This is a genomic window from Mesorhizobium sp. 1M-11 (assembly GCF_001303895.1).
Classification (GTDB): Bacteria; Pseudomonadota; Alphaproteobacteria; order Rhizobiales; family Rhizobiaceae; genus Mesorhizobium.
The window spans coordinates 1-56,709 of the sequence record NZ_LJSD01000040.1 but is presented as its reverse complement, the minus strand read 5'-3'; the positions used below and the strand labels follow the sequence as shown (position 1 = coordinate 56,709).

General features: G+C 61.5%; 54 protein-coding genes (1 of these 54 only partly in view). 13 read left to right on the top strand and 41 right to left on the bottom strand.

Annotated elements, in window-relative coordinates; translation table 11 throughout:
* From AO692_RS17800 to AO692_RS17790, 3 genes are all read right to left on the bottom strand, one after another.
* Positions 1-286: the start of an ABC transporter substrate-binding protein gene (locus tag AO692_RS17800; protein WP_161808085.1), read on the bottom strand. The gene continues 752 nt to the left of window position 1, outside the view; only the first 286 of its 1,038 coding nucleotides appear in the window; its start codon is at positions 284-286; the stop codon falls past the left edge of the window.
* Positions 287-351: 65 nt separating this feature from the next.
* Complete coding sequence (locus AO692_RS17795; protein WP_054311395.1) at positions 352-1,797, bottom strand: NAD-dependent succinate-semialdehyde dehydrogenase; 1,446 nt, start codon at positions 1,795-1,797, stop codon at positions 352-354.
* 262 nt (positions 1,798-2,059) lie between these two features.
* Positions 2,060-2,605, bottom strand: a complete 546-nt coding sequence (locus AO692_RS17790; RefSeq protein ID WP_054311394.1) for a MarR family winged helix-turn-helix transcriptional regulator — start codon at positions 2,603-2,605, stop codon at positions 2,060-2,062.
* A 229-nt stretch (positions 2,606-2,834) separates the two neighbouring features.
* On the opposite strand from AO692_RS17790, the gene AO692_RS17785 reads away from it, so the two are divergent.
* Together AO692_RS17785 and AO692_RS17780 are read left to right on the top strand one after the other, a co-directional pair.
* Positions 2,835-3,236: a RidA family protein gene (locus AO692_RS17785; RefSeq protein ID WP_054311393.1), complete on the top strand. Its 402-nt coding sequence runs from the start codon at positions 2,835-2,837 to the stop codon at positions 3,234-3,236.
* Positions 3,237-3,241: 5 nt separating this feature from the next.
* Complete coding sequence (locus tag AO692_RS17780) at positions 3,242-3,853, top strand: flavin reductase family protein (protein WP_054311392.1); 612 nt, start codon at positions 3,242-3,244, stop codon at positions 3,851-3,853.
* A 97-nt stretch (positions 3,854-3,950) separates the two neighbouring features.
* Here the strand turns inward: AO692_RS17780 and AO692_RS17775 are convergent, their stop codons facing one another.
* The 10 genes from AO692_RS17775 to AO692_RS17730 all read right to left on the bottom strand — a co-directional run bounded on the left by AO692_RS17775 (position 3,951) and on the right by AO692_RS17730 (position 14,886).
* Complete coding sequence (locus AO692_RS17775; RefSeq protein WP_152979875.1) at positions 3,951-4,394, bottom strand: hypothetical protein; 444 nt, start codon at positions 4,392-4,394, stop codon at positions 3,951-3,953.
* Positions 4,395-4,429: 35 nt separating this feature from the next.
* A complete protein-coding gene (locus AO692_RS17770) occupies positions 4,430-6,235 on the bottom strand; it encodes an ABC transporter ATP-binding protein (protein ID WP_054311390.1) in 1,806 nt (601 codons plus the stop codon).
* On the bottom strand, positions 6,232-7,092 hold the full coding sequence (locus AO692_RS17765; RefSeq protein WP_054311414.1) for an ABC transporter permease: 861 nt from the start codon (positions 7,090-7,092) through the stop codon (positions 6,232-6,234). Before AO692_RS17765 ends, AO692_RS17770 begins: the two co-directional genes overlap by 4 nt.
* Positions 7,093-7,106: 14 nt before the next feature.
* Complete coding sequence (locus tag AO692_RS17760; protein ID WP_082407425.1) at positions 7,107-8,111, bottom strand: ABC transporter permease; 1,005 nt, start codon at positions 8,109-8,111, stop codon at positions 7,107-7,109.
* A 29-nt stretch (positions 8,112-8,140) separates the two neighbouring features.
* Positions 8,141-9,631 carry an ABC transporter substrate-binding protein gene (locus AO692_RS17755; RefSeq protein ID WP_054311389.1) on the bottom strand — a complete coding sequence of 497 codons (1,491 nt, stop codon included), beginning with the start codon at positions 9,629-9,631 and terminating at the stop codon, positions 8,141-8,143.
* Positions 9,632-9,937: 306 nt separating this feature from the next.
* Positions 9,938-10,924, bottom strand: a complete 987-nt coding sequence (locus AO692_RS17750; protein ID WP_054311388.1) for a helix-turn-helix domain-containing protein — start codon at positions 10,922-10,924, stop codon at positions 9,938-9,940.
* A 231-nt stretch (positions 10,925-11,155) separates the two neighbouring features.
* On the bottom strand, positions 11,156-11,917 hold the full coding sequence (locus AO692_RS17745) for an ABC transporter permease subunit (protein ID WP_082407423.1): 762 nt from the start codon (positions 11,915-11,917) through the stop codon (positions 11,156-11,158).
* A gap of 2 nt (positions 11,918-11,919) precedes the next feature.
* Entirely contained in the window at positions 11,920-12,624 is a 705-nt protein-coding gene (locus AO692_RS17740) for an ABC transporter permease subunit (RefSeq protein ID WP_054311387.1), read from the bottom strand.
* 6 nt (positions 12,625-12,630) lie between these two features.
* Positions 12,631-13,461: a transporter substrate-binding domain-containing protein gene (locus AO692_RS17735; RefSeq protein WP_054311386.1), complete on the bottom strand. Its 831-nt coding sequence runs from the start codon at positions 13,459-13,461 to the stop codon at positions 12,631-12,633.
* 30 nt (positions 13,462-13,491) lie between these two features.
* The gene (locus tag AO692_RS17730; RefSeq protein WP_054311385.1) at positions 13,492-14,886 is read right to left on the bottom strand and encodes a M20 family metallopeptidase; all 1,395 of its coding nucleotides are present in this window, start codon (positions 14,884-14,886) and stop codon (positions 13,492-13,494) included.
* A gap of 103 nt (positions 14,887-14,989) precedes the next feature.
* Between AO692_RS17730 and AO692_RS17725 the strand changes: the two genes are divergently transcribed.
* Together AO692_RS17725 and AO692_RS17720 are read left to right on the top strand one after the other, a co-directional pair.
* Positions 14,990-15,901, top strand: a complete 912-nt coding sequence (locus AO692_RS17725) for a LysR substrate-binding domain-containing protein (RefSeq protein WP_082407422.1) — start codon at positions 14,990-14,992, stop codon at positions 15,899-15,901.
* A 42-nt stretch (positions 15,902-15,943) separates the two neighbouring features.
* Complete coding sequence (locus AO692_RS17720) at positions 15,944-16,870, top strand: cation transporter (protein WP_054311383.1); 927 nt, start codon at positions 15,944-15,946, stop codon at positions 16,868-16,870.
* A gap of 14 nt (positions 16,871-16,884) precedes the next feature.
* On the opposite strand, the gene AO692_RS17715 is transcribed toward AO692_RS17720, so the two are convergent.
* From AO692_RS17715 to AO692_RS17675, 9 genes are all read right to left on the bottom strand, one after another.
* Entirely contained in the window at positions 16,885-17,706 is an 822-nt protein-coding gene (locus tag AO692_RS17715) for an aspartate dehydrogenase (protein WP_054311382.1), read from the bottom strand.
* Positions 17,693-18,394, bottom strand: a complete 702-nt coding sequence (locus AO692_RS17710; RefSeq protein WP_054311381.1) for an ABC transporter ATP-binding protein — start codon at positions 18,392-18,394, stop codon at positions 17,693-17,695. The genes AO692_RS17715 and AO692_RS17710 overlap by 14 nt, the downstream gene beginning before the upstream one ends.
* Positions 18,388-19,146 carry an ABC transporter ATP-binding protein gene (locus AO692_RS17705; RefSeq protein ID WP_054311380.1) on the bottom strand — a complete coding sequence of 253 codons (759 nt, stop codon included), beginning with the start codon at positions 19,144-19,146 and terminating at the stop codon, positions 18,388-18,390. The genes AO692_RS17710 and AO692_RS17705 overlap by 7 nt, the downstream gene beginning before the upstream one ends.
* A complete protein-coding gene (locus AO692_RS17700) occupies positions 19,146-20,234 on the bottom strand; it encodes a branched-chain amino acid ABC transporter permease (RefSeq protein WP_200911752.1) in 1,089 nt (362 codons plus the stop codon). The genes AO692_RS17705 and AO692_RS17700 overlap by 1 nt, the downstream gene beginning before the upstream one ends.
* A 12-nt stretch (positions 20,235-20,246) precedes the next feature.
* On the bottom strand, positions 20,247-21,161 hold the full coding sequence (locus AO692_RS17695; protein WP_054311379.1) for a branched-chain amino acid ABC transporter permease: 915 nt from the start codon (positions 21,159-21,161) through the stop codon (positions 20,247-20,249).
* A 79-nt stretch (positions 21,162-21,240) separates the two neighbouring features.
* Positions 21,241-22,398, bottom strand: a complete 1,158-nt coding sequence (locus tag AO692_RS17690) for an ABC transporter substrate-binding protein (RefSeq protein ID WP_054311378.1) — start codon at positions 22,396-22,398, stop codon at positions 21,241-21,243.
* Positions 22,399-22,496: 98 nt separating this feature from the next.
* Positions 22,497-23,042: a 3-hydroxyanthranilate 3,4-dioxygenase gene (locus tag AO692_RS17685; protein ID WP_054311412.1), complete on the bottom strand. Its 546-nt coding sequence runs from the start codon at positions 23,040-23,042 to the stop codon at positions 22,497-22,499.
* 41 nt (positions 23,043-23,083) lie between these two features.
* Positions 23,084-24,040: a dihydrodipicolinate synthase family protein gene (locus AO692_RS17680; RefSeq protein ID WP_054311377.1), complete on the bottom strand. Its 957-nt coding sequence runs from the start codon at positions 24,038-24,040 to the stop codon at positions 23,084-23,086.
* Between the two features lie 14 nt (positions 24,041-24,054).
* Complete coding sequence (locus AO692_RS17675) at positions 24,055-25,488, bottom strand: NAD-dependent succinate-semialdehyde dehydrogenase (RefSeq protein WP_054311376.1); 1,434 nt, start codon at positions 25,486-25,488, stop codon at positions 24,055-24,057.
* A gap of 194 nt (positions 25,489-25,682) precedes the next feature.
* Here AO692_RS17675 and AO692_RS17670 point away from each other — a divergent pair, with 194 nt between their 5' ends.
* On the top strand, positions 25,683-26,594 hold the full coding sequence (locus AO692_RS17670; protein ID WP_054311375.1) for a LysR family transcriptional regulator: 912 nt from the start codon (positions 25,683-25,685) through the stop codon (positions 26,592-26,594).
* Positions 26,595-26,599: 5 nt separating this feature from the next.
* Here AO692_RS17670 and AO692_RS17665 read toward each other — a convergent pair whose 3' ends face one another.
* Genes AO692_RS17665 through AO692_RS17655 form a run of 3 tightly spaced genes read right to left on the bottom strand, consistent with a single transcriptional unit; the run spans position 26,600 to position 29,489 of the window.
* The gene (locus tag AO692_RS17665; protein ID WP_054311374.1) at positions 26,600-27,475 is read right to left on the bottom strand and encodes an alpha/beta hydrolase; all 876 of its coding nucleotides are present in this window, start codon (positions 27,473-27,475) and stop codon (positions 26,600-26,602) included.
* Between the two features lie 12 nt (positions 27,476-27,487).
* Positions 27,488-28,276: an alpha/beta hydrolase gene (locus AO692_RS17660; protein WP_054311373.1), complete on the bottom strand. Its 789-nt coding sequence runs from the start codon at positions 28,274-28,276 to the stop codon at positions 27,488-27,490.
* A gap of 55 nt (positions 28,277-28,331) precedes the next feature.
* Positions 28,332-29,489, bottom strand: a complete 1,158-nt coding sequence (locus tag AO692_RS17655) for an NAD(P)/FAD-dependent oxidoreductase (protein WP_054311372.1) — start codon at positions 29,487-29,489, stop codon at positions 28,332-28,334.
* A 216-nt stretch (positions 29,490-29,705) separates the two neighbouring features.
* Here AO692_RS17655 and AO692_RS17650 point away from each other — a divergent pair, with 216 nt between their 5' ends.
* Entirely contained in the window at positions 29,706-30,632 is a 927-nt protein-coding gene (locus tag AO692_RS17650; RefSeq protein WP_054311371.1) for a LysR family transcriptional regulator, read from the top strand.
* A 210-nt stretch (positions 30,633-30,842) separates the two neighbouring features.
* The gene (locus AO692_RS17645; protein WP_054311370.1) at positions 30,843-32,021 is read left to right on the top strand and encodes an ABC transporter substrate-binding protein; all 1,179 of its coding nucleotides are present in this window, start codon (positions 30,843-30,845) and stop codon (positions 32,019-32,021) included.
* Between the two features lie 115 nt (positions 32,022-32,136).
* On the opposite strand, the gene AO692_RS17640 is transcribed toward AO692_RS17645, so the two are convergent.
* The 10 genes from AO692_RS17640 to AO692_RS17600 all read right to left on the bottom strand — a co-directional run bounded on the left by AO692_RS17640 (position 32,137) and on the right by AO692_RS17600 (position 44,701).
* Complete coding sequence (locus tag AO692_RS17640) at positions 32,137-33,534, bottom strand: NAD(P)(+) transhydrogenase (Re/Si-specific) subunit beta (RefSeq protein WP_054311411.1); 1,398 nt, start codon at positions 33,532-33,534, stop codon at positions 32,137-32,139.
* Entirely contained in the window at positions 33,534-34,082 is a 549-nt protein-coding gene (locus tag AO692_RS17635; RefSeq protein ID WP_054311369.1) for a hypothetical protein, read from the bottom strand. Before AO692_RS17635 ends, AO692_RS17640 begins: the two co-directional genes overlap by 1 nt.
* On the bottom strand, positions 34,082-34,513 hold the full coding sequence (locus AO692_RS17630; RefSeq protein WP_054311368.1) for an NAD(P) transhydrogenase subunit alpha: 432 nt from the start codon (positions 34,511-34,513) through the stop codon (positions 34,082-34,084). The genes AO692_RS17635 and AO692_RS17630 overlap by 1 nt, the downstream gene beginning before the upstream one ends.
* Positions 34,513-35,763, bottom strand: coding sequence for a Re/Si-specific NAD(P)(+) transhydrogenase subunit alpha (locus AO692_RS17625; RefSeq protein ID WP_054311367.1), 1,251 nt, complete (start codon positions 35,761-35,763; stop codon positions 34,513-34,515). Before AO692_RS17625 ends, AO692_RS17630 begins: the two co-directional genes overlap by 1 nt.
* 83 nt (positions 35,764-35,846) lie before the next feature.
* The gene (locus tag AO692_RS17620; protein ID WP_054311366.1) at positions 35,847-36,071 is read right to left on the bottom strand and encodes an aa3-type cytochrome c oxidase subunit IV; all 225 of its coding nucleotides are present in this window, start codon (positions 36,069-36,071) and stop codon (positions 35,847-35,849) included.
* Positions 36,072-36,224: 153 nt separating this feature from the next.
* Positions 36,225-36,374 carry a DUF3096 domain-containing protein gene (locus AO692_RS32320; RefSeq protein WP_082407421.1) on the bottom strand — a complete coding sequence of 50 codons (150 nt, stop codon included), beginning with the start codon at positions 36,372-36,374 and terminating at the stop codon, positions 36,225-36,227.
* A 76-nt stretch (positions 36,375-36,450) separates the two neighbouring features.
* The gene (locus AO692_RS17615; RefSeq protein ID WP_054311365.1) at positions 36,451-37,224 is read right to left on the bottom strand and encodes a hypothetical protein; all 774 of its coding nucleotides are present in this window, start codon (positions 37,222-37,224) and stop codon (positions 36,451-36,453) included.
* A gap of 170 nt (positions 37,225-37,394) precedes the next feature.
* Positions 37,395-39,734, bottom strand: coding sequence for an EAL domain-containing protein (locus AO692_RS17610; protein WP_054311364.1), 2,340 nt, complete (start codon positions 39,732-39,734; stop codon positions 37,395-37,397).
* A 145-nt stretch (positions 39,735-39,879) separates the two neighbouring features.
* A complete protein-coding gene (locus AO692_RS17605; RefSeq protein ID WP_054311363.1) occupies positions 39,880-43,350 on the bottom strand; it encodes an indolepyruvate ferredoxin oxidoreductase family protein in 3,471 nt (1,156 codons plus the stop codon).
* Between the two features lie 154 nt (positions 43,351-43,504).
* Positions 43,505-44,701, bottom strand: coding sequence for an FAD-dependent oxidoreductase (locus AO692_RS17600; protein WP_244483395.1), 1,197 nt, complete (start codon positions 44,699-44,701; stop codon positions 43,505-43,507).
* Between the two features lie 99 nt (positions 44,702-44,800).
* Between AO692_RS17600 and AO692_RS17595 the strand changes: the two genes are divergently transcribed.
* Positions 44,801-45,478, top strand: a complete 678-nt coding sequence (locus tag AO692_RS17595; RefSeq protein WP_054311361.1) for a GntR family transcriptional regulator — start codon at positions 44,801-44,803, stop codon at positions 45,476-45,478.
* Between the two features lie 15 nt (positions 45,479-45,493).
* Here the strand turns inward: AO692_RS17595 and AO692_RS17590 are convergent, their stop codons facing one another.
* The gene (locus AO692_RS17590) at positions 45,494-46,000 is read right to left on the bottom strand and encodes a hypothetical protein (protein WP_054311360.1); all 507 of its coding nucleotides are present in this window, start codon (positions 45,998-46,000) and stop codon (positions 45,494-45,496) included.
* A gap of 22 nt (positions 46,001-46,022) precedes the next feature.
* Positions 46,023-46,631: a CGNR zinc finger domain-containing protein gene (locus tag AO692_RS17585; protein WP_054311359.1), complete on the bottom strand. Its 609-nt coding sequence runs from the start codon at positions 46,629-46,631 to the stop codon at positions 46,023-46,025.
* A gap of 93 nt (positions 46,632-46,724) precedes the next feature.
* Here AO692_RS17585 and AO692_RS17580 point away from each other — a divergent pair, with 93 nt between their 5' ends.
* The 3 genes from AO692_RS17580 to AO692_RS17570 all read left to right on the top strand — a co-directional run bounded on the left by AO692_RS17580 (position 46,725) and on the right by AO692_RS17570 (position 50,186).
* Positions 46,725-47,630 carry a branched-chain amino acid ABC transporter permease gene (locus tag AO692_RS17580; RefSeq protein WP_054311410.1) on the top strand — a complete coding sequence of 302 codons (906 nt, stop codon included), beginning with the start codon at positions 46,725-46,727 and terminating at the stop codon, positions 47,628-47,630.
* Between the two features lie 184 nt (positions 47,631-47,814).
* Positions 47,815-48,399 carry a TRAP transporter small permease subunit gene (locus AO692_RS17575; protein WP_054311358.1) on the top strand — a complete coding sequence of 195 codons (585 nt, stop codon included), beginning with the start codon at positions 47,815-47,817 and terminating at the stop codon, positions 48,397-48,399.
* A complete protein-coding gene (locus tag AO692_RS17570) occupies positions 48,396-50,186 on the top strand; it encodes a TRAP transporter large permease subunit (RefSeq protein WP_200911751.1) in 1,791 nt (596 codons plus the stop codon). The genes AO692_RS17575 and AO692_RS17570 overlap by 4 nt, the downstream gene beginning before the upstream one ends.
* A 69-nt stretch (positions 50,187-50,255) precedes the next feature.
* Here AO692_RS17570 and AO692_RS17565 read toward each other — a convergent pair whose 3' ends face one another.
* Together AO692_RS17565 and AO692_RS17560 are read right to left on the bottom strand one after the other, a co-directional pair.
* On the bottom strand, positions 50,256-51,365 hold the full coding sequence (locus AO692_RS17565) for a TRAP transporter substrate-binding protein (RefSeq protein WP_054311357.1): 1,110 nt from the start codon (positions 51,363-51,365) through the stop codon (positions 50,256-50,258).
* 181 nt (positions 51,366-51,546) lie between these two features.
* Positions 51,547-52,656, bottom strand: a complete 1,110-nt coding sequence (locus AO692_RS17560) for a TRAP transporter substrate-binding protein (RefSeq protein ID WP_054311356.1) — start codon at positions 52,654-52,656, stop codon at positions 51,547-51,549.
* 286 nt (positions 52,657-52,942) lie between these two features.
* Between AO692_RS17560 and AO692_RS17555 the strand changes: the two genes are divergently transcribed.
* Positions 52,943-53,716: a gamma-glutamyl-gamma-aminobutyrate hydrolase family protein gene (locus AO692_RS17555; protein WP_054311355.1), complete on the top strand. Its 774-nt coding sequence runs from the start codon at positions 52,943-52,945 to the stop codon at positions 53,714-53,716.
* Positions 53,717-53,860: 144 nt separating this feature from the next.
* Positions 53,861-54,706, top strand: a complete 846-nt coding sequence (locus tag AO692_RS17550) for a hypothetical protein (RefSeq protein ID WP_054311354.1) — start codon at positions 53,861-53,863, stop codon at positions 54,704-54,706.
* A 19-nt stretch (positions 54,707-54,725) separates the two neighbouring features.
* Here the strand turns inward: AO692_RS17550 and fghA are convergent, their stop codons facing one another.
* Together fghA and AO692_RS17540 are read right to left on the bottom strand one after the other, a co-directional pair.
* Complete coding sequence (gene fghA / locus AO692_RS17545; protein ID WP_054311353.1) at positions 54,726-55,562, bottom strand: S-formylglutathione hydrolase; 837 nt, start codon at positions 55,560-55,562, stop codon at positions 54,726-54,728.
* A gap of 94 nt (positions 55,563-55,656) precedes the next feature.
* A partial coding sequence (locus tag AO692_RS17540) for an S-(hydroxymethyl)glutathione dehydrogenase/class III alcohol dehydrogenase (protein WP_054311352.1) occupies positions 55,657-56,709 on the bottom strand: 1,053 nt, incomplete at its 5' end.

Sequence of the window (56,709 nt, the reverse complement as noted above, 5' to 3'; positions counted from 1 at the left end):
CTTCGGCGGCACCGATGGCGCAGTCTTCTGCGCCGAGATGCGCGACATCCCAGCCCGGCGCACCGGATTGCACCTGCACACGCACGGCAGCGATGCCGTCATGCGATTCCGTTCTGAGTTCGGCACCGATTTTCTCAGCCGATGGCTTGAACAGCGTTGCGGTCAGGTCTTCCTGAACCTTGCCGCCAAGCCCGGCGAGCGTCAGCGTGTCCGCGGCCATGGCCGTGGTCGACAATACGGCCCAGGCCGTTGCTGTGATAAGTCCGCGTTTGACAGACTTGTGCATCTTCATCTCTCCCATTGATGACACACAATTTACGTTGATCGGCGGTCACATCTTTCTGTTGAGGCTCAGGCCGCCGCGTCCTTGAGCCCCAGTTCACTGATGAACTTCGTCTGGAAGAAGGCTTCGAGGCCTTCACTCCCGCCTTCGCTGCCATAGCCACTCTCCTTGACGCCGCCGAACGGCGTCTCCGGCGCGGCAATGCCGAAGTGATTGATCGAGACCATGCCGGACTCCAACTGTTCGCCGAGCAGCGTCGACGTGCGCTCAGAGCGCGTGAAAGCGAAAGCGGCGAGGCCATAGGGAAGGCTGTTCGAACGCGCGATCGCATCGTCCAGACTGGAAAAGGAAGCAATTGGCGCGAGCGGACCAAACGGCTCGTCGACCATCAGGCGCGCATCGTCCGGCGTATCGACAAGCACGGTCGGCGCGAAGAAATTGCCCTGGTTGCCGATACGCTTGCCGCCGGCAAGCACCCTGGCGCCGCGGCTCTCGGCATCCGTGACGAAAGCCTGCATGGCGTCGAGGCGACGGGAATTGGCAAGCGGCCCCATCTGCACGCCCGTCTCCGTACCCGGACCAACCTTCAGGTTTTCCGAACCGGCGACGAAGGCATCGACGAAACGCTTGTAGTGCCGCTCATGCACGTAATAGCGGGACGGCGCGGCGCAGACCTGACCGGCGTTGCGGTATTTCAGGAACAGGCCAAGTTTGACTGCTTCTTCCGGATCGGCGTCCTCACACACGATGAAAGGCGAGTGTCCGCCGAGTTCGAGCGTCGCCCGCTTGACGTGAGCGGCCGCCAGCTGGCCAAGATGCTTGCCGACTGGAATGGAGCCGGTGAACGAGATCTTGCGGATCTGCGGGGCAGGAATGAGGTATTCCGAGATCTCGGCCGGCACCCCGAAGACGAGGTTGACGACGCCGGCCGGAATGCCGGCATCCTCAAAGCAGCGGACCAGCTCGATCGGCGAGAACGGCGTCTCCTCCGGGCATTTGATGATGATCGTGCACCCGGCAGCCACCGCGCCTGCGATTTTGCGCACGGCCTGGCTTACTGGGAAATTCCAGGGCGAGAAGCCGGCGACGGGACCTACCGGCTCCTTGACCACGATCTGGCGCACGCCCGGCATGCGCGCCGGAATGAGACGGCCGTAGGCACGGCGTCCCTCTTCGGCATACCAGTCAATGTGATCGGCCGAGCCGACGGTCTCGCCGAGCGCCTCGGCGAGCGGCTTGCCCTGCTCGCGCGTCATCAATGCGGCAATGTCCGGCGCACGCTCGCGCAACAAGTTGGCAGCCTTGCGCAGCAGCTTCGAACGGTCATAGGGCGAAACCAGCCGCCATTCGAGGAAGGCGCGCCGGGCGGCGGATAGTGCCCGGTCGAGATCCGCCGCGCTGGCATGCGTCACTGATGCGAAGGCTTCGCCGGTTGCCGGATCGATGACCTTGCCGGATCGTCCCGAGCTCCCCTCGCACCATGCGCCATCGATGAACAGCTTCGCCAGTTCCATCCGTATTCCTCAATTCCAATTTAGTTGATTTCGTAAACCATCTAGTTCACATCGTCAACTATATTGAGTGAAAATATCTCAACCCCGCCGCACATTTTGCACGCGGCGACCAAGCTGATGATTTGTCTGGAGACTGGGCGAAGTAGCGGAAGCAGGTAACTTGCGCCTGCGCCCCAAAATCCGAGCCGATTTCGGAAACGAGCATGCGCAAACGAGGCTGAAAGCGTCTTCTACGCGTCCAGGAGGATGCGTGGCGTTGGCATCACTCTTCCTCGCCGAGATCGCCGCCGGCGGCAACGACCTCGCGGCGAAGCTGGTCGTAATAGGCGATCGAACTCTTGAAGACGGCCTGCAGCGATTTCTGAAGCTGCGAACGCTCTTCCAATGACAGGCTCGAGAGCATCATCTCGTTGCGGTGTTCGGAATCGGCGAGGATCTTCGCTACGATCTCCCTGCCCTCGCCGGTGAGGCGCAGCAGGATGCTGCGCCCATCCTCGGGGTTTTCCGAGCGGCTGATCAGGCCACGGTCGATGAGGCCGGACACGACACGGCTCATCTGGCTTTTCAAAAGACCGCTATGATTGGCCAGAAGTTGCAGAGGCGCTTCCTTGAGATAGTCGAGCACGGCAAGCGCGCGCCATTCCCGAACCGTCAGCTTGTAGCGCGGGCTGATCGACAGGAAAGCAATGCGGCTCGAAAGCGAGGCGAGGCGTTGCAGCTGGAAGGAAAACAGATCGCGCGCGTCGTGCGCCTCGATCAGATGCGCCATGTTGTCGGCATCGTCGACGCCGTTGTCCGGTCCACTCATTCCGTCATCCCCTGCAGGCGCCCGTCCGCATTCGCCCAAAACGGGAAGCGCGATTTCACCTCAACCCGAAACGTCATCGGAAATCCACTCCTTTGTCGCGTTACGCGCAACATGATTTGGTTGACAAAGTGAACTATAAAGTTCATTTCGACAACCAAACTGTCATCACGAATATGTCGAGCTTCGCCGCGCAACGTGCTGAATTTCAGGCTTCCAAGGGAGGATAAAAATGACCACCGGCAACAAACTGCACAATCCGGCGACCATCGCACCGCCTGCCCGCAACCTCTATGCGCATGCAGTCGAGGTGCCGGCCGCCAGCCGCCATCTCTACGTCGCTGGCCAGGTCGGCGCGCGGCCGGACGGCACCGTGCCGGAGAGCCTTGAAGAGCAGACCGAGCAGATGATGGAAAACATCCGCGCCATCCTCGCATCCGCGGGCATGACCTTCGCCGACATCGTGAAGTTCAACGCCTATTGCATGTCGGCCGAAGACATCATCACCTATGCCGGCATCCGCAACCGCGTCTTTGCCGGTGTCCAGACCGCAACCACGGCTGTCGTGGTCACGGGGCTCGCCAACCCGGCCTGGAAAGTGGAGGCGGATCTCGTCGCGGCACGTCAGGACTGACCCTCATGTTCTACCGTCCATCCGATGGCCACGGCCTGCCGCACGACCCGTTCAAGGCGATCGTTTCGCCGCGGCCGATCGGCTGGATTTCGACCCGCAGCAGCTCGGGCGCGATCAACCTCGCGCCCTACTCCTTCTTCAACGCACTGTCGGTCGATCCTTACCTTGTCTGGTTCTCGGCGGATGCCGAAAAGGACAGCGTCGTCTTCGCCCGGGAAACAGGCGAATTCGCCGTCAACCTGGTCGGTGAAAAACTTGCCCGCCAGATGAACGCGACCTCGGTCGACGCACCGCGCGGGATCAGCGAGTTCGGTTATGCCGGGCTGGAAGCCGCCAATTCGAGGCTGATCGCCGCCCCGCATGTCGCAGGCGCTCCCGCCGTGCTCGAATGCCGATTGACCGAGATCATCGAACCAAAGGGCCTCGATGGTCGCTGGGCCGGAGTCTTCGTAGTCATGGGCGAGGTCGTCGGCATCCATATCGATGACGCCATGCTGACGGCCGGGCTTTTCGACCAGAAGAAGGCCGGCAATGTCGCCCGGCTCGGCTATATGGATTATCTCTCGACCAGCGAGACGTTCCAGATGCGCCGGCCGCGCTGGAAAGAAGAAACCTGATTGGCAGAGGGACATGGTGGTGGCCTCGCAAACACACCGGGAAACAGCCATCGCCGGCAGTTGGTCGCCGGCGATGGCTGATTGACCACCGTAAAGGCTAGACCTTCGCCTTGTAGGTCGGGTCCAGTGACAACGCATGGAACAGGAAGGGTCGATTCACATAGTGGAAGCCGAGCGGGCAGTGCCTGACGCCCGCCGGGATGTAGATCGAGCCGGATTTGTTGATGATGCGGCGCTCGCCCTCGATGTCGATATAAAGCTCAGCGCCGAGATCCTGCGGGTTCTCGGGATCGTTGCCGGTCCAGATCAGGACTTCGTCGTAGTCGTGGACATGCTCCGACACCCAATGCAGGTGGCGATTGAACGGCGTGATCCAGATATGGGTCATGTGGATCTTCGCGTTGGGCTGCACCAGCGTGCCGACCAGCTCGAAGCCACCCGTATTCGGTGGATTCTCAAGGTCGGCCAGCGCTCCCTCGGCGGTAAAGTCTACCTGCAGCAACGGCAGCGTGTCGTTGAGCAGACCGTCAAAATGACTCATCATCTTCTCCTCTTGATGAACAGAAATCCTCAAATTCACCGCGAACCGGCCGCGGATTGCCTCGGCGCGATCACCGGCATGTCCAGATCGGCGGCTTCGGTTGGCAGTTGCAGCGTGTTGGCGAGCAGCGATTGTGTGTAGGGGTGGCTGGGCGTGCCCAGGACCTTGTGAGCTTCACCCTGTTCGACGACCCGACCGGCGCTGAGCACGGCAACCGTGTCTGCGATGTTGCGCACCACGGCGAGGTCGTGCGTGACAAAGAGCATGCCGAGGCCGTCGGCGAGCAGGCTGCGCAGCAATTCGATCACAGAAGCCTGTACCGACACGTCGAGCGAAGACGTCACCTCGTCGCACAGGAGCACCGCGGGATTGGCGACCAGCGCGCGGGCAATGGCCACGCGCTGGCGCTGGCCGCCCGAAAGCTCGGCTGGATAGCGCGTGCCGAGGTCGGGTGAGATGCCGACCCGTTCGAGCGCCTCAGCGATGACGGCGCCCGGCCGGCTGTCAGCCTCCGGCCTGTTGGCGAGTGCAGCAGCCAGGCTCGCACCGATCGTGCGGCGTGGATTGAGCGAAGCGTTAGGGTTCTGGAAGATGTATTGCAGCCGCTGGCGGGCATACTGGTCGCGCTGGCCCACGGTGAGCGGCAACGGCTTGCCGTCAAGGCGGAATTCACCCGTGACGTTGCCGTGCAATCCGATCAGGCAGCGCGAAAGCGTCGACTTGCCGCTGCCCGACTCGCCCACCACCGCCAGGCATCGGCCCGGTTCTACCTTGAGGCTGACATCGAACAGGATCTGGCGATAGCCGTAGAATGCATTGACCCCGTTCGCCTGAAGCACCGCCGAGCTGTTCGCGACCTGCCCGTCGGAATGGCCTACGGCTTGCGGGCGCACCCCGAATGTCTCACCCAGTTCGGGACGAACGCACCGCACCTGGGTGCCTCCCACCAGTCTCAGCGCTGGCCGGGTGTTGCAGGCCTCGACGGCGTAATCGCAGCGATCGGAGAAGATGCAGCCGTCAGGCGCCTCGCCCACCGCCGGCACGCGGCCACGGATCGGCCTCAGCGCCTGCCTGGCCTGCAGTGAAGGAACAGCGTCCAGCAAGGCGCGCGTATAGGGATGGCGCGGCGTCGCCAGAATTTCCTGCATGGGGCCCTGTTCGACAACCTGGCCGCCATACATCACTGTGACGTGGTCGGCGACGTTGGCGATCACCGCAAGGTCATGGCTGACATAGATCGCGGTCAGATTGTCTGAAATGCAGAGCTGGCGGATCAGATCCAGCACCTTGGCGCGGGTCGAGACATCGAGACCGGTCGTCGGCTCGTCGAGGATGATCAGCTTGGGTTGCGCGATCACCGCCATGGCGATCGCGATACGCTGTTGCTGCCCGCCCGAAAGCTGGCGCGGACGGCGCTGCAGGAAGGCCTCGTCGTCGGGCAGGCCGACCTTGCGCAGGATCTCACGCGCGCGGGTCACCTTTTCGGCCTTGCCGCCGGCCAAGCCCTCGGTCAGCAGGGTGCCGAGGGTCAGCATCGGGTTCAGCGCCGCTCCCGGGTCCTGCGCGACATAGGCCACGACTTCGCGTCGCGCTTTGCGCAGGCTTGCCGGGTCGAGTTCCAGCATGTCGGTGTCTGCCACCCGGACCGCACCGCCCGCGATGCGCACGCCGTGCCGCGCATAGGCAAGCAGCGCCAGCGCCAGCGTGGATTTTCCGGAACCGGATTCACCGACGATGCCCATCACCTCGCCCCTTTCGAGGCTCAGGGAAACATCCTCGATGATCGACGCGCCGTCGCTGCGTTCGACGGTCAGCCCCGAGGCTTTCAATACCGTCGTCATGCCTTGCCTTCCGTCCGGGCCATCACCCGCGCAGCGCCTTCGGCGATCAGACCGCCGCCGATTGTGTAGAGGACGATCATCAGGATCGGCGCGAGTACGGCAAAGGGCTGAGTGCCGAGGCCGGTGCCGTTCTCACTGACCATCAGACCCCAATCGGCCGCCGGCGGCTGGATGCCGTAGCCGATGAAGCTCATCGAGGAGAGAATGCCGACCGACCAGCTCAGCCTGAGACCCAGTTCGACCAGCAGCGGTGAAGAGACGTTCGGCAGGAGTTCGCGCAGGATGATCACCGGCCCCGGCGTGCCGACGGCCTTGGCCCACAGCACATATTCGCGGTCGAGAAGCGGAAGAGCCGCGCCACGGATCACGCGGGCGACGCCTGGCATCAGGGTCAGTACGACCAGCCCCACCAGCAGGACAGGCTGCGGCCCGAACACCGAAACGCACAGAAGCGTCAGAAGAATTCCCGGAAAGGCGAGCAGGACATCCAGCGACCGCATCAGCACAAGATCGGTCCAGCCGCGATAATAGGCGGTCACCAAAGCGACGGCGGCGCCGATCACGACGCTGAGCAGCGCTGAAACCGGAGCCATCCAGGCCAGATAGACCCCGCCTGAAAGCACGCGGGACAGAACATCGCGGCCGAGATTGTCGGTACCGAGCCAGGCTGAGGCCGACGGCGCGTCATAGGGTTTGCCCACGGGCGCGGCCGGATCATAGGGCGCCAGGAAAGGGCCAACGACGACCAGCGCGGTCATGGCGACCAGCAGGATCACACCCCAGCGAACCTGGGTGGACGCCCAGAGTCGCCACCAGCCACTGGCTGGGCGTTGGCGAACCCTTTGATGCAGCGTCATTTCCACGTCGGTACTCACGTCTTGGAAGGCCTTTGGCCCGCCGTCTCGTCCCGTTGGGCAAGCGAGTCGGCGATGAGGTTGAAGATGAAATAGGCTGAGGCGATCACCAGGACATTGGCCTGGATGACCGGCAGGTCACGGTTGGTGACGGCGTCGACCAGGGCACTGCCGACGCCGGGATAGGCGAACAGATATTCCACAACGACCACGCCGCCGACGGTGAAGGCCGCCACAAGGCTGGCGGCCGGGATGATCGGAGCGACCGCATTCGGCAAGGCGTGCCGAAACAGGATCCGGCTCGGCGACAGGCCTTTCAGCTCCGCGGTCTGGATGTACTCTGTCGCCATCACGTCGATGACGGCGACCCGCACCAGCCTGGCGAGATACATCACGCCCGGAATGATCACCGTGGTCGCCGGCAACACCAGCGCATCGGGGTAGGAAAACGGCGAATCTCCCGGTGGGATGAACGAGACCGCCGGCAGCACGTGCAGCACCGTTGTTGCGAAAAGTGCTACCAGCACCGTCCCTGTGACGAAGTCGGGAACGGCATTGGCGACCATCGACATGCCGAGAAAAACCTTGTCGACGAACCCGTCGCGAAACTGGGCGGCTATCACTCCGACGAGCAGCGACAACGGCAGCATGATCGCGAGCGCGACCCCGCTCAGCGTCGCGGAATTGCGAACCCCGAGCGCGAGCAGGTCCGCCACCGGCTGCCCGTTGGAAAGCGACGTTCCCCAGTCGCCGCGCAGAATGCCCCCCAGCCAGACGAGGTATTGCCACCATAGCGGCTGGTCGAGACCAAGCTGGGTACGCAGCAGGTCCAGTTGCTCCTGCGTTGCGCTTTGACCGAGGATCATGTTGGCGACATCGCCGGGCAAGGCCCGCGCAGCGAGGAAGATCAACAATGACACGGCAAGCAGGGTCATAGCGCCTTGCGATACCCTTGCAAGCAATGGCTGCAGCCGGGAGAAAACCCCGATTGTTGCGTTGTCGCTCTGGTTTTCGACTGTCATCGAACGCTCTTCCCCGCAGTACGATCGCGTCACTTGTTGACGGTGACGCCACCGAACCGGATCGCGGTACGGCCGTAGATATCCGGCTTCAGCCCGCTGACCGTATCCCGGTAGACGGTGATGTTCTCGGGATAGGCAGCGACGATGTGGCCGCTGCGCTTGTATTCGATCGCCTGCAACTGCGTGATCAGCTTGCATTGCTCGGCCAGATCGCTGGTGCTCTGCAGCTTCTTGGCGAGGTCGTTGTATTCGGCGTCGTCGAAATGCGTGGCATTCTCGCCCTGCTCCGGCAACAGCGCCGCGAGCGTGGCGGTTTCATACGGCCCACTGGTCAGGCTGATCAGAAACGGCCATTCGCGCCAGCGATTGAGGAAGGTGGCCGGATCCAGCCGGCGTACCTTGATGGCAATGCCCGCCTGCGCGGCCTGCTGCGCATAGAGCTGCGCCATTTCCATCATGCCCGCATAGGCGCCGTCGGTCACCATCTCGAGCTTGAGGTTGCTTTTGCCAGCTTCTGCCAGCAACTGCTTCGCCTTGGCGATGTCCTGCGTGCGCTGCGGCTCGGAAGGCGCCGGGCAAGCCGTGTTGTTGCCGAGATAATCGTTGGCAATCGTGCCAAACCCGCCGAATGCATTGTCGACGATCTGCTGGCGGTCGACCACCAGCTTGAGCGCTTCCAGAACCTTCTGGTCGTTGAATGGCGGCGTGTCCACCCGTACGGCCAGCATCGGATAGGTTGTCGTACCGCTGACCACGGTCTTCAGTTTGGGGTCTTTGGTCAGCGCTGGGACATCGGTGTAGGGCACGGAATAGGCGACGTCGATCTGACCGCCACGCAAGGCGTTGGTGACTGCCTGCTGGTCCCGGAAGCCGATGATGCGGAGCTTGTCGAAGCCGGGCTTCTCACCCCAATAGTCGTCGAACCGGGTCAGCTTGGCTTCCTGGCCAGGCGTGAAGGAGTCCAGCTTGAACGGTCCCGTGCCGGTCACCGAACCGTCGACGGCGATGGCGCGCATCTTGAAATCATTGTCGGCGAAAGCATTGGCGAAGAGGCCGAACGGACGCTTGAGGGTGAACTCCATCGTCAGGTCATCGACCTTGCGTATCTTGGCGGGATCCACGAAGTCGATCTGGCTGGAAACGACAAAGTTATTCGCCGGGTCCATCATGTATTTGATGCTGGCGATCGCGTCGTCGGCTGTGAACGGCTTGCCGTCATGGCGCTTGACGTTCGGGCGCAACTTGACGGTCCAGACATCCAGGGCGGCGTTCGGCGTCATGGACTCGGCGAGTTGCATCACCACAGCGCCCTTGGAATCATAACCGGTCAGCCCTTCATAGAGCTGGCCGTACAGTGAGCCGGCAGACGCCGAGCTGGTCGGCGTATAGGGCTGCACCTGGTCCTTGCTGTTGCCGATGACGCCGAGCACGAGCTCCTGCGCAAATGTATGGGTCGCCAGAGCTGTCGCGGCGGTCAGCACTGCGACCGCGAGAGCGCGATTGAATTTCACCGGAATCATAGCCGTGGTTTCTCCTCCAGATGTAACGGCACGCGCCCCTGCCTCGACCTTCGTGCGGGTCCTTCTTTGGCGGCCGTACCCACACAACCAACACCCGTCGCGAGGCCCTGTCTTGGAGCGAAACGAAACCCGGAATGGGCTCGAGCGTAAAATCGCCATCAAAGGCTTCGGACGGCAAGATCCGCCGGATCTTGCCTATCCCATTGAAAAACTTGCTGGAAAATCAAATGATGGCACCACAGCGATTTCGCTGCGGCTCAAGCTGCACTTATGCAGCTCGATGAACACGCATTGCGCGAGCCGGCGTTAATGTACTCTTTTTCTATGCGGCGCAGACTTCAAAAGCTCGCTGGGCGCGTAGGCAAACAGCTCTTTGAAACAGCGATTGAAGTAGGAAAGATCGTTGAAGCCCACGGAATAGGCCACATCCGCAATGGTCTGCGAGCCGTGCTGATAATGCAGCTGCTTGATCTTCTCGCGCGCGAAACGCAGGCGTTTGTCGCGGATGAAGGTCGTACAGGTCATGCCTAGATCGCGAAAGTGGAGCTGCAGCACCCGCATCGATACGCCCACGCGTCTTGCCAGCCATTGCGCGGAAAGATGGGGGCTGGTCAGATGCTGGTCGATAAGGACATCGATCATCTGCAGTCGCCTGGAGGCCAGTTCGCCGAGCGAATCGAACGAGAGCGCGCTGTGCACATCGGACACGAAGGCTTGCCGGGTCGCGTCGAGCATCAATTGGCGCAGGTTCGCCGCATGGACATCGCTGTCGGGTATCGTAAGCACCTTGGCCAAGAGCGCTCGCAGCGTGATAGCCATCGGATCGGCGGCTTCCAGCGTACGCGCCACATCGAGCTTGTCGCCGCCGTGGAAATAGATGAGCTGCCGGGGCAGGTTGAGCGACAGGTGGTTGCTGAACTTGCCGCCGAAATGGAACGTCGTCGGCTTGGTGGAATCGACCAGAATGCAATCGCCCACGTTCAAGGCGCTTTGCCGGCCGTCGTGTTCTACGCCGCAGGAGCCTTCGAGCTGTACGAGCAGGAAAAGCTGTTCAATGGCGTCGCGCCGGACATCGTCCCAATCGTGGTCGACACGATCGAGGTCGTTGGAGATGTGCGAAAATTCCATGCCGCAGGCATTGATACGCCGGGCCTCACCGCGGATATCGAGGCTCGTATCCATCGCACGAGGACGGAAACTGCCGCAGGTGGAGTGGAGATCATCGACCCAGCGGCTGAACGGCGTCCGTATCCGGTCCTTGTGGAGCAAACCCGCAGAGCTCAACAGTTCCAACGCTGCCTCACGCCAATGTCGACAGATAACTTAGCATGTTAAGTAACATATTTTGAAACGGGCAACAAGCGCGGAGCTGGCTTGGGGCATATATCGAAACAGCGCTATCCATGACAGGGCAGTGATGGATTACGGCGCTCGTGAACGCTCCAAATCCACCGACGATTGACCCTGGAAACGACAAATATTTTCGAACTGCCTCCGTCGGTGCGGAAGAGCCACCCTGCTGCCTTAGCCCTTTTGCGATGCCGCTCCGATAGACCGCCATTTTGCAGCCGACACGACCCGGCGCGCACCCGCAAGCATCGGCTTGCGTTGATAGGGCGGTGTCAGCAGCCGCTCGACAAGGCGCAGGAGGAAGATCAGCACCATGTTGATGATCAGGTAGATAAGCGCCACCATGCAGAACACTTCGATCACCGCGAAGGTCTGGCTCATCAGATCCTTGGCGACGCCGGTCAGTTCCATCACCGTGATCGTGCAGGCGAGCGAGGTCGACTTCAACGTGACGACGATCTCGTTGCTGTAGGCCGGAAGAGCGCGGCGTATCGCGATCGGCATCGTCACGAGCAGGAAGGTCTTGAACCTCGACAGGCCGAGCGCCCGGGCTGCTTCGATTGCTCCCTGAGGCACGGCGGCAAGACCGCCGCGCATCACCTCCGCCGTATAGGCGCCGGCGCAAACGCTCATTGCGATCACCGCGCAGGCAAATGGATCCTTGAGCACGATCCACACCGGGCTGGCGCGCAGCCAGGCGAACTGACTGAGGCCATAATAGAGAACGAATATCTGCACCAGCAGCGGTATGGAACGGAAAGCCAGCACATAGGCCGATGCGACGCCTCGGAGAGCACGATGGCGCGAACGCCTTGCCCAGGTGGCCAGGCCGGCAAGGATCAGGCCCAGGGGAAGGGTCACAGCCGCAAGCGCCAGGGTGACCCAGATCGCCCCGGCGAGCTCACTTGCGACATGGAGAGCGGTTTCGAGGTCCATGATCAGGCCCAGCGCATTCTGGTTTCGATGACATGGAATGCCCGCGAGGAAATCGCCACCAGCACCAGATAAATGATGGCTGCCATGCCGTAGAAGATGAAGGGCTGTCCGGTCGTGCGTCCTGCAACGCCCACAACCCGCATCAGTTCGGCGAGCGAAATCACCGAAAGCAGGGTCGTCTCCTTGATCGCCATGATCCAGACATTGCCGAGGCCCGGCAGCGCCAGCCTGAACATCTGCGGGATGATAACGGTCCAAAGCCCGGCGAGCGGACGCAGGCCAAGCGCCGTATAGGCTTCGAACTGGCCGACCGGGATCGCGGCATGAGCGCCGCGAAACACCTCCGAACTGTAGGCCGCCGAAACGAACGCCACAGCCATCACGCCGACGGTGAAGGCATCCACTTCGATGTAGCCGGCATAGCCGAACCCACGCGCCACCCACATCAGCGCACCATTCGTGCCGAAGAAGAGCAGGAAGATCACCAGCAGCGGCGGCACGCCACGCAACAGCGTCGTGTAGAGGGTTGCCGCCGCGCCAAGCCACCTATTCTGCCCCAGCTTGGCAAATGCCACAGCAAGCCCAAGGAGCACACCCAGGGCATAGCCGATGCATGCGCATGCCATCGTCACGCCCAGGCCGGTCAGCAGCGGCTTGGTCCAACCGTCGCCGCCCCAGGCAAACAGATCAATGACGGTCGAGTTCATGCAAGGTCAGGCCCCGCAGACCTTGGCATCCGGCTTGGTGGAAACATCGAAACCGAACCACTTCTCCGAAATGCTCTTCAGCTCGCCCGATGTTTTCAGATCGCACAAGGCCGCGTCCCACGCCTTGCGCAGATCTTCCTCATTCTTGCGCATCAACCCGCCCACACCGACACCGAGATAGTTGAACTCATCGAAGTCGATATCAGGGGAAAGAATTTCGATCGGTTCGCCCTGCTGCGAGCGTGTCAAGGCGATCCATGGGGAACGCCCAGCGAGAGCCGCATCGATCCGGCCAGCCAGCAGATCGAGATTGAGGCTGTCCTGGTTGTCGTAGAGCCGGACCGTCACCTCACCCTTCAGTTCGTTGTCCACGAACTTCTGGCTTTGGGTACCCGATTGCACGCCGATCGTCTTGCCGGCAAGTGCGGCCTTCAGCTCCCGCCAGTTTGCTTTGCCGTTCAGGCTGGAGGTTTTCGCCGCGGCGAAATTGATCGGCAGGTTGGCGTAGCTCTGGGTGAAAGCCAGACGCTTCTCGCGCTCCGGCGTGATGGCGATACCGCCGACAAGGATATCGTACTTGCCCTGTTCGAGCGCCGGAACCTGTCCTTCCCAAGGCTGGGCGGTGAAGCGGCAGCTGCGCTTCATGCGATCGCAGACCTGCTTGGCAAGGTCGATTTCGAAACCCGTGAGCTCGCCGGACGGCGTCGTTGACGTCCATGGCAGGTAGCCGCCATCGGTGCCGATGCGCACTTCCGCCTGATCTTGCGCCATCGCCGGTCCACACAGCATTGCACCGAGCACGAGAGCCGACAACAGGCTCCTGATTGTCTTCTGCATGAATTCCCTCCCCTGTTCTTTGTTCGTTTATCAGAGACGATCCGGTCGCCCTTCGGCACCAAGGTCCCAGAACAACCCAGCCATGATGGCGAGCCCCTCTTTGACCAGGGGCTGCAGCAGGTGCTCGTCCGGGGCATGCTGCGAGCACCCGGAATAGGAATGCGGCACCCAGATCGTCGGCATGCCGAGGATGTCGGCGAAACAGTCGTTCGGCAGCGAACCACCCGCATTCGGCAGGATGGTTGGCTCGATCCCGGTCGTTTTCTCGACCGAAGCCGCGGCCCAAAGCATCAATGGATGTTCCGGATCGAGGCGGGTCGCGCCCCATTCCGATTCCTGTGCCATAGGTTCGATCGCCACATTGTGGAAGCCGTTCTCGTCCAGGAAGGCACGAATGGCGGGAAAGAAGGCGGCAGGATCGACATCGACCGTATAGCGGATCTGCATGCGGGCGCGGGCATGCGGCGGGATCGCATTGATCGGCTGCTCGGGTCTTCCCGACGTCATCGCCAGGACTTCGAGCGCCGTCCAGCCAAACACCCGCTCGGACGGCGTCAAGCCAGGTTCGCCCCACCAAGGATTGAGTTCGGGACCATTCTCTTCGGTCTCGAGCTCGATCTTGGCCAAAGCGGTTCGAACGCTCTGCGGGATTTCGCTGGGCAGGATACCGCGGACATTGATGCGGCCGTTCGCCGAGACGAGAGCCGCGATCGCGTTGGCAAGGATGACCGCCGGATTGGCGATCAGGCCGCCCCAATTGCCGGAGTGATGCGCACCGGGTCGCAGGTCACAGACCAGGTCGAAGTCGGCGGTTCCGCGCGTTCCGCCATCCAGCGTCGGGCGATGCTGTGCAAGGCGTGGGCCGTCGGACGCAATCAGCCAGTCGGCCCGCAGTTTGGAACGGTGGTCGGCACAGATCTCGCGAAGCCCCGCCGAACCTGTTTCCTCGGAGGTCTCGATCAGTGCGACCGTGTTGAAACCCAACTTGCCACGGGTTGCCAGCACAGCCTCCAGCGCGAGCATGACGATGGTGTGCTGGCCCTTGTTGTCGGCAGTGCCACGACCATAGATGCGCTCACCCTCGACCTTCACCTGCCAGGGGTCGCGGTCATTCGACCAGGAACCTTCCATGCCCGCGACGACGTCGCCATGGCCATAGACAAGGAGTGTCGGCAGATCAGCGGATTCGATGCGCCGCGCAATCAGCAGCGGACCGCCGGCCGGATCCGGATTGTCGACCACCTCACCGGTAAAGCCGAGCCGGTCGAAATCGGCGTTGATTTCATTGAGGTAGCGATAGCATTCGGGACGCCGCTCTGGATTCTGGCTTTCGGTGGCGATGGCAACGCGACGCTGCAGATCTGACAGGAAACGGCCGTCGGAGGCAAAGGACGTGGCAAGGGCGATGGTTTGATTCCGAGACATAATCCTGCTCATTCGAATTCTTGACAGAACGATGTCATGCCGAAGATTATGCGAGCAAACCAAAATATTTCTCGGTTAGCCTCAATTGGATTAAGCCTCTGTCGTGTCTCGGCATCTGCCACCGCTCCCTGCCCTGCGTGCGTTCGAGGCCGCGGCGCGTCATTTGAGTTTCGCGCGCGCCGGCGGAGAACTCGGCGTCACGCCGGGCGCAATCAGCCACCAGATGAAGCAGCTGGAGGACTGGGTCGGCGACCCGCTGTTCGAACGGCGGGCGAATGGCGTTCGCCTTACCGAGACAGGCCGAGTCTTTGCGACTCGGCTGGGCGCGATTTTCGACCAGATCACATCCGCGGCTGTTGCCGCCCGCGCGCCGGGCGGAACGAGCAGCGTCACGATACGCTGCCAGTTCTCACTGGCCTCCAAGTGGCTGGCACCGCGCATTGGCAAATTCCGCGCTTTGCATCCCGACATCCAGATCACCGTGCAGGCGCTGCCGCATCGATGGAATGCCAATGAGCGCGACCCCGATCTCGCGATCTACCATGGCCGGGGCACCATCCCCGGCGTCCGGCAGGACACGCTGATCGGCGGGCGATTGGTTGTCGTCGCCTCCCCCCAACTTATCGCCACCTTGCCGCCGGCCCCGACGCCTGCCGATCTGCTGTCGCGGCCATTGATCAAGGTGGATTTTGCCGAACCCGGTTGGCACGACGAAGGTTGGGAGGCTTGGTTTTCCGCCACCGGCTTCGGCCATCTCGAATTACGCTCGACGCTTTCCTTCAACCTGGTGCATCTGGCGATCGAGGCCTGCAACGCAGGCGCTGGATTTGCGCTTGTGCCGGATTTCATGGTCGAGCAGGAATTGGAAGGCGGGCGCCTGGTCGACGCTTTCGGCATCTCGCTGCCGATCCGCCAGCCCTATGTGATGATGACCCCGGAGGCCAGCCTGGCGCGACCGGAGGTGGCCATGCTCCGAAGCTGGTTGCTGGACGAAGGGATCAAATCCGCCGCATAAGAAACTGATATCTTGGATCGCTCATACGAAGAGGACGCGACGATGGACACGGAACAGGGTGTTCTCCGGATATCGATCATCGTCACCTTCGTCCTTGCCGTGATCGGCATCGTGTTCGGCCTTCTGTCCGGTTCCTTCGCGATCGTCTTCGATGGCGTCTATGCGTTGACCGACGCAACGATGACCATCGTTGCCCTGCTCGTCGCCAATCTGATCGCCTCTTCGACCGCGGTCGGACCGGCCAGGAGCAAGCTGGTGAAACACTTCACCATGGGGTTCTGGCATCTCGAGCCGATGGTGCTCGGCCTCAACGGCATCATGCTCTCGGGCGCGGCGATCTATGCCTTGATCAATGCGGTCGGCAGCATCATGTCGGGCGGACGTGAACTGAACTTCGATCAGGCCATCATCTATGCAGTGGTAACCCTCGCCGTCACCGTCGGCATGGCGATCTACGGTCACCGGGCAAACCGTACCATCCAGTCGGATTTTGTCGCCCTCGACGCCAAGGCCTGGGTCATGTCCGCGTCCCTGACGGCTGCCCTGTTCATCGCCTTCGTCTTTGGCTATCTGGTGCAAGGCAGCAGCCTGGAATGGACATCGCCCTATGTGGATCCGGTCGTGCTTGCCGTGGTCTGCGTCATCATCATTCCGATCCCTCTGGGCACGATCAAGCAGGCGCTGGCGGACATTCTTCTGGTTACCCCGGCAGACCTCAAGCGGCATGTCGATCAGGTCGCCGAGGACACCGTGAAGCGTCATGGCTTCCTGGACTATCGCGCCTATGTCGCCAGGGTCGGTCGTGGCAGGCAGATCGAACTGTTCTTCATCGTGCCATCGGATTGGCCAGCCAGAAGATTGCAGGAATGGGACCTCATTCGCGATGAAGTCGGCGAAGCTCTCGGCGACGAAGGACCGGACCGCTGGCTAACCATCGCCTTCACCACCGATCCAGAATGGGCAAACTAGAAGGGACTTCCCTGCTAGCGCAGGAGCGGTGCAACGGCATTTTCGACAAGACGCACGAGGCTGAGCGCAGTCATTTCGGACGATTTGGGGTTGGTGACCAGCGGTTCGTTTTCGAGTGTCAGATCGAGCCTGCCGAAGGCACCGGAGGCCTCGACCCGATGAGCATTGCGGCGCGCTGCCGGATCGGCCACGAGCACCACACGGGTTCTGTCGAGACCGATGCCCGACAACGCTGAAATCACCGCTACATTGGCATTCTGTGGGAAACGGCCGGCAGCTTCACGCGCGCTGCCGTCGAAGAACGGTGAGGCAACCGCAAGCGCCTCCAGGTCGAGCATGGTTTCGGCCGGCGTTCCGCGCCAGGCGCGAGGCGGCTTGACGATGGTATGGACAACCTCATCCAGCGGCAGAATGCTGGCAGCTGACAGCGCACCGAGATCGCCCAGGGCGCCCGAAGGAACAACGATGCGGCTGCCTGTCTCCTTTGCCACGGAGACGAACCGCTCAAGCAGCGCGTCGTCACAGAACGCGCTGGTCGATGAGACGACGAAGCTGGCCGCATTGCGCAGTGCCGCCTCGCCCCAGACCGCGACGGCGTCGCGACCGGCTGCCTCGATCACCATGTCGAGACCGAGCCCGGCCAGTTCGGCTGGCTCGGAGATCAGCCGCACGCCAATTGGGAGATCGCCACGATGACGATGCTGGTCGCGCACGGCCACAACAATGATGTTGACGCCTTGCGGATGACGTTCTGCGAGCAACGCGCCAACGCCCTGGGCAATCGCACCCCAGCCAATAAAACACAAATTGAGGCGTCGCCGGTCAGAGCCCGACATAACCGTGCACCAGTTCGGCGTCACGCGTCAGATCCTGGCTGCTGCCGGACCAGACCGTGCGGCCTTTTTCGAGGATGTAGTGGCGATCGGCCAGCCGCTTGAGGACATGCAGGTTCTTGTCGATCAGCAGGATCGATTGTCCTTCCGCCTTCAAGGCTTCGATGCATCCCCATATCTCGGCACGGATCACCGGTGCCAGCCCTTCCGTTGCCTCGTCGAGAATGAGCAGTTTTGGATTGGTCATCAGCGCGCGACCGACAACCAGCATCTGCTGCTCGCCGCCCGACAAGGTGCCGGCAGCCTGGCTGGCCCGCTCGCGCAGGCGCGGAAACAGCGTGTAGATGCGCTCCAGCGTCCACGGGTTCTTGCGCCCGAGCCGGTTGGCCGCCGTTGCGACGAGGTTCTCGCGAACCGTCAGCGTCGGGAAGGTGTGACGCCCTTCGGGCACCAACCCGACACCAAGCCGCGCCACCCTTTCCGGTGCGGCGCCCAGCACGTTTTGGCCGCTGAAATGCAGTTCGCCCGACAGCGGCTTCACCAGCCCCATGATGGATTTGACGGTTGTGGTCTTGCCCATGCCGTTGCGGCCGAGGAGTGTGACGACCTCGCCGTCGTTGATCTCCAGCGCTACGTCGAACAGAACCTGGCTCGGTCCATAGGCTGACTGCAGCTTTGCAACCTTCAGCACAGCTCGTCCCCCTCTCCCAGATAGGCCGTGCGCACTTCCGGGTTCTGCCGGATCTCGTCGACGCTGCCGCTTGCGATGACACGTCCGTAGACGAGGACCGATATCCGATCCGCAAGCGCGAAAACGGCATCCATGTCGTGCTCGACGAGAAGCATCGAGACCTGGTTCTTCAGCCCACGCAGGGTTTCGATCATCTGCTGGCTTTCGACATGGCCGAGACCGGCCATCGGCTCATCGAGCAACAGGAGCCGGGGCTGTGTTGCCAGCGCTATGGTCAGCTCCAGCTGTTTCTGCTCGCCATGCGACAGATTGGCGACCAGCTCGTTCGCGCGCGGCTCCAGGCCGGTGCCGGTCAGTAAGGTGGAGGCCTCGTCCCGCAACGAGTGATCGGCGCGGACGTTTTTCCAGAAGCGGAAGGAGTGTCCCTGTCGCACCTGCACCGCCAGCGCGACATTGTCGATCACGGTGTAGTCGGGAAGCAGGCAGGTGATCTGGAATGTGCGGGCGAGGCCAAGACCAACGCGCTGCGCGGTGGGCAAGGCGTCCAGCGACTGCCCCGCGAGTTCGACGGTCCCCTCGTTGGGCTTCAACTCACCCATAAGTTGGGAAATCAGCGTGGTCTTGCCAGCGCCGTTCGGCCCGATCAGCGCGTGGATTTCACCCGGCTGGACCGTCAGGTCGACATGGTCGGTCGCAAGCAATCCGCCGAAGCGTTTTACCAGTCCGCGAACGTTGAGGATGGGCTGGGTCATCAGCGCTTCCCATTAGAGCGCCGCGCGTCCTTTCGGACGCGCAAAGGACGCTCTAACACTTTGAATCTGCGCATCGTGCTTTCCGAAAATCGATTCCGATTTTCGGGCCGATGCGCTAGCCGCAGGACGAGAGCCTGCACGCCGCCATGCGTATAGAGCACCACGAACAGCAGGATGAAGCCGAGGGCCAGCTGCCAGTTCTCCGTCCACGAGGCCAGGGTGGTTTCCAGGACGATGAAGACCGCGGCGCCGATCAACGGGCCGAACAAGGTGCCAACTCCGCCGAGGATGACCATGACCATCAGCTCGCCCGATTTGGTCCAGTGCATCATGTCCGGGCTGGCGAAACGCAGGAAATTGGCCATCAACGCCCCAGCAAGCCCGCAGCCCATGCCGGAAATGATGAACGCCATCAACCTGTAGCGATAGGCCGGCAGGCCGATCGCCGCCATGCGCTTCTCGCTCTGGCGCAGGCCGACCAGCACATTGCCGAAGCGCGAATTCACGATGCGCCACAGCAGCGCGAAGAACGCCGCCGTTATGACCAGGCAGACATAGTAGACCGTGTGCTTGTCTCGCATGTTCAGGCCCGGCAATTCGTTGGTGCGGCGAATGATCAGCCCGTCGTCGCCGCCATAGGTCTTCAGCGATACGAACAGGAAGAACAGCATTTGCGCGAAAGCCAGCGTGATCATGATGAACTGCACGCCGCCGGTGCGCAGCGACAACGCACCGATTGCCGCCGCCGCAAGCCCGGAGATCAGGATCGCCGCCGGCAGCGTGATCAGCATCTGGTTCGTGCCGGGAATGAAGCCGAAGAGAGGCTCCTCGAGCGAGTAGTGCTGGTAGAGGATGCCGACGACATAGCCGCCGATGCCGAAGAAAGCGGCGTGACCGAAGCTGACCAGCCCGCCATAGCCGAGCACCAGATTGAGGCTGGCGGCAGCGATGCCGTAGATCAGGATGCGCGTCGCAAGCGAGGTCAGTGCCGAATAGCCTGTCGCGTCCGCGATCGTCGGCAAGGCGATCAGCACGATGAGGACGGCTGCAAGCAGTGCCGGGCGCTTGAAGGAAGTTTCGCTGTTCACAATCAAGCCCAATCAGGAATTGCGGATGAACAGGCCCTTGGGCCGGATCAACAGGACAATGGCCATCAAGAGATAGATGCCCATGGAGGAGATGCCCGCACCCAGGGCATCGGCTTCCGGACCGACCATCACTTGCCGCAGCAGCCCTGGCAGATAGGCGCGCAGGCCGGTATCGACGATGCCGAGGATCAGGCTGGCGAAGAAGGCGCCACGGATGGAGCCGACACCGCCGATCACCACGACCACGAAGGTCGTGATCAGGATCTGCTCGCCCATGCCGATCTGCACGGCCAGGATCGGCCCAGCCATGAAACCGGCGAGCCCGGCGAGCAAGGCGCCGAGGCCGAACACCAGCGTGTAGAGCAGCCGCACGTCGACGCCGAGTGCCCGCACCATCTCGCGATTCGTGGAGCCCGCTCGCACCAGCATGCCGATGCGCGTGCGATTGATCAGCAGGTAGAGGCCGAACGCGACCAACAGCCCGACCAGGATGATGGTGAGCCGATAGATCGGATAAGAAAGGCCCGGCAGCAACTCGACCGATCCGTCCAGAATGGACGGCATCTGGACGAATAGCGGCTGGCGGCCGAACAGCATGGTGACCGCCTGATTGAAGATCAGGATAAGGCCGAAGGTGGCAAGAACCTGGTCAAGATGATCGCGCCCGTAAAGCCGGCGCACGACCAGGAACTCGATCACTACGCCGGCAAGTGCTGCTGCCGCGAGCGCTGCAGGAATGCCCAGCCAGAACGAGCCGGTTTCCGTCGCGACGAACGTGCCGGCATAGGCGCCAATCATGTAGATGGAGCCATGCGCCAGGTTGATGACGCCCATGATGCCGAAGATCAGGGTCAGGCCTGCGGCCATCAGGAACAGCATCACGCCGAACTGCACACCGTTCAGCAATTGTTCGAGGAAGAGCGTCATACGCGGTCACTTCGGGCAAACAGGAAAACGTGGAGAGACGGCTCAGACCGCCTCTCCTCTCAATTCGGCAGCGGCGCGACTACATCTTGCAGTCGGCCGAATAGGCGTCGCCGTGATCCTTGAACACCTCTCCGACGGTCTTGATGACCGGCTTGCCGTCGGCACCCTTCTCGACCTTCAATGCATACCAGTCCTGGATCGGATGCTGGTTTGGACCGAAGGCGAACTTGCCGCGCACCGACTGGAAATCGGCCTTGCGCAAGGCATCGCGGAAGGAGTCGTCCAGCTTACCGCCGGATGCCTTGAGCGCCGAGGCGATCAGCTGGCCGGTGTCGTAGCCCTGGCTGGAATAGTAGGTGGCCGGACGATTGTAGGCCTTGTTCCAAGCTTCCATGAACTTCTTGTTGGCCGGATTGTCGAAGTCGGTGTTCCAGTGCGCCGAAACATTGACGCCGACTGCCGCTTCGCCGACTGCCGCAAGCGTCACGCCATCCATCGATGGCTCGGCCAGCACCATCGGGATCTCCTTGCCGAGGCCTGCCTGCTCATACTGGCGAAGGAATGTGATGCCGAGACCGCCCGGGTGAAACTGGAACACGACATCCGGCTTAGCCGCACGGATCTGCGCCATCTCGGCGGCAAAATCGGTCTGGTCGAGGCGGGTGTAGACCTCACCGGCGATCTCGCCCTTGAAGAAGCGCTTGAAGCCGGCGAGAGCGTCCTTGCCGGCCTGGTAGTTCGGCGCCAGGATGAACGCCTTCTTGTAGCCGAGATTGGTGGCGAGCTGGCCGGCGCTCTCATGCAGGCTGTCATTCTGCCACGAGACGACGAAGTAGTTTTCGCTGCATTCCTTGCCGGCAAGATTGGACGGACCGGCATTGGGGCTGATGTAGAAAGCTTCGTTGTCGACGATGTCCGGCACGGTTGCGCCGGCCACGTTGGAGAAGACGATGCCGGTGAAGAGCTTCACGCCGCTTTCACTTAAGAAGCGCTCAGCGATCTGCTTGCCCTGCCCCGGTTTCAAGCCGTCATCCTCGACCAGCAATTCGACCGGGACGCCACCCAGCTTGTTGTCTTCCATGGCAAGCTTGAAACCGTCGCGGACGTCCTGGCCGAGATAACCGGCCGGGCCGGACAGTGTCGTGATCATGCCGATCTTGACCGGATCCTCTGCCCACGCCGCAAATGTTGTGGCCAGAAGCGCCGAGGCGGCAAGCAGTGTCTTTCGCGTAAGCATTCATTCTCCTCCGTTTGTCGCCGTCTCGGCGTTTTTCTTGGCCGGCAGGTTAGACAGGACCTACTCCCATGTGAATAGGCCCTGATGTTTCATCCCCGTCAGAGCTTCACCCAGCCTTCAGGCGGCGTCTTGCCAGGATGCATCGAACCGCAATTCGGACAGGTGCGCGCTTTCTCGTCGGCATAAAAGGCCTGGTAGATCGGCGGCAGATCTCGCACGATGCTCTTCAGCGAGACCTCGACCCGCTTGACCAGTGCGTTGCACTCGAAGCAATACCATTCGAAGGCATCGAGAAGACCATCGTTTCGCTTCGGCTCGACGACAAGCCCGATCGATCCCTCCTGCGGACGCTGCGGCGAGTGGCGCACATGCGGCGGCAACAGGAATATCTCGCCTTCGCGGATCGGCACGTCGTAGAAATTGCCGTTGTCGACGACCTTGAGCATCATGTCGCCCTTGAGCTGGTAGAAAAACTCTTCGACCGGATCGTCGTGATAGTCGGTGCGCTTGTTCGGGCCGCCCACGACCGTCACCATGAGGTCGGCATCCTCCCAGATCTGCTGGTTGCCGACCGGAGGCTTGAGAAGATGGGCGTGCTCGTCGATCCATTTCGAGAAGCTGAAGGCAGACAGGCGTCTGGTCATGGTCATTCCTCCCACTAATGGCGCTGCCGCGCCGGTTCCAATCAATCGGTCTTCAGGCCACACGCTTCGAAGGCGACGCGGGTTGCCCGTTTCTCTTCCTCGGTGAGTTCGAGCAGCGGCGGACGAACCCGCCCACCGCTCTGGCCAAGCAGGTCCTGCCAGTATTTCTGATGCGAATGCGGCTTCTCCGCCGGCCGGGTGTTCTTCAGTGCGGCGCGAACCGGATCCAGGCTGTCGCGTATCGCACGCGCCTTTTCGACCTCGCCGGCAAAGGCAAGGTCGGTGTACTGGCGCATCCGCGTGTCGTTTCTGGTCTGGATGAGATAGGGCGGCGAGGAACAGAGATAGAGCCGCCAGCCGAGTTCGACGATGTTGTCCAGCCACTCTTCCTCCGAAGCGGTGCTGACCAGGATCCTGTCGCCGGCAAGGCGGGTCAGATCCTTGTACATCGGGCGGGGCACGCTGTATTTGATGGCGACGACATTCTCGATATCGGCCAGTCGGTTGCACAGCTGCGGGCTCATCAGATAGCCGCTGTCGGGGTGGCTCCACAACGCGATGCCGATATCCACCTTGTCGGCGATGGTGCGATAATAGTTGAGCAGCGTTTCGTCCTGCTCCTTGAAGAAATGCAGCACCGGCGCGTGCACGACGATGTAGTCCGCTCCGACCTTCTGGGCATGTTTTGCCAGTTCGATCACCACGTCCATATTCTGATCAGAGCAGGACATGATGGTCTGGGCACGCCCGGCACAGGCGTCGACCGCCAGTTCGAAGCTGCGTTTGCGTTCATCGAGCGACATCGAGAAGAACTCGCCCTGCTTGCCGGCGATGAAGAAGCCATCGATCTTCAGGTCGTCGATCCAGTGATCGACATTGCGGCGAAAACCGTCCTCGTCGACCGACAGATCATCCTTGAAAGGCATCAGCGCCGCGGCCCAGATGCCTTTCATCGTCGCCCGCGAATGGGCTTTGGCGGTCTTCTTGTCGTATTTCATCGGCTTGTGACCCTTCAGATCGCCATGCGGTGCGAGACGGTTTTCACCACCATGTAGTGCATGATGCCCTCGGCCCCGCCCTCGCGACCGAAGCCGCTCTCCTTGATACCGCCGAACGGCGTTTCAGCGACTGAAGCCTCGAGCGTGTTGATGGAGACGTTGCCGGCTTCCAGATCGTCGGTGATCTGGTCGACATTGGCGGCCGAATTGGTGAAGGCATAAGCGGCGAGACCGAAGGGCACGCCATTCGCCTTCTCGATTGCGTCTTGCAGGGACGGCACCGGATTGATCACCGCCAGCGGCCCAAACGGCTCCTCGCGCATTACCCGGGCATTGGCAGGCACGTCCGCGAGAACAGTCGGCGGATAAAAATAGCCGCGATTACCCGGACGCTCCCCGCCAATCAGGAGTTTCGCGCCTTTTGACACCGCATCGGCCACCAGCGCCTCCAGGGCTTCGACGCGACGATGGTTCGCCACCGGCCCCATTTCCGTGCCTTCGTCGAGACCATTTCCGGTCTTCACCTGGCGGGCACGCTCGACGAACGCATCCGTGAAAGGCTTGTAGATCTTCTCATGAACGAAGAAGCGTGTCGGAGAGGTGCAGACCTGACCGGCATTGCGCACCTTGCGGATGGCCGACGCGATGCCTGCCTTCACCGGGTCGGCATCATCGCAGACGATGACGGGAGCATGGCCGCCAAGCTCCATCAAAGCAGGTTTCACATATTGCGCGGCGAGGCCGGTCAACCGCTTTCCAACCGCGGTCGAACCGGTGAAAGCGATCAGCCGCACCTGCTCGTGCGGGATGAGGTATTCTGAGATCTGCGCGGGCACACCGAAGACGAGATTGAGCACACCTGCTGGAAGACCGGCATCGTGGAAGGCACGGGCGATGTGGAGACACCCCGCAGGTGTCTCTTCCGATGCCTTGATGATGATCGAACAGCCGGCGGCAAGCGCGCCGGCAATCTTGCGGGCCGGCTGGCTGAGCGGAAAGTTCCAGGGCGAAAACGCTGCCACCGTACCGATCGGCTGATGATGCACGACGTAGCGGATACCTGGCTCGCTCGGAATGACCCGCCCATAGGTGCGCTGCGCCTCGCCAGCATCCCACTCGAAGAACTCCGCGCCACGGATGACTTCAAGACGTGCCTGCTGAAACGGCTTGCCGTGTTCGCGGGTGATATCGAGCGCGATTTCGTCGATGCGCTCGCGCAAGAGCGAGGCGGTCTTGCGGAGAATCTCCGCACGGCGCGCCGGTGATGTTCTGCGCCAGACGGCAAAGCCGCGCTCGGCCGCCTCGAGTGCCGCGTCGAGGTCGTTCGTCGACGCCACCGGCACCGCGCCGATCACACTTTCATCGGCTGGATTGATGACCGGCAATGTCTCTGCCGTCTTGCGCCAGGCGCCTCCGATATAGAGCTGAAGATCGGGGTAGTTCGACATAGGGGCGTCTCAGCTCCGTACTGGCATGAATTCCCAAAAGCGTCGCACAGCCTCGGCTCGCGACGTCCTCAACGCCAAGATCAATGGATTTCGATATATCGACAAGATGGATTTATCTGATAAATTAATACTGATTTCCATATGAATGGATTTCTACCGACCGACGTGGTCACCAGCATCAAAAACGTCTCCGCATGAAGATCACCATCAAGCAGATCCAGCAGTTCCTGGCGGTCGCTGAACTCGGCAATTTCTCGCGCGCATCGAAACGCCTGGGTACCGCGCAGCCTGCGCTCTCGCAGGCAATCCGCGATCTTGAGGACGAGTTGTCGGTGCGCCTGTTCGACCGCACCACCCGCCGCGTCGAGCTGACCGATGCCGGCCGGGAGTTCCAGAATTCCACAACGAAGGTGATGGAAGAGCTGGAGCATGCGGTGGAGGGCGTTCACATGCTGGCGGAGCGAAGACGCGGGCGCTTGCGCATCGCAGCACCACCCCTGCTGGCTTCCGTCGTGCTGCCGCAGGCGATCGCCGAGTTCCAGCAGAGCTATCCGGGTATCGCCGTACAGCTTGCCGATGTCGGCACCGAGCAGATCGTCGAAGCCGTGCGCAGCGGCAAGGCCGACTGCGGGCTCGGAACCTTCTCACCCGCCGAGGAAGGTATCGAGCGCGTCGCCCTGGTGCGCGACAGCCTGATGTTGTTCTGCGATGATCGCTCCCCTTTCGCGCATGCAGCCACCGCCAGATGGCGCGATCTTGCGGATCAGCCGCTGATCACGCTGACGCGCGACAGTGGCATTCGCCTGCTGGTCGAGGTCGGCTTCGAAACAAGCGAGATACCGTTGAAACCCGCCTTCGAGGTGAGCCAGGTGACGACCGCCTTGGCACTCGTCGAAGCAGGATTGGGTGTGGCCGTACTACCGGCCTACGCCTTGGCGGCGGCACGCCACCGCAAGGTGGCCGGCAAGCCGCTTGTCGATCCCAACATCGCGCGCGAGGTGGCCATGATCCACGCGACCGGGCGATCCGTCACGCCGGCCACACAGGCATTCGTCGCGGTCGTCAGGCGCTATGCGCAACGCCTCATCCCACGCGAGAACAATTAACGAGGCTACAGGTCGCCATTGATCAGGCGCAGCAACGCCTTGGAGAGCATTGCTTGGCTGTCCTCCAAATCAAGAACCACATCAAAATGGTTGCGGTTGTCGATTTCCATCAGCGTGGAAGGAAAACCCGCTTCCCGCCACAGCCGGTGATATTCCGCCGACTGGCGTTTGAACCCGTCAGGCTCGCCTGCCGCATAGGCCGTCACGATGGGGCAGCCGACGCGCGGCAGGTTCTCGGCGGGGCTCAACTGCATGACCGACTGATCGTCGAGCTTGATCCAGTCTTGTACGAACGATCTTGAAATCGGCGCCAGATGGAACAGGCCGCTGATCGGCATGGCTCCCTTGATGACATCCTCCGGCACGTCGAAGGCCCCGTGCCAGCCGCCGGACAGAACCGCTCCCGTCAGATGGCCGCCGGCGGAACTGCCGCCGACGAAGAGGCGATTGGGATCGATGCCGTAGCGGGATCCGCTGTGCCACAGGAAGCAGATGGCTGCTCGCACTTCCCGCACGATCTCGGTCAGATCGACCTCGGGTGCCAGCCTGTAGTCCACCACGGCCGTGGCAATGCCGTGTCTTGCCAGCATCGCGGCCATGAAGGCGGAATCGTGCTTTGAAAGCATCCGCCAATAACCGCCATGGATGAAAACGAAAACCGGTCGCGGCTCCGCACCGATGCCGTAGATATCGAGAGTTTGGCCGCTTTCAGCATCGTAGACGACGTCCAGATGCGAGGCGATGTCCTTCACCGCCTCCGATCGGCTTCGATAGTTCCGCATCTCCGCCTCGAACACCTCGGACGAAACCGAAGCACGGGCACTGTAGTCGCGATCCAGGGTCTCACGCGGCCAATCGGCCTCGGCGGCTAGTCCGGTCATGCGAGGCAGCTCCTAGCCAACAAAAGCCCGAATGGTCTCGGCGACCACCTTGGGCTGTTCGAGCGTTGGGAAGTGGGTGCGGCCGGGCAACTTGTTCGGCTTGTACCAGCCATGTCCGGCGGCGAAATCGAGTTGCGCCTGCGCATATTCCGGCTCGAACGGTTGCGAATAGATATGCGTGATCGGCCGGTGTTCCGCCATCGCCGCCATGCGCTGCATCGGATTGCCCCATTTGCGATAGGCCCTTGCGATCTCGCGGCCGGAGCGGGCCCACATCTCGAAGCTGTATTTGGCCATCTCTTCATTGACGTGGTCGATGATGTCCCGGTTCTCGGTGTCACCGATCCAGTAGTTGAAGAAATCGCCGCGGCCATTCTCCCAGTTGGTGCGGTCCTGGATGTGATCGATCATCGAGAAGAAAGCGTCGTTAGGCGTCGTCTGGATCCAGTCGACGACGACGGAGCGCGGCACGCGCGCGGTACCCAGGCGATCGGTCACTTCCATGTTGGCCCAGCCACCATGCGAGGTAGAAACCGGCACCACCTTCTCGACCTTCATCCGGTCGAGAAAGGCGATGACATCGGAAGCCTGGTCATCGGTGACGAAATCGCCGTCATGATCGCGATGCAGGCCATGGCCGCGCCAATCCAGCCTGATGACGCGGTGGCTGCGCGCGAGTTCCGGCGCCAGGGTCTTGAACAGACGATGGTCCTGGCACCAGCCCGACAGAAGCAGGAGAACATCCCCCTCTCCTGCTTCGTCGTAGGACAGCGTGTTGGCTCCGATCTGGATGGACTGCATGTAAGGAACTCCGAAAAAGCGAGACGAAGGGCCAAGGACCCTTCGATGAAAGCGATCAGGCGAAGGCTTCGGTGGCCGTCGGGATATGGCGCGCCGTTTTCATGCGCTCCGCGCCGATCTCGGCGGATTTGCCGGTGATCTTCAGAACCTGTGAGCGAACGTCGTCGGGCCAGAAATTCATGTCGCCCAGCCTTTCGGCCGTGTCCTGGGTGTGCTCGGTCAGCGGACGTTCGCGCTCCTCCCATTCTGCGAGGGCCGCCACGACGTCAGGAGCGTCGGTCACGGCTGCCGCGAGTGCCAGGCCATTCATCAGCGCGCATCCGCCACCCTGTCCGAGGTAAGGCGGCATCGCATGGGCGGCGTCGCCCAGGATCGCGACCCGTCCCTTGCTCCATTGCTTGAGTTTCACGACCTCGAAGGCATCCCAGCGGCCAGCGTCGCCGAAGCGTGAAACCAGCTTGGCGAGATGCGGGAAGGACAGCGTCCACAATTTGCGGTCGGCCGGCACCTTGAGAGCTTCCGCGTCATCGGCAGCGCAGCACAAGGCGACGTAGAGGTCGGAAGCACTGGCCGGCGTATAGAGAATGCGGCGCGAACCGGTGAAATATTCGATGTAGCGGTCGCGATCCTCGGGCGGAACATCGTTGTCGTCGCGCGGGATCAGCATCCGGATCGCGCCATAACCGAGATGCTTGCGATACATCATCAGATCGAGCGAATCCCGCACGGTTGAATTGATGCCATCGGCGCCGACCACCAGATCGGCCTTGCGTCGGCCTCCACCTTCGAGCAGCAGTTCGCCTGCCGGCGTGGCGCCAATGGCTGCCGAGCCGGTCAGGATCTCGACGCCGGCTTTAAGGCAGGTGTCGACCAGTGTGTTGATCAGCTGCTCACGCAGGATGGTGATGAGCCGCGCATCGCTCGGCCCGTTGATGGGGATTTCCTCCATCGTCGTGTCGTTGTGGTCGCGGGTATGGAACTGCGGGCCGATATGTGCGCCAACAGTTGCCTGTTCATAGGCGCCGATCGCCTTGAGCACGCGCAGCCCGTTGCTCCAGATATAGATGCCGGCGCCAAAGGTACGCAGGTTCGGGGCGCGTTCGTGCACCGTCACCGACCAACCACGCTGCGCCAGCGCCGCTGCTGCGGTCAGCCCGCCAATTCCCGCGCCTGCGATCTCGGCACGGCGCCCGGCGCCTGTTCGCTGCATCATCCCGGATTTCCTCCCACCGGTGCTGATCGCACCTGTCTTGACCTGGCCCCGCCGCAAGCAGCCGCGCCAATATCTCCCCATCGGCGAAAGCTTGCGCCCGGCCGGTTCATGACAAATTTCCAGTGATCGGCAATTCACACAAATGAATTCTGTGGAATTTTCTATGACACTTTGGAATATCAGAGGCGAACCAGCCAACGAACCGGCAATGCGCTCATGAAACTTGTCACCAGCCGCCTCACCATCCGCCATTTGAGAATGGTCGTGGCCATCGTCGAGGAAGGCAATCTGGTGCGTGCTGCGAAACGGCTTAACATGACGCAGTCCGCCGTCACCAAGGCGCTTCAGGAAGTGGAAGCCCTGACCAAGGCCCGCCTATTCGACCGCAACAACCGCGGCGTGGTACCGACCATGTTCGGGGAAACGCTTGCCGAACATGCCCGCCTGGTCATCACCCAGCTTGCGCACGCGGAAGAGCATCTCGCCGATCTGCGCGACGGCACCGGCGGGCGTGTTGCCATCGGCACGCTTTTGTCGGCAGCAGCCGAACTGTTGCCGACGGCCATCGCCCGGCTGCGCAAGGATCGCCCGAAACTGGTGGTGAAGATCGTCGAAGGCACCAACGACGTTCTGATCCCGGCGCTGCGTGCCGGTGAACTGGACATGGTGGTCGGGCGGCTGTCGGAGCTCCGCGACAGGCTCAACGTCGTGCAGGAAGTCCTGATGGACGACATCGCCTGCGTCGTCGCGCGCCGCGGTCATCCCCTGGCCGACCGCCGTGACCTGGGCCTTGCCGACCTCATCGGCTGGGAGTGGATCCTGCCGCCGCAGGAAACCAGCCTGAGACGGCAGATAGACATTGCCTTCCGCGAGGAAGGTCTGGAACCGCCGGTTCATGCCGTCGACTCCGTCTCCCTGCTCACCAACCGCGCCCTGCTCGTCGACGCCGATTATCTTGGCGTCTTTCCGGCCCAGGTCGCCCGCAGGGAAGCGGCCGCCGGCGCGATCACCATCCTGCCCGTCACGCTGCGCGCAACCGCCATACCGATCGGGATCACCACCCGCACCAACGCAAGGCTCTCCCCCGCTGCCGAACTGCTTGCGGAAACGCTCAGGAGAACGGCTGTCGATCTGACGGCCTGACCCTCAGCCACGAAATCCTGGCTATTCCCAGCTTTCATAACTGGGAGATGAGTTTTCCATTTACCGCAAGACCGATTGGCCCAAGCTGGGCCGTGCAGACGACCTGCCGGTAACGGCGGGACGACTACACGCAAGGGCAAGGCGCACAACCGCGACCCGGGATCGCGGAAGCCATCCCTGCATTTGAGAGAACAAACGGGAGGGACTTCTATGTCTTGCAAAGGAATATTGGCAGCCGCCACCTTGGCGCTGCTGGCGGGTACGGCTCATGCCGCCGATCCGCTCAAGATCGGCATGATCACCACGCTTTCAGGACCGGCAGGTTATCTGGGCCAGGACATCCGCGACGGCTTCCAGCTGGCGATCGACCAGAACAAGGGCGAGCTCGGCGGCGCGCCGGTGGAACTGGTGGTCGAGGACGACAGCCTGAAGCCCGGCAACGCCCGGCAGATTGCCGACAAGATGCTTTCCGAACAAGGTATCAAGGTCTTCACCGGCATGGTCTTCGCGAACGTCGCTTTCGCCGCTGTTCCTGAGATCCTCGACAATGATGCGCTCTATGTCAGCGCCAACACGGCATCGGCGACATTTGCCGGCAAGGATTGCCACCCCAACTACTTCGTCAGCTCCTGGCAGGACGACAGCCAGGGCGAAAGCGCCGGTGCCCTTGCCCAGTCGCTCGGCTACAAGAAGGCATTCCTGATCGCGCCGAACTACCAGGCCGGCAAGGAAACCATGGGCGCCTTCAAGCGCTTCTACAAAGGCGAGGTCGTGGGCGAAACCTACACCAGCCTCGACCAGACCGATTTCGCCGGCGAGATGGCGCAGATCCGCGCCGCGAAGCCGGACGTTGTCTACGAATTCGAGCCCGGCGGGCTCGGCATCGCATTCATGCGCCAATATCAGCAATCCGGCCTGCTCAAGGAAATCCCGATGGTGGTGCACCCGGCTTCGCTCGACCAGGTCATCGTTCAGGCCGTCGGAGATGCCGCCTCCGGCGTCAAGGTGACCAGCCATTGGAACGACGATTTCGACAATCCCGTCAACAAGGCATTCGTCGCGGCCTGGCGGGCAAAATACGGCGATCGTCCGATCACTTATTATGCGGCCCAGGGCTATGACGCGGCCCTCCTGATCGGTGCTGGTCTCGAGAAGGATCCTGCCGGTGCCAGCGACATCGAAGCGCTGCGGAAAGGCTTGCTTAGCGCGGAGATCCCTTCCGTGCGTGGCTCCTTCAAATTCGGCCCCAACCAGCATCCGGTCCAGGATTGGTATTCGCTGAAGGCCGAGAAAGGCGCCGACGGCAAGATGGTCCTGAAGACCGATAGCAAGGTGCTGACAGCACACAGCGACAGCTACGCCGCTGACTGCAAGATGCCTGCCGAATAACAGGCGTATCAGCCTCGCCTATTCCGACGAACCAAAAGAAAAGCCCGGCAAGTGCCGGGCTGTTCTTTTTCGGAAGCGGCCGTGCGATGGCGCCTGCTTGAAGCGCCTTGCACCGTCAGTGATCCATCGCCTTGACGATTTCCTCGGTCATCTTCTTGGCGTCGCCGAGCAGCATCATCGTGCCGTCCTTGTAGAACAGCGTGTTGTCGATGCCGGCGTAGCCCGAGCCAAGCGAGCGCTTGACGAACAGGCAGGTGCGCGCCTTGTCCACGTCGAGGATCGGCATGCCGAAGATCGGCGAGGACTTGTCGTCGCGTGCCGACGGGTTGGTGACGTCATTGGCGCCGATGACATAGGCGACGTCGGCCTGCGCGAACTCGGAATTGATGTCCTCCAGTTCGAAGACCTCGTCGTAAGGCACGTTGGCTTCCGCGAGCAGCACATTCATGTGACCCGGCATGCGGCCGGCAACCGGATGGATGGCATACTTCACCTCGACGCCATTCGCCTTCAGCTTGTCGGCCATTTCGCGCAATGCATGCTGCGCCTGGGCAACCGCCATGCCGTAGCCCGGCACGATGATGACCTTCTGCGCGTTCATCATCAGGTAGGCTGCGTCGTCGGCGGCACCGGTCTTCACCGTGCGCTGGATGCCGTCATCCGCCGCCGCGGCCGTTTCGCCGCCGAAACCGCCGAGGATGACCGAGATGAAGGAACGGTTCATGCCCTTGCACATGATGTAGGACAGGATCGCACCCGATGAACCGACCAGTGCGCCGGTGATGATCAGTGCGAGATTGCCGAGGGTGAAGCCGAGGGCGGCAGCAGCCCAGCCCGAATAGGAATTGAGCATCGACACCACCACCGGCATGTCGGCGCCGCCGATCGGGACGATGAGCAGGACGCCCAGCGCCAGCGAGGCGAGAACGATCAGCCAGAAGACGGCATAACTCTGGGTGGTGACGAGCAGGATGATCAGCACGACCAGTGCTGCGCCAAGCACGATGTTGATGAGGTGGCGCCCCGGCAGCATGATCGGCTTGCCGGACATGCGTCCATCCAGCTTCAGGAAGGCGATCACCGAACCGGTGAAAGTGATGGCGCCGATCGCCACGCCCAGGCTCATTTCCACCAGCGCCTGGCCATGGATCGCGCCCACTTCGCCGATGCCGAAGGAAGCCGGCGCGTACATGGCGGCTGCCGCCACCATCACGGCCGCCATGCCGACGAGTGAGTGGAAGGCCGCCACCAATTGCGGCATCGAGGTCATGGCGATGCGGCGGGCCGTGTAGGCGCCGACGCCGCCGCCGATGGCCAGTCCGACCACGATCAGCGCAAAGCCACCGAGGGAGGGCTTGGCCAGCAACAGCGTGGTGACAATGGCGATCGCCATGCCGATCATGCCGTAAAGGTTGCCCTGCCGGCTTGTGGTCGGATGCGACAGGCCTCGCAGCGCCAAAATGAAGAGGATACCCGAGACGAGATACAGGAAAGAGGCGAGATTGACGGACATCATGGCTTCTTCAACGCCTCCATCGAGCCGGCTGGAAATTCCACCTCGGCGAATTCTGGGTAAACCTGGCGCATGACAGTCACCTGCTGGTCTTCGTTGATACGCAGCAGGTACCAGGCGCCGCTGTCGAGCAGCGCCAGTGTCTGGGATTTCGCCAGGATCTTGTCGGCGCCACCCGCGTCCATCACGACCTCGGTCGGGATCAGGGCGTAAGGCTCGCCGTTCGGCAATTCCTTGTATTCCACCTTCGACACATCCATGGCGAAGGATTCGATTTTCACAGTGGCCAGCGCCGCCTGCATCTGTTCGATGACGATCCCGCGCAACGCATCGACCGTCATGCCCGACGCCTTGGCCATATGCTCGAGCACACGTGGCGGGATGGTCTTGACGACCGTGGCATAGTCGTTGCCGCGCATGGCGGTGTCGAAATCCGTCACGGCCTGAACCAGCGCCTTGCTCTCGGCCTCGGTCGCCTGCCGGGCCACCGCGTGGCCGGCAACGACCGACAGGAATGCAGCGGCGAGGAAAAGCTTGACGAGCTTCATCACCGGCCCGCGCTGTCCTTCTTCTTGTACATCGCCAGCATGCGCTGGGTGACAAGGAAGCCGCCGAAGATGTTGACCGAGACCAGCACCAGCGCAATGAAGCCGAAGCCTGTCGCCGCACCGGCAGCCGAAACACCAACGGCCAGCAGCGCGCCGACCACGATCACCGAGGAAATCGCGTTGGTGACGGCCATCAGCGGCGTGTGCAGGGCCGGCGTCACCGACCAGACCACGTAGTAGCCGACGAAGATCGCCAGCACGAAGATGGCGAAGCGGAACACGAACGGGTCAATCGCGCCACCTGAGAGCGCATGCGCCGCGCCGCCGGCTGCGTCAGCCACGCCAGGTTGATTGGCGGCCTCCTGCAGGGCAAGACGAACGGCCGCGCTCGCCTGGTCGAGTTGATCGAGTGCTTTCTGCAAGGCTTCCATCAGGCAGTCCCCTTCGACTTGGTCGCAGTGGGCTTCTTAGCTGCGGCAGGTTTCTTGGCAGCCGTCGGCTTGGCCGGTTTGGCCGCCGGTTCAGCCGAAGCGATCATCGTCGCCGGCTTGTCGGCAAAGTTGGGATGGACGACCTTGCCGCCATCCGTCAGCAGCGTCGCCTTCACCAGTTCGTCTTCGCGATTGATGGCGAGCGCCTTGGTGTCCTTGCTGACGAGTGTCTCCAGGAAGGCGAACAGGTTCTTGGCATAAAGCAAGGACGCCGATGCTGCGACGCGACCAGGCACATTGAGGTGCCCGACAATCTTGACGCCGTTTTCGGTGGTAACGGTTTTGCCCGCTTCAGCGCCGGCGACATTGCCGCCACGCTCTACCGCGAGATCGATCAGGACCGAACCTGGACGCATCGAGGCGACCATTTCCGCAGAGACCAGCCGAGGAGCGGGACGGCCGGGGATCAGAGCCGTGGTGATGACGATATCCTGCTTGGCGATGTGCTCGGCGGTCAGGGCCGCCTGCTTCGCCTGGTATTCCTTGGACATTTCCTTGGCATAGCCGCCGGCCGTCTCGGCCTGCTTGAACTCGTCGTCCTCGACGGCGATGAACTTGGCGCCCAGCGACTGGACCTGTTCCTTCACGGCGGGACGCACGTCGGTGGCGGTAACCACCGCGCCGAGGCGACGTGCCGTCGCAATGGCCTGCAAGCCGGCAACACCCACGCCCATGATGAAGACCTTGGCTGCCGGCACCGTGCCGGCGGCGGTCATCATCATCGGCAGTGCGCGGTCATATTCGCCCGCAGCATCGATCACGGCCTGGTAGCCGGCGAGGTTCGCCTGCGACGACAAGACGTCCATCACCTGCGCACGCGTGATGCGCGGCATGAACTCCATCGCAAAGGACGTCACGCCCGCCTTGCCTAGGGCAGCGACCCCGGCATCGTTGCTGTAGGGATCCATGATGGCGAGGACAGCCGCGCCTTTTTTGTAGTTTTTCAGTTCGGTTTCGGTTGGACGACGAACCTTCAGCACGACATCGGCCTTGGAGATGTCCGCCGCCTTTCCGATCGCAGCTCCGGCCTTGGCGAAGTCGGCATCGGGAATGCGGGAGGCAACGCCCGCCCCGGCTTCGACGACAACCTCGAAGCCCAGACCGGCTATGCGTTTCACCGTATCGGGAGACGCGGCCACGCGCCCCTCGTTCGCATCAATCTCGCGAGGTATGAATACGACTTGTCCCACCGCATGATCCTTTCGGCTGGAACTCTGTTCTTTGCGAACACCGGCCGAACGGCCGGTGCCGTCCCATGCGAAATGGGAAGATCTTATCGGAGAATGAAACCGCCGACCGCCAGGATGATCAGGAACAGGATCGTTCCCGAGAAGAACCCGCCGGCAAAGAAGCCGAAGGCCATGGCGATGAGCAGGGCGGCGCAGAAGAGCGATCCATATTTGGCGAGCGCGACGAAGCCTGCGTAGGTTCGCTCGTGCTCTGCATAGTCCATCTGGGCACCCAGTTCGACAGGACCAGTCGGCGCGTGATCAGCCATCAGTATTCCCCTCCGGAAACGTCTTAAGCGCACATAGCGAAAAGCGTCGCCGAGGGCAATGGCGCTGTTGCCGCATGGTGAGCGAGAACAGCGTCAAGATAAAGTTGAAGGCGAGCGGCGATCCGTGCGCTGCATGGACAGGCCGGAAGCGGCTCAGCCGGCCAGGTTCGGAAAGAGCCCGAGCAGTCCTGCGACGATCAGGTAGATCGCGATGATGTAGTTCAACAGCCTGGGCATGATGAGGATCAACACGCCTGCAATCAGTGAGATCAGTGGTGTCAGAGTTATGGCGGAAATGGTCATGGTCTGCCTCCCATCTATCGCAGCATTCAAGATCAAGAGCCTTCGTGTCGGCGGTAAGGCAAACAGCGCATAAATCTCAGGCGGCTTCGCGGAAGTACTTCGCTGTCGGCAGGATCGTCAGTGGCGCGAGTTCGCCGGGCTCAGGTGGTGCAAAGAGCATACGCCGTTCTGCCGCTGTCGAACGAAAGAAAGGAAACCGCGCATAGTAGCGATCTCGATTGGCGTAAGCGTCGGTACGAAACAACACCACACGTCTTTGAATGCCGGGGTAGGAGCGCAGTTCGCTGATCTGTTCGGAATAGTAGACGCGCCTGTAGAAGCCCGCGTGGTCCTCGCGCACGGTCGAAAGGCCGTAGGGGGCCTGGAAATAAAAGCAGGCCATTCCTGCCAGGCGCAAAGTCACATAGGCAAGCTGCGGATAGACGCGGGTCCAGTCTGGATCCGAGGCGAAACGACTCATGCAGACGAATGTGTCGCCCGCTTCAAGCATGGGGTAGATAATATCTCCAAACGCCTTGGTCGAAGGAGACAGCGGTGTTTCAAGAGTGACGTGATGGATACGCATCGTACCGACGAGGCGCTGCTCGACATAGACACCGAAACGATAGACGTTCGGCACTTCATCCAGCTCATCGCTGATCGTGTGGCTGATGTTGTCCGAAACCATATCGCTGGATCGGAAGGCTTTGTATCTGAGACGATAGATATCCTCTAGGTCTTCGCCTTTGTCGCAGCGTCGGTACTCGGACTTGCTGAGAAGCTCGAATACCTTCTCACTTAAGCTCGTCCCGCTAAACGCAACAGTCTTTGACCCACCGGCGCCGCCGCCCGGTTCGTCCTGCGTACTCATAGCACTACCCCGTACACCCACCGCGGTCGGGAGCCTATGCAACAGCGCTAACATGTAAAGTTCAAAATGCGCGCGATTCCATTTACCGTTTGTTAACCTTAACGCCGCGCCGCACCTTGGTCTGGCTCGGGAAACGCAAGGATTCAGCGGCCTGTGACGTCGGCCAAATATCAGTTTACGCCCACCTTCGAACGAGCAGCATCCACATTCGGCCGCTTGCGCGGCGGAGGGACAACCTCGACAAAGGGCCAGATCGTGCTCGACATCGTCTCGATGCCCGAGGCGCTCAATGCGGAGCCAAACAGAAAGCCCTGCACGAGATCCGGTTCGATCTGCTGCGACAGGATCTTGAGTTGCTCGAAGGTTTCGACACCCTCGATGGTCACGCTCAATCCGAGCGAACGCGAGAGGCTGACGATGCCCTTCAACAATTCCAGTGAACGTGGGCTCTGCGCCACATCCATCAGGAACGATCGGTCTATCTTGACCTTGTCGAGCGGCAGTTTGTGCAGATAGCTCAAGCTCGAATAGCCGGTGCCAAAATCGTCGAGAGCAATACGCACGCCGAGCTTCTTGATTTCCTGGATCAGTTCGCGCGTCTGTGCCTTGTCATCGAGAAGCGCGGTTTCGGTCACCTCGATTTCGAGGCGATTCGGCGCGAGTTTTGCAGCTTCGGTTGCAACCCGCACCCGCTCGACAACATCGCTGTCACGAAAGTCCTTGGCGGAAAGATTGACCGAAACCGAAATCTGCTCCGGCCATTTCGCGCATTCGGCGCAGGCGGCTGTCAGCACAAGCTCGCTGATTTGCGAAATGATGCCCATCTCTTCCGCCAGGGGAATAAAGATGGCCGGCGAAATCGGACCCAGGTCGGGATGATCCCAGCGGCAGAGCGCCTCGCAACTGACGATGCGCATCGTCTCCATCGCAACGATCGGCTGATAGACGATGCGTAGCGCGTTGGCCTCGACGGCTGAGCGCAGATCGGCCTTCATCAGTTGCCGGTTGCGGAACGCGGCGTCCATGGAAGCTTCGAACAATCGCCAGCCGTTTTTGCCGAGTTCCTTCGCCTTGTAGAGCGCAAGATCCGATTTCACGATCATTTCGTCGACTGTGGTGCCATCGACACGCGAGAGAACAGCACCGGCACTCGCCTGGACGCGCAGCGCATGCCCAGCCACGTCCACTTCGCCTTGCAATCCGGCGAAGATGCGTTCGACCAGGTCGGACAGACAGCTCTCATCCTCGACCCGGTCGAAATACAACATGAATTCGTCACCGCCAAAGCGGCTGATGATGACGCCTGGCGCGGAAAACGCCGATAGTCGCTCTGCGGCGGCATAGATCAAACCATCACCAACCGGATGGCCGAGCGTATCGTTGATGCTCTTGAAATCGTCGAGATCTATTACGACCAGTCCGCACTGTCGGCTACGATCTCCTCCCGACATCGCCTCGCTAACCAGTTCGTGAAAATACGCCCGGTTCATCAGCCCGGTCAGGCTGTCATAACGTGCCATGAAACGGATGCGCTCTTCGGCCGCGACGCGTTGCGTGACGTCCTCGAAGGTAATGACACCGAGTTCCTGCGAGCCTTCGCGCGCCGAGAATTCGTAATGTTGCCCGTTGGTCAGGGAGACGAGCACTTTTCTGTCACGCCCTTCGCGCAAGGCGCGGGTCAGCTGGGCCTCGACATAGCGGCAGTCCTTTGCAGCCAGCAGGCCACCCGCCACGCCGCGCATCAGCAAAGAGTGGATCGAACGCCCAAGAAGTTGATCCGCCGATTTGAGCGACATGAGATGAGCCGCTTCGGCATTGGCGACCACCACCTTGCCGGCGGGGTCAAGCATGACCAAGCCATGCGACATCGTATTGAGCGCACGGCCAAAACGTTGAAAGAGGCGGGTAGCCTTTTTCTCCTCGGTTATCGCGGTGAACAGCACGGCACGCATCGCGCGCGCGAGCTTGCTGATGGCGAACATGAACGGAATGATGAAGAGGCCGAGAACGACGTTGTAGAAGTCCCCCTTCATGATCAGGCCGATTGCGATCGGCGCAACGATGGAGAGCGTCAGGATAGCCACCATCTTGATCGAACCGAAATTGCGACCGGCGATGGTGACGGTGGTGGCCAGCACCATCGAGATGGCAGCGATCTCGCCGAACATATCGGGCACGACATGAACGGCGACGAAAGCGAACAATCCGATGGCGAGCCCATGCGCCGTGCCCGCAATCACATAGTAACGCTCCCATTCGAGCGCGGAGCGGTAGGTCTCGATCGTGGCTGGATCAACCCGGCGAATAGCCAGATAGCGACCGAGGCTGACTGCGGTCATCAAGAACGCGAGCGCGACATAGATCGGCGCGCCGGTTTTCAGATAGACGAGGAGAGCAACCGCGCCTTGCGTGAAGGCGCCAACGATCAGCAGGCTGGCGTCGTGAAAAAGCGAACGGACGAAGCCAACGTAGACGTCTTCAGAGATGTCGTCGGGTCGATCTACATTCATGGCCTAGGCGCCGCACCAGCCAACCTCTTGCCACAGCCGCCTTAAGAAAGGCTTAGAATAGCTAAAATTAGCTGTGTCGTCGTCGGCATGCAAACGCCATTCTTCCACTTCTGATCCAGCGGATCATTTTTCGGATCGTGACATCTCATTCGGCCGCTTGCAACCGGGCTTCTTCAGCGCCCGTCAATCGCTCGACCAGCCTTGCCCGTTCGCCGGCCGCCTTCTCCATCGCGGCATGCCTGACGTGGCCATAACCGCGCACCAGCGACGGCACCGAAGCGAGTGCCGCCGCGGCCTCGACCCTGCCGGGTGTGAGTGAACGGGCGATGAGGTCGAGATCATCTTCGAACTGCTTCAGCAACCGCCGTTCACGACGGCGCTCGATCGTGTAGCCGAAGAGATCCAAAGCAGTCCCTCTCACACCTCTTAGCGCTGCCAGGAAGCGAAAACCCTTCATCATCCACGGACCGAAGCTCGACTTTCTCGGCCTCCCGTCCGCATCGCGACGACCCAGGATCGGCGGGGCCAGATGAAATTCCAGTCCGTCGTAACTCTCGAACTGCTGGGACAGCGAACGCATGAAGGAACCATCCGTGTAGAGCCGCGCGACCTCGTACTCATCCTTGATCGCCATCAGTTTGAACAGATTGCGCGCTGCCGCTTCCGTCACGACGGTTGAGCCTGGAGCCATCTTGCTTTCATGCGCCCGGAGTGCGGCGACGCGATCGGCATAACGCTTGCCATAGGCAGCGTTCTGGTAGGCTGTGAGGAATGTCGTGCGCCGAGCGATGATCTCATCCAGAGTTTCGGCAACCGGTTGCGTCGCCCTGCCCAGCCGCTCGACCTGACTGCGCACGAAATCAGGATCGTGTGCCGCGCGCCGGCCCCAGCGGAAGGCAGCCACATTCATCGCCACCGCTTCGCCGTTCAGATCGATCGCCTTTTCGACCGCCTCGGCCGACAATGGCAAGCCGCCATGCTGAAAGGCGAAACCCAGCATGAACATGTTGGCGCCAAGCGAATTGCCGAACAGCGCCGTCGCCGTCCGGGTCGCGTCGAAGAAATGCGCCTTGTCCTCACCTGCGGCCTGGCGGATCGCCTTCTTCAGCCGCTCTGTCGGAAGCGAGAAATCCGCCGTACGCGCGAATTCACCCGGCATGATCTCAGCCGTATTGGCAACGAAAATCGTATGCCCTTCCCGTGCCGCCGCCAGCACCTTCTTGGCGCCGGAAACAACCAGATCGCATCCCAGGATAAGATCGGCTTTGCCGGCCGATACGCGGATGGCGTGGATATCGTCCGGTGTGCTGGCGACACGCACATGCGTGAACACCGAGCCGCCCTTCTGTGCAAGGCCGGCCATGTCGATCATGCCGCAACCCTTGCCTTCCAGATGCGCCGCCATGCCGAGGATCGCACCGACGGTGACGACGCCCGTACCCCCGACGCCATCGATGATGGCCGCCCATCCATCCTTGCCCAGCGCAAAAGCCCGCGGCAAAGGCACACCTTCGAGAGGATCAGCCTTGCCGGCGATGCCAGCGGCCTTCCGGATCCTTGCGCCATGCACGGTGACAAAGGACGGGCAGAAGCCGTTCAGGCAGGAAAAATCCTTGTTGCACGACGACTGATCGATCTTGCGCTTGCGGCCGAATTCGGTCTCGACCGGCTGGATCGAGACGCAATTGGACTGCACGCCGCAATCACCGCAACCCTCGCAGACCAGTTCGTTGATGAAGACGCGTTTGTTTGGGTCCGGAAACGTGCCGCGCTTGCGCCGGCGGCGCTTCTCGGCGGCGCAGGTCTGGTCATAGAGCAGGACCGAAACGCCTTTCACCGATCGCAACTCGCGCTGAATGCGATCGAGATCGTCCCGATGATCGATGGTCACACCGGTGGGGAACTCGGCACGGCCGGCATATTTGTCGGGCTCGTCGGTGACGACGGCGATCCGGTCGACACCTTCGGCACGAACCTGGCGTGCAATCATGTCGACGGTCAGTCCGCCTTCATGTGGTTGGCCACCGGTCATCGCCACCGCATCGTTGTAGAGGATCTTGTAAGTGATGTTGGTGCCGGCCGACAGAGCGAAGCGAAGCGCCAGCGTCCCCGAATGGTTGTAGGTGCCGTCGCCGAGATTCTGGAAGATATGGTCGCGTTTGGAAAACGGTGCCTGGCCGATCCATTGCGCACCCTCGCCGCCCATGGCGGTGAAGCCGATGGTAGAACGGTCCATCCACAAGGCCATGAAATGGCAGCCGATTCCCGCTGCTGCGATAGAGCCCTCCGGAACCTTGGTCGATGAATTGTGCGGGCAGCCGGAACAGAAGAAGGGCGTGCGCGAACCGATATCCTTGGTGTCGGCCAGCATCGCCTGGAACTGCTTCAGCTTCGAGACACGCTGGGTGATTTCTTCGGACGGGCCGATGGTCTTGAGGATGCGCTCGCCCAGCGCGATGGCGATCTCGTTCGGATCAAGCGCGCCCTTGGCAGGGAACAGCCAATCGCCGCGCTCATCCTTCTTGCCGACGATGACCGGTTGATTGGCGGTGCCGTAGAGGTTCTCGCGCAGCTGAACTTCGATCAGCGAGCGCTTTTCCTCGACCACCACGACCGTTTCCAGCCCGCGCGCGAAATCGGCGATGTGCTCGAGATCGATTGGCCACGGACAACCCACCTTGAACAGGCGGATGCCGATGCGGTTCGCCATCGCCTCGTCAATGCCGATATCTTCAAGCGCCTGGCGCACATCGAGATAGCTCTTGCCGACGGTGACGATACCCAGCTTTGCCTTGCGGCCGCCGGAGTAGATGATCCGGTTCAATCCGTTCAAGCGGATAAAGGCGGCCATGGCCGCCCGCTTGCCCTCATGCAGCCGCGCTTCCTGACCGAGCTGATCGAGCTCGTTGCGGATGTTGAGACCGCCCGGCGGCATATCGAACTCAGGCAGGACGATGTTCAGGCGCGCCAGTGATGCGTCGACCGATGCGGTCGATTCGATGTTGTCCTTCACGCATTTGATCGCCGTCCAGGTACCGGCGAAGCGTGACATGGCAAAGCCGAGCAGGCCGTAGTCGATCAGTTCCTGCACGCCGGCTGGATTGAGTACCGGGATCATGGCGTCCACGAAGGCAAATTCCGTGGCATGCGCGTTGGTCGACGATTCGGCGTTGTGGTCGTCGCCCATCAGGGCAAGCACGCCGCCATGCTTGGACGAACCCGCAAGGTTGGCGTGGCGGAATACGTCACCGGAACGATCGACGCCCGGCCCCTTGCCGTACCAGACTGAAAAGACCCCGTCATGCTTGCCTTCACCGAGCAGTTCGGCCTGCTGCGATCCCCAGCAGGCCGTGGCCGCCAGTTCCTCGTTGAGACCTGACTGGAAAACGATGTCGGCTTGCGAAAGCTGATTTTTCGCCCGCCACAGCTGCAGATCCAGCCCACCGAGCGGAGAGCCGCGATAGCCGGAGACAAAGCCCGCGGTGTTGAGACCAGCCAGCCGGTCGCGCTCGCGCTGCATCAGGAGCATGCGCACGACGGCCTGGGCACCCGAGAGAAAAACACGTTCCTTGGAAAGGTCGAATTTGTCGTCGAGCGAGACGTCGTGCAGCGTCATGGTACCTTCCCGTGCGAAACCGTCCGGATTCGCAACAGCGACTGGATCGGGGCGCAGTCTTTCGACCTCGACCGGTAACGTCAATTCAATTCGGCTGGATCAGCGTCAACTTCGGCGTCCATCCACCATGCCTTCAATCGGCTGTGACACCACTTCACCAGCCCGCGAAACGCTGCGGCTTGAGCCAGGTCTGCAGTGGATTGCCGTCTCTGGAAAGCACCGCATCCACCAGCCAGCGTGCGGTTGCCGGCGCGGCATGCATGCCGATGGAACCCATTCCACCGTGCAAATAGAGACCCTCGACCGGCGTGCGCCCGGCCACCGGCAGCCCGTCCGACAGCATCGGCCGGTTGCCTGGATAGACATTTTTCACCGCAGGCGAACCCAGCCCCGGAATCATCCGCAGCGCCCGGGCAGCTATGCGGCTGGGCATATCGGTATTGCGCAGCAGGTCTCGGAAAGCCGGCTGGACAGACGCGCCAAGACGGGCGTCGCCGCCACGCATTGGATTGAGGCAAATCGCCTCCACGCCCGGCCTGTCGTCGCTTTGAGCTGCCACATCCGCCAATCCTGCCAGCGACAGGCGACCCAGTTCATCCTGATCGGGCCATGTCAACTCTTCGACGATCCAGGGTAACTCGAAATCCAGCTTGCCGAGCTGGATCAGCCATCCGCGCCCTGCCGTGAACGGAAGCCCTGGCAGCGGCCCGTCTCCGACAGTCCGACGCAACATGTCGGACATCCAAAGACCGTTGGCGATGAACACCATGTCAGCGGCCAAGATACCGTCATCCGTCAGAACCCCTTGCACCTTGCCGCCGCGCGAGACGATCTGCGCCACCCGCAGGCTGGTCCTGAAACGAGCACCCGAAAGACGCGCCGCATGGGCAAAGGCGTGCGTGGCGCCCATGGGCTCCAACGTCCACGCCCGTTCGACGAAATAGCCGCCGGCCACCCTGAAGCCGAGCCGCGGGTGATCGCGCGCCAGTTCAGCCCCGCTCACCTTCTCCATACCGACACCGGCCTCACGGTAACGCCCGGCCACGGCACACGCTTCTTCGAGGCTGGCATCGTCCTCCGAAATCAGCAGATGACCGATCCGCCCGAACTCGAAGGGAACCGGGCCGTCTGCAAGTTCCGCATAGACCTCCACGCTCTGATCGAGCATCTCGACCACGGGGCGCTGTGGTCCCGAGAGAAGCGTTCCGGTGTTTCGCCCGGATGATTCCGCGGCGATGAGGCTCTGCTCGATCACCGTGACGCCAATCCCTCGCATGGCCAACTCGTATGCCAAGGTGCAGCCGGCGATGCCGCCACCAATGACGATCGCTTCCGTCGTTCGCTTTGTCATTCTCTCCTCCATTCGTATTCTCGTATACCGTATACGAGATTCGATTTGACGAACAAGAGGCTTTGCGGCACGACAGACTTCCTATTCCGGGATGGTTGCATGGACAGGCTGGGAAAGATCGGCGAAGGCAGGAGCGTCAGGCCGCAAACAGCGGCGGATGGGGTGACAGCGATCCTGCGCGAGGCCATCGCCACCGGCAATTTGGCGCCTGGAGCCGCTTTGCGGCAGGACGAACTGGCCAAGGAGTTCGGCGTCAGCCGGATGCCGGTTCGCGACGCGCTGCGGTACCTTGAAGCCGAAGGCCTTGTTGCCATCCATCCGACCCGCGGCGCGGTGGTGGCGGCAATGAACGCCGTCGACATCACTGAGCTTTATGCGCTGCGTGAATTGCTCGAAGCTCAGGCGCTAAGGCTTTCAATGCAAAAGCAGAATCCTGACAGTCTGCGCCTGGCCGCCGGCGTCATCGAGCAACTCGATCGCGAAACCGATGTCGGCCGCTGGGGTCAACTCAATCGCGAGTTCCACCTGGCTCTCTATCGCGATTGCGGCAACCGGCGCTTGCTGGACCTGATCGAAGCGCAGCATACGGCCTCGGACCGTTACGTTCGCATCGTACTGTCCAACCTCGACTATCGCGAACGGTCGCAGGACGAACATCGCGCCATGCTCTTTTCATGCATGCAAGGCGACGAGGCAGCAGCGGTCGGCCACCTGACCCGACATTTCCGCGATGCCTGCGCGGCCCTGCTCGACTACATGACATCACGCGACCGCTAGCGTAGGTGCTGGAGCCTAGGCCTTCGGGCAGGCGGGTTTTTCCGCGCCCGGCAGCCTGCCGTCCGGGTGACCGGCGAGTTCCGGATTAAGCTCATAAACGGGGCCGGTCACCAGAGGTCGGTCCGGCAGCACGCTTTGATCCTCTGTCGAGATCAGCGTCGTTTGCAATGTCTGCAGCAGCTTTCCGCCGAGGTCTTCGATCCTGATGGAGACGGCATAGGGCTTGTCCTTCACCACACATGTCAGTGCCGGGCTGGTAAGGGTTATGTGCCGCATCTTCGGCCAGACGGGCTGCTTCACGACAAAAGGGGCACCGCCTGCGGGATTCTCGAAGGTCGCAACCGCCACCTGTCCTTCTTCCATCGGCCGCAATGGATTGAGTGTCACGACATAGGTGGCGCGTGCCAGTCGATAATTGAATTCGAAAAGACGCCCTGACACTGCGAAGTATTGGTCATCGTCGGACTGACGGCAGGCGCCGAGGACCATCATGGCAAGCAGCCCTGCCCCCAAGGCGAACATCCGGCTGGAGCTTGCGATTTCCCTAGCCACGATCGGCCTCCCGCGTGTCCTTGCGGCGGTGATAGTGACGGCTGGCTTTACGGCGATTTCCACACACCGCCATGTCGCACCAAAGCCGGCTGGAATTGCGGCTGCGGTCCATGAACAGCCAGCGGCAATTGGCACAGATTCTCAAACGGCGTGTCGTGTCACCGCCAAGCAACGACAAAGCGGAAACAGCCAGTGCCGCCTCGAAGGCGAGCGGCGTCGCCGGGTCACCGAACGGCCGTGCCGGCTCTCCAATCTTGCCCTGCGCACCCGCAACGCCTTTTGAGCAAGCCTCCAGAAAATCGGACAAATGACTGCTGTCAAAGGCACCTTCCAAAGCAGCCCCACGGAACAGGCGGTCGGTTGTCTCCCGGATATCCAACACCACCGGCGCGATCCGCTCCGGCTCATGCGCTTCCAGGCGCCGTCCACCCAGCTCGCCACTCCGGAAGGTGCTCGCTGCTTCCGCAAAACGCGCGATCTCCGACGCATCCGCGAACCGATCAAAGCCACGACTGAGATCGCCGCGCAGCACGACCGTGTTGGCCGTGTCGAGTGCGAGCGCGCCACCCGCAAAGCGATGCTGGGTCCAGGAAACCGTCATACCACCAACCTAACCGGTAATATCGGTTTGACAAGTTAGAATCAGAAAGGCAGCCTACCGATGCCTCGGATGCTCCGCGGCCGGTGGCTTGGCATGCTCTACTTTGTCCAACAGGTCCTGAACGGGTTGCATTCAGGTGCGCTCTACGCGCTCCTGGCCTTTGGCTACGCGCTGACCAACGGAATCCTGCACCGGACCAATCTGGCTTATGGCGCGCTGTTTGCCTTCTGCGGGCAGACAATGATCCTGACCGCCGTGTTCGGCTATCAGATCCTATGGTTGACGCTGCCCGCCACCATCCTGTTCGCGGCCGTACTGACCTTCGTCTATGCCGCGCTTGCCAGTCACCTGCTGGCGCGCTTCCTGTTCGAACCGCTTGCCGACCGCTCTCCCAATACGATCGCGGCTGCAACGCTTGGCGTGGCGCTGGTCCTGACCGAGCTTGCCCGCATCTCGGCCAACACGCATGACGTGTGGCTGCAACCGATGCTCGGTACGCCGGTGGTCTTTGCCGAGGCAAACGGGTTCAAGGCGACACTGACCGTGATTCAACTCGTGAATTGCGGCGTCGTCGCGCTTTTCCTCGTTGCCGGCTCCCTCGCGCTCGCGCGCACGAGGTTCGGACGACTGTGGCGCGCGGTCTCCGACGACCCGCATGCAGCCGCCATATGCGGAACCGACGTCCATAAGGTTTTTCGCACCGCGGTCGTTGTTGGCGGGCTCTGCGCGGCACTGGGCGGGATACTTGCGGCGCTCTATTACGGCAATCTCGGCTTCGGCGCCGGCCTGATCTACGGCCTCAAAGTCCTCTTTATCACTGCCGTGGGCGGTTACCTGTCTCCGCCCCGAGCAGCGGCGGGAGCCGCAGCCTACGGTTTGGCCGAATCGCTGTGGACTGGATACTTTTCAGTCGAGTGGCGCGACGCTTGGATGTTCCTCTTTCTGGTTGCAATCCTGGTCCTCGTCGGCGCTGGCCGCGACAACCGCCGGACCATCTGATTTCATTAAACTTTCGTCGCATGACGTCGCTCATGCCTTGCGAAAGTTGGGGGCTGGAATACTTCCAGCGCTCCGACGCCTGGTGGTTGTGTTGACCCGCCAGCCAGACGCGGCATACCGTTGGTCCACGCAGGCGCGGCGCAAAAAAGGGGAGCGGCACGCCCTGCCCATCAGGGAGGTTTGTATGGAAGGGCTTCTGGCTCTGTCCCGAGGTATTGATCGCGTCAGCGAGTTCATTGGAAAGTGGATTTCCTGGCTGATCCTGGTGTCGATCCTGGTCAGTGCAGGCAATGCCATTATCCGCAAGGTATTCAACATCTCGTCCAACGCCTGGCTCGAGCTGCAATGGTACCTGTTCGGTGCTGCCTTCATGCTGGCCGCCGCCTATACGCTCAAGCAGAACGAGCACATCCGCATCGACATCGTCTACGGCATGTGGTCGCGCCGTGTGCAGCACTGGATCGACCTGATCGGCCATGTCTTCTTCCTGATGCCGTTCGTGCTTTTGATGGTCTACATGTTCGTGCCGTACACCCTGCATTCCTTCCGCTCGGGCGAGATGTCCACCAATTCCGGCGGCCTCATCATCTGGCCGGCCAAGGCGATCCTGCTGGTCGGCTTCTTGCTTTTGGCGCTCCAGGGCATTTCGGAGATCATCAAGAAGATCGCCATCATGCGCGGTGACATGGAAGATCCCAATCCATTCGTTTCCGTCCACGAACAGGCCGAACTCGAAGGCAAGGCGCTGGCCGAAGAGGTGCATTCGTGATCGAGTTCATCGCGCAGAACATGGCGCCGATCATGTTCGCTTCGCTGATTGTCTTCCTGCTCTTCGGTTACCCGGTCGCGTTCTCACTGGCAGCAAGCGGACTTGCCTTTTTCGCCATCGGCGTGGAGCTGGCGCCGTTCTCCGGCGGTTCGATCAATCTTTCCTGGCCGCTGCTGTGGGCTTTGCCGGAGAACTTCTACGGCAACAGGGTGATGTCGAACGATGTGCTGCTGGCCATCCCGTTCTTCACCTTCATGGGCATCGTGCTGGAGCGTTCCGGCATGGCGGAGGATCTGCTCGATACGGTCGGCCAGTTGTTCGGTCCGATCCGTGGCGGTCTCGCCTATGCGGTCATTTTTGTTGGCGCGCTGCTGGCCGCCACCACGGGCGTCGTTGCCGCATCCGTCATCGCGATGGGCTTGATCTCGCTGCCGATCATGCTGCGCTACGGCTATGACAGGCGTGTTGCATCCGGCGTCATCGCCGCATCAGGCACGTTGGCGCAGATCATTCCGCCATCGCTGGTGCTGATCGTGCTCGCCGACCAGCTCGGCCGCTCCGTCGGCGACATGTATGCCGGCGCGTTGATTCCCGGCCTTGTGCTGACCGGCATCTACATGAGCTACATCCTGGTGATGTCGATCATCCGGCCGAATTCGATGCCAGCACTGCCACTCGAGGCACGCACACTTGGTCAGGGTGTATGGTCGCTGGTTGTGGCTCTGCTGGCTGCTGGCGCAATTGGCTACCTCGTCTATCGTTATCTCGAGCCGACCCAGGGCACGAATGCGGATATTCTCGCCGCCACCATCGCAGTCATCATGATCTACATCGTTGCCGTCGCCGACAAGGCGCTCGGCTTCAACCTGATGTCCAGGCTGGCGCAGCAGGTGGTGATCGTGCTGATTCCACCGCTGGCCCTCATATTCCTGGTGCTCGGCACCATCTTCCTCGGCATCGCCACGCCGACGGAAGGCGGCGCCATGGGCGCGGTTGGCGCCCTCGTCATGGCCGGTTTCAAAAGGCGGCTCACCCTGGATGTCATCAAACAGGCGCTCGCCTCGACCACCAGGCTTTCATCCTTCGTGTTGTTCATCCTGATCGGCGCCCGCGTCTTCTCGCTCACCTTCTACGGCGTGAACGGCCATCTCTGGGTCGAGCATCTTCTGGTCTCTCTGCCGGGCGGTGAGCTCGGTTTTCTCATCGTCGTCAACATTCTCGTCTTCGTGCTGGCCTTCTTCCTCGACTTCTTCGAGTTGGCTTTCATCATCGTGCCGCTGCTGGCACCGGCCGCCGACAAGCTCGGCATCGATCTCGTCTGGTTCGGCGTACTACTGGGCGTCAACATGCAGACGTCCTTCATGCACCCGCCCTTTGGCTTCGCATTGTTCTACCTGCGTTCGGTAGCGGCCCGCGTGCCTTATCTGGATCGCATCACTGGCAAGCAGATCGCCCCGGTCACGACGGGCCAGATCTATTGGGGAGCGGTACCATTCGTCTGCATCCAGGTGCTGATGATCGGCTTGACCATCGCCTTCCCGCAGATGGTCATGCACTACAAGGGCAAGGTCGTCGATCCGAGCACCATAGAGATCAAGGTACCGGAATTGCCGGGCATGGGCCTGCCTCCGCTCGGCTCGCCCCCCGATGCGGGAGGCGGTGCGGCCCCGGCACAACCCGCTGCCCCTGGTACGGATCTGTCGCAACCACCAAGCTTCGGCGGCGATCAGCCGAACCAGCCTGCGCCATCCACGCCCGATCTTTCAAAGCCACCCAGCTTCAACTGATCCAGCAGAGCGGTTGGCCCACCTCAAAAGAACCCCGGAGCATGCTCCGGGGTTTTCCATTCAGGGTCGTCAGATCTTGCCGCCTCGCTGCTGCAGCATCATGAAGGTATCGAAAGTATATTCCGACACTTGCGCCCACAGATAGGCATCGCGCCGGAACCCAACCTGGCTGTCATAGATTTTCTTGAACGCCGCATTCGCCGCCGAGATTTCCGCATAGGTTGCATTTGCCGCATCGAAACAGGCAGCCAGGATATCTTGGCTGAACGGACGAAGTTGCGCGCCTCCGGCCACCAGCCGTTTCAACGCAGCCGGATTCTTCTGATCGTAACTCGCCATCATGTCGCAATTGGCGGCCTGGCAGGCGGAAGTCAGCGCCGCCTGATAAGGTTTCGGCAATTCGTTCCACTTGGCAAGATTGACCAGGAGATTGAGCGTCGGGCCGCCCTCCCACCAGCCAGGATAATAATAATAGGGCGCGACCTTCTGGAACCCGAGTTTCTCGTCGTCATAGGGCCCGACCCACTCGGCCGCATCGATCGTGCCCTTTTCCAGCGCCGGATAGATATCGCCGCCAGCGATCTGCTGCGGAACCAGACCCAGCCTCTGCAAGACCTTGCCGGCAAAACCGCCGATGCGCATCTTGAGGCCCTTGAAATCCTCGACCGTCTTTATCTCCTTGCGGAACCAGCCTCCCATCTGTGCGCCGGTGTTGCCGCAGGGCAATCCGTAGAGCCCCTGCGTAGCGTAGAACTCGTTCAGCAGTTCATTGCCCTGGTTGTAATACAGCCAGGCATTCATCTGCCGATCGTTGAACATGAATGGCACTGCGGTTGCCAGGGCATAGGTCGGGTCCTTCCCCCAGTAATAGTAGGACGCCGTGTGACAGCATTCGACTGTGCCTGCCGCCGCGGCGTCCGCCGCCTGCAAGCCTGGCACCAATTCACCCGACGCAAAGACCTGGATGTCGAAATTGCCGTCCGTGGACTCGCGAACATATTTCGCCATCGTCTGCGCGGCGCCGAAGATCGTGTCCAGCGCCTTTGGGAACGACGATGTGCATCGCCACGACAGCTTCGGCAGCGACTGCGCCATCGCCGGCGCAGCAAGACTTGCCGCGATCCCGATAGCCCCCGCCCCGGTCTGGCCTGCTTTCTTCACGAATGAACGACGATCCATTCCGCTTCCTCCCTCGCCTGGATCCACGAAGCGCCGAAGGGCTTGTTTTTCATGACGACCAGACGGCGCTGGCCCCATGATGCATGACATCTGGACCAAGTCCAGCAGCGCAGTTGAACCGCACACGAAAAAGGCCCGGAAGCAATGCTCTCCGGGCCTCGTTCTTCAACCTGTGGTCAGATCAGAGCTTGTTGCCGCGCTGCTGGATCATCATGAAGGTGTCATAATTGTATTCGGCCACCTGCGCCCAGAGATAGTGCTCCTTGCGGAAAGCCTTGATCGAATCCCAGATCTTCTTGAAATCAGCATTGCCGGATTCCATCTCGGCATAGACCTCATTCGACTTCTCAAAGCAGGCTGCAAGAATCTCCTGGCTGAAGGGCCTCAGCTTGGCGCCGGATGCGACCAGCGATTTCACCGCGCCGGGATTCACATAGTCATATTTCTGCAGCATGTTGGCATCCGCAGCCTGAGCCGCAGTGTGCACCAGTGACTTGTAGTTTGCCGGCAGTTCCTCGAACTTCGCCTTGTTGAAGAGCAGGTGGACGGTCGGTCCGCCTTCCCACCAGCCGGGATAGTAGTAATAGGGCGCTACCTTCTGGAAGCCGAGCTTCTCATCATCGTAGGGGCCGACCCACTCGGCGGCATCGATGGTGCCCTTCTCCAGCGCAGGATAGATGTCGCCACCGGCGATCTGCTGCGGCACGACACCCAGCTTCTCAACCACCTTGCCGGCAAAGCCGCCGATACGCATCTTCAGGCCCTTGAGGTCGGCAACCGTGTTGATTTCCTTGCGGAACCAGCCGCCCATCTGCACACCGGTGTTGCCCCCTGGAAGGCCATAAAGTCCCTGTTTGCCCAGGAACTCGTTGAACAGCGCGATGCCGCCGCCGTGATAGTGCCAGGCATTCATGCCGCGCGCATTGAGCGCGAACGGCACCGCCGCTCCCAAAGCCCAGGTCGGGTTCTTGCCCCAATAATAGTAAGTAACTGTATGAGCGGCCTCGACCGTCCCGCCCGCCGCTGCGTCTGCCGCCTGCAGGCCGGGAACGAGTTCGCCGGAAGCGAAGACCTGCACCGTGAAATTGCCGTCGGTTGCTTCCGAGAGCATCTTGGAAAACACTTCGGCACCGCCGTAGATCGTATCCAGCGACTTCGGGAAGGACGAGGTCAGGCGCCAAGTCACTTTCGGATTGGATTGGGCGATAGCCGGAGCCGCGAGTGTCGTGGCAACGGCCGCCGCTCCCGCACCGGTGACACCGGCTTTGCGGATGAACGAACGACGATCCATGAAGTTCCTCCCTTTTTGGATCAACGGGCGATATGAAAATAAACAGAATTTCCCGATTTGGTGGGTTGTACCCCGGGCAGACAATACACGCCGTTCCCATCGTGTCCAGCGAGCGCCAGGGCCTCTGGAGCAGCCTTTTCCAAGCTCTGCGACTATAGTCTAACGACAGGATCGTGCATGGCTTGCATGGCTTGGTGAGGCTATAAACTTGTCGTGGAAAAGCGTCCCGGCATCGCCTATTTTATAGGCATTCCAGCTTTGGACCCTAACGGAACCCGTAACCAAAATGCAGCAGCCGCTCGTCGCAGTCTCGACCGATGTCCGCCAGTTCGACAACTACACCTGGCACGCAGCACCTCGGCAATATCTGGAAGCGGCAATCGCCGGCGCCGGCGTTTTCCCGGTTCTGGTTCCTTCCTTCGGCGACCGGCTCGATCTCGACGAACTCCTGTCGTCTGTCGATGGCGTGATGATGACCGGCTCGAAGTCGAACGTGCACCCTTCGCTTTATGGTGGCGACGCCAGCGAAGCCAATGGCCCCTACGACCCCGACCGTGACGCGACGACCTTGCCGTTGATCCGCAGGGCGATCGAACGCGGCGTGCCGTTGTTGGCCATCTGCCGCGGCATCCAGGAGATGAACGTCGCCCTTGGCGGCTCGCTCGCCACGGAGATCCAGGAACGCGAAGGCTCGCTCGACCATCGCGCACCGGTTTCCGACGATCAGGACGAACGCTTCGCCATCCGCCAGAGCGTCAGCATCAAGCCGGGTTCGTGCCTTGCGGGTGTCTTCGGTGCTGGCGAAGTCATGGTCAATTCCGTGCATCGGCAGGCTGTCGACCGGCTCGGACCGAAGTTGCAGATCGAGGCAGTGGCGACCGACGGTACCGTCGAGGCTGTTTCGGTGCGTGATTCCCGCTCCTTCGCCGTTGGCGTACAGTGGCACCCGGAATATTGGGTGAAAAGCGACAGCGTCTCGCAGCGCGTTTTCAAGGCGTTCGGCGATGCCGTGCGTGCACATGCCGCCGCCAGGGCTGCAACACGCGCTGCCGCTGAATAAACAGCTTTTCATAACAGACGGGCCTCATCGCTGTCGGCTGCGCGCACCTATACGCACATCTCGACGACCGGTTGGCTGAAGCGCGATTTCCATCGCATTCCATTTTTCGGTTCGCTACTGTAGGCCGGGGTTGAGGGTTACAGGGTGGCATTCAGCGCGAACGAAATTGCCAGGCATCCGGCTCTGCATCGCAGCATTCGCAGCCAGGCGAAGGCTCTGCTGGCCGCCCGTGAAAGTTCGCCACGGCTCGCGTCTGTGTTCGCCACGCAGCAGCGCTGGCTGATGGCGCATGCAGGATTGGCCATCTATTTTCGCCAAGGCGCGTTGACGACCGCGCGTTTCCTCCAACTGGTCGAACAGCATTCCGTGGCCAGCCGAAATACGGCCGACGCCTTCATGAAAGAAATGCTCAAATACAATTATGTCGAGCCTCTGCCGGACAACACCGATCGCCGCTCGATTCCACTGCGCCCAACCGTTCAGACGCTTCAAATCCTGGCGGCCTGGGCAATGATTCATCTCACGACATTGGACGAGCTCGATGGCGGAGGGCGGCGGGCAACTTTTGCTTCCAGATCTGATGCACTCGCCCGGCTGGAACCTCTGATCGCTGATGGCCTGCTCACTTCGGGCCCGGTACGCGCCCCTGAAAAGACCTTCTCGTTGTTCACCTGGCTAAACAATGGTGGCGTCGTCATGGAATGGCTCATCTCGGGTGTGGATCCAGGCCTGGCCGATCGAGACCACATCCCTACCGGAGTCGTTTCGATTGGCGAATTCGCCAATTGGCTGAAGCTTTCGCGTACGCATCTGGCGCGCAAACTGCGCGAGGCTGAAGACCTTGGCAGCATTGGTTGGCTGGGCCAGCGCGGCCACTCCGTCATGTGGATGTCGCGCGATTTCTATCGCGAATATATGGACGCACAGGCCGTGAAGCTGGCTATCATCGACCAGGCATTCGAGCAAAACCTGGCCAGCATGGCAGCATGATCGGCCGAGACCTGGCTGTTTATTTGGCCAACCTCTCGGCATGCCATTTGAGGTGATCATCCATGAAGGTCGAGATGAAGTTGTAGGAGTGGTCGTAGCCGTCCTGCATGCGCAAGGTGAGCGCGATGCCGGCCTTGCCGCAGGCGTCTTCCAACAGCCAGGGACGCAAACCCTCATCGAGGAAGCCGTCTGTTGTGCCCTGATCGACCAGCAGCTCGGGAAAGCGCTTGCCATCCTCGATCAGCAGCGTTGCGTCATAGGCACGCCATGCCCTCTCGTCACTACCGAGATACTTTTCCAAAGCCGGCTTCGACCAACCGGCCGTCGTCGGCTGCACGATCGGCGCGAAAGCCGAACAGCTCCTGAAGCGATCCGCGTTCCTGAGTGCGACGGTCAATGCGCCGTGACCACCCATGGAATGGCCGAATATCCCCTGCCGCGCCATGTCTGCCGGGAAGTTTGCGGCAATGAGCGCCGGCAGTTCCTCGGCGAGGTAGGAATACATCCGATAGTTCTTCGCAAACGGCTCCTGCGTGGCATCGACATAGAAGCCGGCGCCCTGGCCGAACTGCCAGTTGTCCTTCTCGTCCGGCACGGCCTCGCCGCGCGGGCTGGTGTCCGGGCAGACGATCATCAGGCCGAGCTCGGCGGCCAGGCGCCGATATTCGCCCTTGTCCATGACATTGGCATGGGTGCAGGTGAGGCCTGACAGATACCACAGCACCGGCACCGGGTGATCCTTGGCCTGGGGTGGCACGAATACGGCAAAGGTCATGTCGCAGGCGCAGGCGTCCGACGCATGCGAATAGACGCCCTGGACGCCGCCATGCGACTTCGACGTGGAAACGGTTTTCATCGGTCCTGTCTTCTCAATCCATCTGGTGTTGGGAACGCCTGCGAGCCGCGCCCGACATCAAGCCGGGCGCCCTGGCGTAATGCGGCTGTGCGGATCAGTAAACGACCACGCTTCGGATGCTCTTGCCTTCATGCATGAGATCGAAGCCCTTGTTGATCTCGTCGAGCTTCAGCGTGTGGGTGATCATCGGATCGATCTCGATCTTGCCGTCCATGTACCAGTCGACGATCTTCGGCACATCGGTGCGGCCGCGCGCGCCGCCGAACGCCGTGCCCATCCAGGTACGGCCCGTCACCAGTTGGAACGGGCGCGTCGAGATCTCCTGGCCGGCACCGGCAACACCGATGACGATCGACTTGCCCCAGCCGCGATGCGCCGCCTCCAGCGCCTGGCGCATCACCTTGGTGTTGCCCGTGCAGTCGAAGGTGTAGTCGGCACCGCCGATCTGGTCGGCGCCACGCTTGGTCAGGTTGACCAGGTAAGGCACGATGTCGCCATCGACCTCCTTCGGGTTGACGAAATGCGTCATGCCGAAGCGCTCGCCCCAGGCCTTCTTGTCGTTGTTGAGATCGACACCGATGATCATGTCGGCACCGGCAAGCCTCAGCCCCTGGATGACGTTCAGGCCAATGCCGCCGAGCCCGAACACCACAGCGGTCGCGCCCTCCTCCACCTTGGCGGTGTTGATGACGGCGCCGATGCCGGTGGTGACGCCGCAGCCGATGTAGCAGATCTTGTCGAACGGTGCGTCCGGGTTGACCTTGGCCAGCGCGATCTCGGGCAGCACCGTGAAATTCGAGAAGGTCGAGCAGCCCATATAGTGGAAGATCTTTTCCCCACCGATCGAGAAGCGCGAGCTGCCGTCCGGCATCAGGCCCTGGCCCTGGGTGGCGCGGATCGCCGTGCACAGGTTGGTCTTGCGCGACAGGCATGACGGGCACGAGCGGCATTCGGGCGTATAGAGCGGGATGACATGGTCGCCCTTCTTCAGGCTGGTCACCCCCTTGCCGACATCGACGACGACGCCGGCACCTTCATGGCCGAGGATCGCCGGGAAGATGCCTTCCGGATCGGCGCCCGACAGCGTGAACTCGTCGGTGTGGCAGATGCCGGTCGCCTTCACCTCAACCAGCACCTCGCCCTCGCG

What these genes read in the sequence shown, in the direction of transcription:
- AO692_RS17795 (WP_054311395.1), bottom strand. Translation starts at nt 1,797, where the DNA reads ATGGAACTGGCGAAGCTGTTCATCGATGGCGCATGGTGCGAGGGGAGC.
- AO692_RS17790 (WP_054311394.1), bottom strand. Translation starts at nt 2,605, where the DNA reads ATGAGTGGACCGGACAACGGCGTCGACGATGCCGACAACATGGCGCAT.
- AO692_RS17785 (WP_054311393.1), top strand. Translation starts at nt 2,835, where the DNA reads ATGACCACCGGCAACAAACTGCACAATCCGGCGACCATCGCACCGCCT.
- AO692_RS17780 (WP_054311392.1), top strand. Translation starts at nt 3,242, where the DNA reads ATGTTCTACCGTCCATCCGATGGCCACGGCCTGCCGCACGACCCGTTC.
- AO692_RS17775 (WP_152979875.1), bottom strand. Translation starts at nt 4,394, where the DNA reads ATGAGTCATTTTGACGGTCTGCTCAACGACACGCTGCCGTTGCTGCAG.
- AO692_RS17770 (WP_054311390.1), bottom strand. Translation starts at nt 6,235, where the DNA reads ATGACGACGGTATTGAAAGCCTCGGGGCTGACCGTCGAACGCAGCGAC.
- AO692_RS17765 (WP_054311414.1), bottom strand. Translation starts at nt 7,092, where the DNA reads ATGACGCTGCATCAAAGGGTTCGCCAACGCCCAGCCAGTGGCTGGTGG.
- AO692_RS17760 (WP_082407425.1), bottom strand. Translation starts at nt 8,111, where the DNA reads ATGACAGTCGAAAACCAGAGCGACAACGCAACAATCGGGGTTTTCTCC.
- AO692_RS17755 (WP_054311389.1), bottom strand. Translation starts at nt 9,631, where the DNA reads ATGATTCCGGTGAAATTCAATCGCGCTCTCGCGGTCGCAGTGCTGACC.
- AO692_RS17745 (WP_082407423.1), bottom strand. Translation starts at nt 11,917, where the DNA reads ATGGACCTCGAAACCGCTCTCCATGTCGCAAGTGAGCTCGCCGGGGCG.
- AO692_RS17740 (WP_054311387.1), bottom strand. Translation starts at nt 12,624, where the DNA reads ATGAACTCGACCGTCATTGATCTGTTTGCCTGGGGCGGCGACGGTTGG.
- AO692_RS17735 (WP_054311386.1), bottom strand. Translation starts at nt 13,461, where the DNA reads ATGCAGAAGACAATCAGGAGCCTGTTGTCGGCTCTCGTGCTCGGTGCA.
- AO692_RS17730 (WP_054311385.1), bottom strand. Translation starts at nt 14,886, where the DNA reads ATGTCTCGGAATCAAACCATCGCCCTTGCCACGTCCTTTGCCTCCGAC.
- AO692_RS17720 (WP_054311383.1), top strand. Translation starts at nt 15,944, where the DNA reads ATGGACACGGAACAGGGTGTTCTCCGGATATCGATCATCGTCACCTTC.
- AO692_RS17715 (WP_054311382.1), bottom strand. Translation starts at nt 17,706, where the DNA reads ATGTCGGGCTCTGACCGGCGACGCCTCAATTTGTGTTTTATTGGCTGG.
- AO692_RS17705 (WP_054311380.1), bottom strand. Translation starts at nt 19,146, where the DNA reads ATGACCCAGCCCATCCTCAACGTTCGCGGACTGGTAAAACGCTTCGGC.
- AO692_RS17695 (WP_054311379.1), bottom strand. Translation starts at nt 21,161, where the DNA reads ATGACGCTCTTCCTCGAACAATTGCTGAACGGTGTGCAGTTCGGCGTG.
- AO692_RS17690 (WP_054311378.1), bottom strand. Translation starts at nt 22,398, where the DNA reads ATGCTTACGCGAAAGACACTGCTTGCCGCCTCGGCGCTTCTGGCCACA.
- AO692_RS17685 (WP_054311412.1), bottom strand. Translation starts at nt 23,042, where the DNA reads ATGACCAGACGCCTGTCTGCCTTCAGCTTCTCGAAATGGATCGACGAG.
- AO692_RS17680 (WP_054311377.1), bottom strand. Translation starts at nt 24,040, where the DNA reads ATGAAATACGACAAGAAGACCGCCAAAGCCCATTCGCGGGCGACGATG.
- AO692_RS17675 (WP_054311376.1), bottom strand. Translation starts at nt 25,488, where the DNA reads ATGTCGAACTACCCCGATCTTCAGCTCTATATCGGAGGCGCCTGGCGC.
- AO692_RS17670 (WP_054311375.1), top strand. Translation starts at nt 25,683, where the DNA reads ATGAAGATCACCATCAAGCAGATCCAGCAGTTCCTGGCGGTCGCTGAA.
- AO692_RS17665 (WP_054311374.1), bottom strand. Translation starts at nt 27,475, where the DNA reads ATGACCGGACTAGCCGCCGAGGCCGATTGGCCGCGTGAGACCCTGGAT.
- AO692_RS17660 (WP_054311373.1), bottom strand. Translation starts at nt 28,276, where the DNA reads ATGCAGTCCATCCAGATCGGAGCCAACACGCTGTCCTACGACGAAGCA.
- AO692_RS17655 (WP_054311372.1), bottom strand. Translation starts at nt 29,489, where the DNA reads ATGATGCAGCGAACAGGCGCCGGGCGCCGTGCCGAGATCGCAGGCGCG.
- AO692_RS17650 (WP_054311371.1), top strand. Translation starts at nt 29,706, where the DNA reads ATGAAACTTGTCACCAGCCGCCTCACCATCCGCCATTTGAGAATGGTC.
- AO692_RS17645 (WP_054311370.1), top strand. Translation starts at nt 30,843, where the DNA reads ATGTCTTGCAAAGGAATATTGGCAGCCGCCACCTTGGCGCTGCTGGCG.
- AO692_RS17640 (WP_054311411.1), bottom strand. Translation starts at nt 33,534, where the DNA reads ATGTCCGTCAATCTCGCCTCTTTCCTGTATCTCGTCTCGGGTATCCTC.
- AO692_RS17635 (WP_054311369.1), bottom strand. Translation starts at nt 34,082, where the DNA reads ATGAAGCTCGTCAAGCTTTTCCTCGCCGCTGCATTCCTGTCGGTCGTT.
- AO692_RS17630 (WP_054311368.1), bottom strand. Translation starts at nt 34,513, where the DNA reads ATGGAAGCCTTGCAGAAAGCACTCGATCAACTCGACCAGGCGAGCGCG.
- AO692_RS17620 (WP_054311366.1), bottom strand. Translation starts at nt 36,071, where the DNA reads ATGGCTGATCACGCGCCGACTGGTCCTGTCGAACTGGGTGCCCAGATG.
- AO692_RS32320 (WP_082407421.1), bottom strand. Translation starts at nt 36,374, where the DNA reads ATGACCATTTCCGCCATAACTCTGACACCACTGATCTCACTGATTGCA.
- AO692_RS17615 (WP_054311365.1), bottom strand. Translation starts at nt 37,224, where the DNA reads ATGAGTACGCAGGACGAACCGGGCGGCGGCGCCGGTGGGTCAAAGACT.
- AO692_RS17610 (WP_054311364.1), bottom strand. Translation starts at nt 39,734, where the DNA reads ATGAATGTAGATCGACCCGACGACATCTCTGAAGACGTCTACGTTGGC.
- AO692_RS17605 (WP_054311363.1), bottom strand. Translation starts at nt 43,350, where the DNA reads ATGACGCTGCACGACGTCTCGCTCGACGACAAATTCGACCTTTCCAAG.
- AO692_RS17600 (WP_244483395.1), bottom strand. Translation starts at nt 44,701, where the DNA reads ATGACAAAGCGAACGACGGAAGCGATCGTCATTGGTGGCGGCATCGCC.
- AO692_RS17595 (WP_054311361.1), top strand. Translation starts at nt 44,801, where the DNA reads ATGGACAGGCTGGGAAAGATCGGCGAAGGCAGGAGCGTCAGGCCGCAA.
- AO692_RS17590 (WP_054311360.1), bottom strand. Translation starts at nt 46,000, where the DNA reads ATGTTCGCCTTGGGGGCAGGGCTGCTTGCCATGATGGTCCTCGGCGCC.
- AO692_RS17585 (WP_054311359.1), bottom strand. Translation starts at nt 46,631, where the DNA reads ATGACGGTTTCCTGGACCCAGCATCGCTTTGCGGGTGGCGCGCTCGCA.
- AO692_RS17580 (WP_054311410.1), top strand. Translation starts at nt 46,725, where the DNA reads ATGCTCTACTTTGTCCAACAGGTCCTGAACGGGTTGCATTCAGGTGCG.
- AO692_RS17575 (WP_054311358.1), top strand. Translation starts at nt 47,815, where the DNA reads ATGGAAGGGCTTCTGGCTCTGTCCCGAGGTATTGATCGCGTCAGCGAG.
- AO692_RS17565 (WP_054311357.1), bottom strand. Translation starts at nt 51,365, where the DNA reads ATGGATCGTCGTTCATTCGTGAAGAAAGCAGGCCAGACCGGGGCGGGG.
- AO692_RS17560 (WP_054311356.1), bottom strand. Translation starts at nt 52,656, where the DNA reads ATGGATCGTCGTTCGTTCATCCGCAAAGCCGGTGTCACCGGTGCGGGA.
- AO692_RS17555 (WP_054311355.1), top strand. Translation starts at nt 52,943, where the DNA reads ATGCAGCAGCCGCTCGTCGCAGTCTCGACCGATGTCCGCCAGTTCGAC.
- fghA (WP_054311353.1), bottom strand. Translation starts at nt 55,562, where the DNA reads ATGAAAACCGTTTCCACGTCGAAGTCGCATGGCGGCGTCCAGGGCGTC.